This window comes from Fredinandcohnia quinoae (assembly GCF_022427965.1).
Lineage (GTDB): Bacteria > Bacillota > Bacilli > Bacillales > Bacillaceae_L > Ferdinandcohnia > Ferdinandcohnia quinoae.
The window spans coordinates 1-42547 of record NZ_JAKTTI010000038.1 but is presented as its reverse complement, the minus strand read 5'-3'; the positions used below and the strand labels follow the sequence as shown (position 1 = coordinate 42547).

General features: G+C 35.7%; 42 protein-coding genes and 3 other annotated features. Of the genes, 3 read left to right on the top strand and 39 right to left on the bottom strand.

What is annotated here, in order from left to right; genetic code table 11:
• Positions 1 to 99 precede the first annotated feature (99 nt).
• The 11 genes from trxA to zapA all read right to left on the bottom strand — a co-directional run bounded on the left by trxA (position 100) and on the right by zapA (position 11621).
• Complete coding sequence (trxA, locus tag MJG50_RS18500) at positions 100 to 414, bottom strand: thioredoxin (RefSeq protein WP_240257249.1); 315 nt, start codon at positions 412 to 414, stop codon at positions 100 to 102.
• 145 nt (positions 415 to 559) lie between these two features.
• A complete protein-coding gene (locus MJG50_RS18495; protein ID WP_240257248.1) occupies positions 560 to 1537 on the bottom strand; it encodes an electron transfer flavoprotein subunit alpha/FixB family protein in 978 nt (325 codons plus the stop codon).
• Positions 1538 to 1604: 67 nt separating this feature from the next.
• Entirely contained in the window at positions 1605 to 2378 is a 774-nt protein-coding gene (locus tag MJG50_RS18490) for an electron transfer flavoprotein subunit beta/FixA family protein (protein ID WP_240257247.1), read from the bottom strand.
• A 109-nt stretch (positions 2379 to 2487) separates the two neighbouring features.
• Positions 2488 to 3261, bottom strand: a complete 774-nt coding sequence (locus MJG50_RS18485) for an enoyl-CoA hydratase (RefSeq protein WP_240257246.1) — start codon at positions 3259 to 3261, stop codon at positions 2488 to 2490.
• Between the two features lie 44 nt (positions 3262 to 3305).
• Entirely contained in the window at positions 3306 to 3896 is a 591-nt protein-coding gene (gene fadR, locus MJG50_RS18480; protein ID WP_240257245.1) for a fatty acid metabolism transcriptional regulator FadR, read from the bottom strand.
• Positions 3897 to 4099: 203 nt separating this feature from the next.
• Positions 4100 to 5788 (bottom strand): AMP-binding protein, encoded by a 1689-nt coding sequence (locus tag MJG50_RS18475; protein WP_240257244.1) that lies wholly within the window; start codon positions 5786 to 5788, stop codon positions 4100 to 4102.
• A gap of 290 nt (positions 5789 to 6078) precedes the next feature.
• Positions 6079 to 6486 (bottom strand): DUF350 domain-containing protein, encoded by a 408-nt coding sequence (locus MJG50_RS18470; RefSeq protein ID WP_240257243.1) that lies wholly within the window; start codon positions 6484 to 6486, stop codon positions 6079 to 6081.
• Positions 6487 to 6521: 35 nt separating this feature from the next.
• The gene (locus MJG50_RS18465; RefSeq protein ID WP_240257242.1) at positions 6522 to 8879 is read right to left on the bottom strand and encodes an endonuclease MutS2; all 2358 of its coding nucleotides are present in this window, start codon (positions 8877 to 8879) and stop codon (positions 6522 to 6524) included.
• Between the two features lie 57 nt (positions 8880 to 8936).
• Complete coding sequence (gene polX, locus MJG50_RS18460) at positions 8937 to 10658, bottom strand: DNA polymerase/3'-5' exonuclease PolX (protein WP_240257241.1); 1722 nt, start codon at positions 10656 to 10658, stop codon at positions 8937 to 8939.
• A 160-nt stretch (positions 10659 to 10818) separates the two neighbouring features.
• Positions 10819 to 11346 (bottom strand): CvpA family protein, encoded by a 528-nt coding sequence (locus tag MJG50_RS18455; RefSeq protein ID WP_240257240.1) that lies wholly within the window; start codon positions 11344 to 11346, stop codon positions 10819 to 10821.
• Positions 11347 to 11351: 5 nt separating this feature from the next.
• The gene (zapA, locus tag MJG50_RS18450) at positions 11352 to 11621 is read right to left on the bottom strand and encodes a cell division protein ZapA (protein ID WP_240257239.1); all 270 of its coding nucleotides are present in this window, start codon (positions 11619 to 11621) and stop codon (positions 11352 to 11354) included.
• 220 nt (positions 11622 to 11841) lie between these two features.
• Between zapA and rnhC the strand changes: the two genes are divergently transcribed.
• Positions 11842 to 12786, top strand: coding sequence for a ribonuclease HIII (gene rnhC / locus MJG50_RS18445; RefSeq protein WP_240257238.1), 945 nt, complete (start codon positions 11842 to 11844; stop codon positions 12784 to 12786).
• 326 nt (positions 12787 to 13112) lie between these two features.
• Here rnhC and pheT read toward each other — a convergent pair whose 3' ends face one another.
• The 5 genes from pheT to MJG50_RS18420 all read right to left on the bottom strand — a co-directional run bounded on the left by pheT (position 13113) and on the right by MJG50_RS18420 (position 19160).
• A complete protein-coding gene (pheT, locus tag MJG50_RS18440) occupies positions 13113 to 15527 on the bottom strand; it encodes a phenylalanine--tRNA ligase subunit beta (RefSeq protein ID WP_240257237.1) in 2415 nt (804 codons plus the stop codon).
• A gap of 15 nt (positions 15528 to 15542) precedes the next feature.
• Positions 15543 to 16577, bottom strand: coding sequence for a phenylalanine--tRNA ligase subunit alpha (pheS, locus tag MJG50_RS18435; RefSeq protein ID WP_240257236.1), 1035 nt, complete (start codon positions 16575 to 16577; stop codon positions 15543 to 15545).
• Positions 16578 to 16624: 47 nt separating this feature from the next.
• Positions 16625 to 16866, bottom strand: a binding site (T-box leader).
• A 67-nt stretch (positions 16867 to 16933) separates the two neighbouring features.
• A complete protein-coding gene (locus tag MJG50_RS18430; RefSeq protein WP_240257235.1) occupies positions 16934 to 17470 on the bottom strand; it encodes a small multi-drug export protein in 537 nt (178 codons plus the stop codon).
• A gap of 71 nt (positions 17471 to 17541) precedes the next feature.
• A complete protein-coding gene (locus MJG50_RS18425; protein WP_345893254.1) occupies positions 17542 to 18264 on the bottom strand; it encodes a YwaF family protein in 723 nt (240 codons plus the stop codon).
• A gap of 143 nt (positions 18265 to 18407) precedes the next feature.
• Positions 18408 to 19160 (bottom strand): TrmH family RNA methyltransferase, encoded by a 753-nt coding sequence (locus tag MJG50_RS18420; protein ID WP_240257234.1) that lies wholly within the window; start codon positions 19158 to 19160, stop codon positions 18408 to 18410.
• A gap of 124 nt (positions 19161 to 19284) precedes the next feature.
• On the opposite strand from MJG50_RS18420, the gene sspI reads away from it, so the two are divergent.
• On the top strand, positions 19285 to 19494 hold the full coding sequence (gene sspI / locus MJG50_RS18415) for a small acid-soluble spore protein SspI (protein WP_240257233.1): 210 nt from the start codon (positions 19285 to 19287) through the stop codon (positions 19492 to 19494).
• A gap of 40 nt (positions 19495 to 19534) precedes the next feature.
• Here sspI and MJG50_RS18410 read toward each other — a convergent pair whose 3' ends face one another.
• Together MJG50_RS18410 and dut are read right to left on the bottom strand one after the other, a co-directional pair.
• The gene (locus MJG50_RS18410) at positions 19535 to 20620 is read right to left on the bottom strand and encodes a M42 family metallopeptidase (RefSeq protein ID WP_240257232.1); all 1086 of its coding nucleotides are present in this window, start codon (positions 20618 to 20620) and stop codon (positions 19535 to 19537) included.
• A gap of 133 nt (positions 20621 to 20753) precedes the next feature.
• Positions 20754 to 21191 carry a dUTP diphosphatase gene (gene dut / locus MJG50_RS18405; protein ID WP_240257231.1) on the bottom strand — a complete coding sequence of 146 codons (438 nt, stop codon included), beginning with the start codon at positions 21189 to 21191 and terminating at the stop codon, positions 20754 to 20756.
• A 119-nt stretch (positions 21192 to 21310) separates the two neighbouring features.
• On the opposite strand from dut, the gene MJG50_RS18400 reads away from it, so the two are divergent.
• Entirely contained in the window at positions 21311 to 21709 is a 399-nt protein-coding gene (locus MJG50_RS18400; RefSeq protein WP_240257230.1) for a sigma-w pathway protein ysdB, read from the top strand.
• Positions 21710 to 21727: 18 nt separating this feature from the next.
• Here MJG50_RS18400 and MJG50_RS18395 read toward each other — a convergent pair whose 3' ends face one another.
• The 21 genes from MJG50_RS18395 to MJG50_RS18295 all read right to left on the bottom strand — a co-directional run bounded on the left by MJG50_RS18395 (position 21728) and on the right by MJG50_RS18295 (position 42361).
• Entirely contained in the window at positions 21728 to 22303 is a 576-nt protein-coding gene (locus MJG50_RS18395) for a TVP38/TMEM64 family protein (RefSeq protein ID WP_240257229.1), read from the bottom strand.
• Between the two features lie 94 nt (positions 22304 to 22397).
• Positions 22398 to 22673 (bottom strand): DUF1294 domain-containing protein, encoded by a 276-nt coding sequence (locus tag MJG50_RS18390; protein ID WP_240257228.1) that lies wholly within the window; start codon positions 22671 to 22673, stop codon positions 22398 to 22400.
• Between the two features lie 485 nt (positions 22674 to 23158).
• Positions 23159 to 23515, bottom strand: a complete 357-nt coding sequence (gene rplT, locus MJG50_RS18385; protein ID WP_240257227.1) for a 50S ribosomal protein L20 — start codon at positions 23513 to 23515, stop codon at positions 23159 to 23161.
• Between the two features lie 38 nt (positions 23516 to 23553).
• A complete protein-coding gene (rpmI, locus tag MJG50_RS18380) occupies positions 23554 to 23754 on the bottom strand; it encodes a 50S ribosomal protein L35 (protein WP_240257226.1) in 201 nt (66 codons plus the stop codon).
• 21 nt (positions 23755 to 23775) lie between these two features.
• Positions 23776 to 24294 carry a translation initiation factor IF-3 gene (gene infC / locus MJG50_RS18375; RefSeq protein WP_240257250.1) on the bottom strand — a complete coding sequence of 173 codons (519 nt, stop codon included), beginning with the start codon at positions 24292 to 24294 and terminating at the stop codon, positions 23776 to 23778.
• 166 nt (positions 24295 to 24460) lie between these two features.
• Positions 24461 to 24594: a sequence feature (ribosomal protein L20 leader region), on the bottom strand.
• A gap of 128 nt (positions 24595 to 24722) precedes the next feature.
• Positions 24723 to 26654, bottom strand: a complete 1932-nt coding sequence (gene thrS, locus MJG50_RS18370; RefSeq protein WP_240257225.1) for a threonine--tRNA ligase — start codon at positions 26652 to 26654, stop codon at positions 24723 to 24725.
• A 50-nt stretch (positions 26655 to 26704) separates the two neighbouring features.
• Positions 26705 to 26966 (bottom strand) — a binding site (T-box leader).
• Between the two features lie 85 nt (positions 26967 to 27051).
• A complete protein-coding gene (gene ytxC / locus MJG50_RS18365; protein ID WP_240257224.1) occupies positions 27052 to 27912 on the bottom strand; it encodes a putative sporulation protein YtxC in 861 nt (286 codons plus the stop codon).
• Between the two features lie 102 nt (positions 27913 to 28014).
• Complete coding sequence (gene dnaI / locus MJG50_RS18360; RefSeq protein WP_240257223.1) at positions 28015 to 28944, bottom strand: primosomal protein DnaI; 930 nt, start codon at positions 28942 to 28944, stop codon at positions 28015 to 28017.
• A 21-nt stretch (positions 28945 to 28965) separates the two neighbouring features.
• Positions 28966 to 30360, bottom strand: a complete 1395-nt coding sequence (locus tag MJG50_RS18355; RefSeq protein ID WP_240257222.1) for a replication initiation and membrane attachment family protein — start codon at positions 30358 to 30360, stop codon at positions 28966 to 28968.
• 74 nt (positions 30361 to 30434) lie between these two features.
• Positions 30435 to 30893: a transcriptional regulator NrdR gene (gene nrdR, locus MJG50_RS18350; protein ID WP_240257221.1), complete on the bottom strand. Its 459-nt coding sequence runs from the start codon at positions 30891 to 30893 to the stop codon at positions 30435 to 30437.
• Positions 30894 to 31006: 113 nt separating this feature from the next.
• Positions 31007 to 31405 (bottom strand): cytosolic protein, encoded by a 399-nt coding sequence (locus tag MJG50_RS18345; protein ID WP_240257220.1) that lies wholly within the window; start codon positions 31403 to 31405, stop codon positions 31007 to 31009.
• Between the two features lie 103 nt (positions 31406 to 31508).
• Positions 31509 to 31889, bottom strand: a complete 381-nt coding sequence (gene speD, locus MJG50_RS18340) for an adenosylmethionine decarboxylase (protein WP_240257219.1) — start codon at positions 31887 to 31889, stop codon at positions 31509 to 31511.
• Between the two features lie 238 nt (positions 31890 to 32127).
• The gene (locus tag MJG50_RS18335) at positions 32128 to 33159 is read right to left on the bottom strand and encodes a glyceraldehyde-3-phosphate dehydrogenase (protein ID WP_240257218.1); all 1032 of its coding nucleotides are present in this window, start codon (positions 33157 to 33159) and stop codon (positions 32128 to 32130) included.
• 181 nt (positions 33160 to 33340) lie between these two features.
• On the bottom strand, positions 33341 to 33943 hold the full coding sequence (gene coaE / locus MJG50_RS18330; RefSeq protein WP_240257217.1) for a dephospho-CoA kinase: 603 nt from the start codon (positions 33941 to 33943) through the stop codon (positions 33341 to 33343).
• Positions 33944 to 33961: 18 nt separating this feature from the next.
• Positions 33962 to 34597: a sporulation membrane protein YtaF gene (ytaF, locus tag MJG50_RS18325; RefSeq protein WP_240257216.1), complete on the bottom strand. Its 636-nt coding sequence runs from the start codon at positions 34595 to 34597 to the stop codon at positions 33962 to 33964.
• Positions 34598 to 34687: 90 nt separating this feature from the next.
• Positions 34688 to 35515 carry a DNA-formamidopyrimidine glycosylase gene (mutM, locus tag MJG50_RS18320; protein ID WP_240257215.1) on the bottom strand — a complete coding sequence of 276 codons (828 nt, stop codon included), beginning with the start codon at positions 35513 to 35515 and terminating at the stop codon, positions 34688 to 34690.
• A gap of 44 nt (positions 35516 to 35559) precedes the next feature.
• Positions 35560 to 38187: a DNA polymerase I gene (gene polA / locus MJG50_RS18315; RefSeq protein ID WP_240257214.1), complete on the bottom strand. Its 2628-nt coding sequence runs from the start codon at positions 38185 to 38187 to the stop codon at positions 35560 to 35562.
• 95 nt (positions 38188 to 38282) lie between these two features.
• Positions 38283 to 39215, bottom strand: a complete 933-nt coding sequence (hflC, locus tag MJG50_RS18310) for a protease modulator HflC (RefSeq protein ID WP_240257213.1) — start codon at positions 39213 to 39215, stop codon at positions 38283 to 38285.
• The gene (hflK, locus tag MJG50_RS18305) at positions 39208 to 40179 is read right to left on the bottom strand and encodes an FtsH protease activity modulator HflK (RefSeq protein WP_240257212.1); all 972 of its coding nucleotides are present in this window, start codon (positions 40177 to 40179) and stop codon (positions 39208 to 39210) included. Before hflK ends, hflC begins: the two co-directional genes overlap by 8 nt.
• A 42-nt stretch (positions 40180 to 40221) precedes the next feature.
• Positions 40222 to 41649, bottom strand: a complete 1428-nt coding sequence (gene pnpS, locus MJG50_RS18300) for a two-component system histidine kinase PnpS (RefSeq protein WP_240257211.1) — start codon at positions 41647 to 41649, stop codon at positions 40222 to 40224.
• The gene (locus MJG50_RS18295) at positions 41642 to 42361 is read right to left on the bottom strand and encodes a response regulator transcription factor (protein WP_240257210.1); all 720 of its coding nucleotides are present in this window, start codon (positions 42359 to 42361) and stop codon (positions 41642 to 41644) included. Before MJG50_RS18295 ends, pnpS begins: the two co-directional genes overlap by 8 nt.
• Positions 42362 to 42547: the final 186 nt, after the last annotated feature.

The following is a 42547-nucleotide window of genomic DNA, read 5'->3' as shown; positions in this document are numbered from 1 at the left end:
CCAAGCCTGTAGTGGACTTTCACCACCGAGTATTCGCCCATGCAGGGCGCACAAAAAAAACAGCCTACTTTCATAGGCTGTTCGGGGTGTTTGAATGTATTAGAAATGCTTAGATAATTTGTCAGCTAGCGCTTCCTTCGGTTGGAAACCAACTACTTTATCTACTACTTCACCATTTTTGAAAACAAGTAAAGTTGGGATACTCATCACACCAAATTTAGCAGCTGTTTCTTGATTTTCATCAACATCAAGCTTAACAATTTTTACTTTGTCGCCGATTTCTGAATCTAATTCTTCCAGAACTGGAGCGATCATTTTACATGGCCCACACCAAGGTGCCCAAAAGTCTGCTAGTACTAAGCCTTCACCAGTTTCAGTATTAAACGTTTGATCTGATACGTTTGTAATTGCCATCTTTTATTCCTCCTGTAAAATATATCTTTTAAAAGAGTATATCATCTTGATTTTTTATTTACGAATTATTTGCTTCATTCGTAATTCTACCCTTCATTAATTGGTTATATGTACGAAAAAAGCGAGCTGGGAGCTCGCATTGGATTTAAGCGTTTACTTTTAGTTTCTTAAATTCTTCAGTTAACAATGGCACTACTTCAAATAAATCGCCAACGATACCATAATCAGCAACCTTAAAGATATTAGCTTCAGGATCTTTATTGATTGCAACGATTACTTTTGAATTAGACATACCAGCTAAATGCTGGATTGCTCCAGAAATTCCGCAAGCAATATAAAGGTCTGGGGTAACTACCTTACCAGTTTGACCAATTTGAAGCGAATAGTCACAGTAATCAGCATCACATGCACCTCGTGATGCGCCAACTGCACCACCAAGAACAGTAGCTAATTCCTTCAATGGCTCAAAGCCATCAGCACTCTTAACACCACGTCCACCTGCAATAACTACTTTTGCTTCAGATAAATCTACACCCTCTGAGGCTTTGCGAACAACCTCTTTTACGATAGTACGTAAGTCTTTAATATCGACTGATACTGATGTCACTTCTCCTGAGCGAGATTCATCTTTTTCTAGAGGAGCAATATTGTTAGGTCGAATCGTTGCAAACACTAACCCATCTGTCACAATTTTCTTTTCAAATGCTTTACCAGAATAAATTGGACGAGTGAAGACTGTGTTTCCTCCTGCAACCTCAATCGAGGTAACATCTGAGATTAAGCCAGAATTTAACTTTCCAGCTACCTTCGGAGACAGATCTTTTCCTAAAGCTGTATGTCCAAATACTAATCCTTCAGGTGATTCAGCTTCTATTACAGCTAACAGAGCTTGTGAATAACCATCTGGAGTATATGATTTTAATTTTACATCTTCAACCGTTACAACACGGTCTGCACCATAATAAAACAATTCATTTGCTAATGAGCTAACTGTATCACCAATTAAAACAGCTACTACTTCTCCACCTTCAGCAACAGTTTTTCCCGCAGCAATTGCCTCAAATGAAACATTACGTAATGTATTATCACGAACTTCTCCTAGTACTAATACTTTTCTTGACATTATGTTTTCCCCCCGATTAAGTAGAGTGAACTAGAAACTTTTCGAACCTTCAATGTAGTGCGCTTTATTATATAACCTTTGCTTCAGTATGAAGTAACGATACAAGCTCAACCACTTGGTCAGCGATATCTCCTTCAAGCACTCTTCCTGCTGCTTTTTGAGATGGAAGATAGATTTCAATCGTCTTCGTTTTTGCTTCTACGTCCTCTTCCTCTAAATCTAAATCATCTAATTCAAGCTCATCTAGTGGCTTCTTCTTTGCTTTCATAATTCCAGGTAATGACGGATAACGCGGCTCATTCAGTCCTTGTTGACAAGTAACAAGCAGTGGGAGAGTTGTTTCAATCACTTCTGAGTCACCCTCAACATCACGAACGACCGTTACATTACTCCCGTTAATTTCTAGCTTAGTAATTGTCGTAACGTATGGAATATTTAATAATTCTGCAACACGTGGTCCCACCTGACCAGACCCACCATCAATTGCAACATTCCCACCTAAAATTAAATCAGCATCTTTATCTTTTAAATATTCCGCTAGAATTTTCGCAGTTGAGAACTGATCTCCATCTTCAAGATCATCTTCAATATTAACAAGGACTGCTTTATCCGCTCCCATAGCTAATGCAGTTCTTAATTCCTTTTCAGCATCTTCTGTGCCAACAGTGACGACAGTAACCTCTCCACCGTTCGCATCACGAAGTTGAATAGCTTCTTCAACAGCATATTCATCATAAGGGTTGATGATAAATTCAGCACCATCTTCACTGATTTGACCATTGCTGACTACAATTTTTTCCTCTGTGTCAAATGTTCTTTTTAAAATAACAAAGATGTTCATGGATACCCCTCCAATTGTTTTGAAACATTTATAAATTTTCAAACTCTTTATAACACTATTTTACTATAATTTCAGAAAAAATGAACTAGTTAAATAGTTTTATACTTTTTTAGATTCCCTTAAAGCTAGGATTACGTTTCTCAATGAATGCTGATATACCTTCTTTACCATCCTCTGAAGTAAATACTTTACCAAACAATTCTGCTTCTCTTTTCACTACATCTTTAAATTCAGCTGTTTTAGGATAGTTTAATAATTCAATCGTCGCTTGAATTGAAATTGGACTCTTCTGAGCAATTTTTTTAGCAAGCTTATACGTTTCTTCGAGTAATGATTCCTCTGGATAAGCATGATTCGCCAGGCCAAACTGAACTGCTTCTTCTCCAGTAATTGGTTCGCTCGTCCAAAGCATTTCAGCTGCTTTTGCTGTTCCAACATATCGTGGCAAACGAGCAGTTCCTGCAAATCCAGGAATGAGGCCTAATTGTAATTCAGGCAAACCTAGCTTTGCATGTTTACTGACTAGTCGAAAATGACAACCCATTGCAAGCTCAAGCCCACCACCTAATGCAGCTCCATGGATACTTGCAATAATCGGCTTCGGAAAGCACTCCATTCGATTAAATAAATCTTGACCAAATGTAGATAGTTTAGAGAATTCGTCACCGCTTGAAATGGTTGTAAATTCTTTAATATCTGCTCCGGCCGAGAAAAAGCGACCTTCTCCATTAATAACAATAACTCTTACGTCATCATCATTTTCTAGATCATCCAGGATGCATGAAAGCTCTTTCAAAACAGAAGACGACAAAGCATTAGCAGGGGGACGGTTAATTGTAATTGTTGCAATTAAGTCCTTAATTTGTGTTTTGAAAAAATCCATCCTTTAGCCTCCCTTATTTAATTTTTATGTACTCAACCTTTATCTTAAGGTTGAGTACTACCACAGCCCTTTATTAGTAGTTCATGAATTGATTTCGATAACGCAGGTAAATCATATTTTTGTTCATTCATAACCCACGTTGTTGCCGTTTCATCTATTGTACCAAATATCATTTGTCTTGCTAAGCGTACATCAATGTTGGCCCGAAATTCTCCGGTATCAATACCTTTTTGAATAATGCTTTCAACTACTTTTAGGTATCCCTTCAATACTTCATTGATCCGAAGTCGTAATTCCTTATTTGACTGTCTAAGCTCTAGTTGTGTTACTATTGCAAGATGATGGTCTGCGGCCAAAAGCTCAAAATGTTTTTCTACTAATAATAATAACTTTTCTGATGCACTATTTTTCCCTGCGATCTCTGCCTCAACTTTTTCAATAAATGTTCCCATCTTTTCTTGAAAAAGAGATATGAGGATATCTTCCTTATTTTTAAAATAAAGATATATGGTTCCATCGGCTACCCCAGCTTGCTTTGCTATTCTTGAAACCTGTGCTTGATGGAACCCATTTTCAGCAATTATAATAACAGCCGCATCAATAATTTGTTTGTATTTTGGTTTATTCTTTTTCAAGCATCCAACGTCCTTTCGAAAAATGAATGAATAGTCATTCATAATATTATAATAATTGGTTTATTAGATGCTGTCAAGATAATCTGAAGCTATTGTAAAAATATAAGAGCCACACTCTCACATTATGGCTCCCCACATGTTGTATCATTCTAAAATGCGAGTTTGAAGAGCGAGTAATCGTGTTTGTTATACCACTATTATTATTAGTTTATTTTCTTTAATTTTTCCTTTTCCTCTTCGACTAATACTCGTCGAAGAACTTTTCCAACGATTGTTTTTGGCAGCTCACTACGGAACTCATAAATTCTTGGTATTTTATAAGCAGCTAAATGTTTTCTTGCAAATTTATCTAGCTCTTCCTCCGTACATTGCTGACCTTCTTTTAAAACAACATAAGCTTTTACTGTTTCTCCACGATATGGATCAGGGATACCAGCTACGACAGCCTCTTGTACTTTTTCGTGTTCAAATAATACTTCTTCTACTTCTCGAGGATAAATATTATACCCTCCAGCAATAATCATGTCTTTTTTACGATCAACAATGTAAAAATAACCTTTTTCATCCATATACCCTAAATCACCTGTTAAAAGCCAGCCATCACGAAGTGTTGCTTCCGTCTCCTCAGGCTTATTCCAATAACCTTTCATAATCTGGGGACCCTTCACAGCAAGCTCCCCTATTTCACCAATCGGCAATGGTTCACCTGTTTCCATAGATAATATGGCAGCATCTGTATCAGGCCAAGGTAATCCAATACTTCCATTCACTCGATTTCCCCACAATAGATTTGCGTGTGTTACAGGGGATGCTTCTGATAAACCATAACCCTCAACTAGTTTTCCACCGGTAATCTTTTCAAATTGCTCCTGCACTTCTAATGGTAATGCAGCAGACCCGCTAATACAAGAATCAACCGAAGAAAGGTCATATTTTTTAATATCGGGATGATTTAATAGACCAATATACATAGTAGGTGCACCTGGGAATAGAGTTGGCTTCAAGTTATGAATTGCTTTCAAAGTATCTTCAACATTAAATTTAGGTAAGAGAATCATTTTTGCTGCCATCATGATTGATAAGTTCATAACAGTGGTCATACCATATACATGGAAAAATGGAAGAATGCCGAGTACTGTTTCCTCTCCTTTTTTACACTTATACATCCAGCGTGAACACATCAATGTATTTGAAACAAGATTTTCATGTGTTAGCATCACACCTTTGGGAAAGCCTGTTGTTCCTCCAGTATATTGTAGTAATGCCAAATCTTCTTTCGGATTAATTTCAATATCGATTTCTTTTGCTGTACCTGATCTGATAATCTCAGTTAATAGATGGTTTGTACCTTCGTGTTCAACCTTAACTACTATTCCATACTGTTTCTTTTGAATAAAGGGATAAATTAAATTTTTGGGAAACGGTAAGTAATCCTTAATGGCAGTTACAACAATATGTTCCAGATTTGTTAACGCTTTCACTTTTGACACTCGTGGATACAAAATATCCATTGTTAAGATCATCTTAGAGCCAGAGTCCTTCAATTGATATTCTAGTTCCCTTTCCGTATATAATGGGTTTGTTTGAACGACAATTCCACCAGCAAATAAGACAGCATAATATCCGATTACTGCTTGCGGACAGTTTGGCAGCATAATGGCGACCCGGTCACCCTTTATTAAACCTTTGTCCTTTAAATAGTTTGCTAATTTTAAAGATTGCTCATAAATTTGTGAAAATGTAAACTCTTTTCCTAAAAAATGAATTGCCACCTTATGAGGATATTCTTTTGCTACATCTTTTAAATACGATTGAATAGGAATATTATCATAATCAATCTGGTGCGGCACTTCCTCAGGATAATGCTCTAACCACGGTCTTGCTAGTTCCATAAATAGTACCCCCTTTTTTTATTCAGTTGACAACAGAGCAGTTTGAATTTTCTAACCATTCAATTTCATTATAATATATTGATTAAGCCATGACAATTGTCTTATTAACTAGTAATTAAGCATCAAAAAAGACTGGCTTGATATATTCCCACATCAAACCAGTCTTACCTATAATCTTTTATTTAAATTTTCCCTATGTAAAGAAGACCATATATATGATCCCGACAACGATAAAAACAGCACTAACTGCAATAAGTATTTTTGCTAACCTCTCCATCGATCTGACCACCTTATCCTATTCCTGCACCTATTACGTATGACAATCCAATTGAAATAACCATTGAAATGAAACCAACTGCACGATTATCCTTTTGAATTTCCACATCAATATTAAACTTTGGTGTTAAAAATTCAAAGATAAAATATCCGGTTAGTAATAAAAGGAAACCAAACATCCCCCAACCAATCATTACAAAAAGAGAATCGTGATTTTGAATAGAGAAACGAAAAATATTGGATATACCAAATATTTTCCCTCCTGTTGCCATCGCAACAGAAATATTCCCCTTTTGAATTTCCTCCCAATTTTTATACTTCGTAACAAGTTCAAAGATTGCTAAAAATACAACAATACAAAGAATGACAACACTATAATAAGCTGCAGTTAAAATATATTCGTTCTCCCAAAATTGATTCATTTTATCTTCTCCCTGGTAAGAGGATTTCCTAAAAATTATTTAAGTTCTACAACTGTTACCCCTGTTCCACCTTCTCCTGCCTCACCAAACCTTGAAGATTTGACAGAACGGTGGTTTTTTAAATACTCCTTAACTCCTTGGCGTAATGCGCCAGTCCCTTTTCCATGAATGATCGAAACACGAGGATAACCGGCAAGTAATGCATCATCAATATACTTCTCCACTCTCGCTAATGCATTTTCATAGCGTTCTCCTCTTAAATCAAGCTCTAGGCTAACGTGAAAGTCTTTTCCTCTAACAGTAGCAAGTGGTCTAGTTTCAACCTGCTTCGGTCTGCTAATATATTCAAGATCAGATTCCTTCACTTTCATCTTCATGATTCCAATTTGAACCTGCCATTCTTCATTACCTAATTTTTCAACAAGATGACCTTTTTGGTCAAAGCTAATAACCTTGACTTCATCACCAGGAACTAACTTTTTCTTCGCTTGCCTTGTTGGTTGTGATTTGGATTTTATTGTAAGCTTCGGTACTGCATCTTCAAGTCGTTTACGAGCATCAATTAATTCATGTTCTTTAATAGAAGCATGCTGGTTCGCTTGCATTTTTCTTAATTCCCTAATAATTTCCTCAGCTTCTGAAGTCGCCTTTTTTATTGTTTCAGCTGCTTTTTGCTCAGCTTTTTCTATCAGCTTATCACGTTGTTCATTAAGTTCAATGATTTGTTGTTGTAGCTCTTTATGAAGATTTTCAGCATCTTTGCGGATTTCTTCAGCTTCAGTAAGTTCGTCGTCTGCATCCTTTTTACTCTTTTCTAATGATGCAATCATATTTTCAACTGTATTGCTTTCAGCACTAATATGGCTTTTGGCACTATTAATTACATTGTCTGCCAATCCAAGACGTTTTGAAATGTCAAAAGCATTACTTCTTCCGGGTACACCAATTAATAATTTATAGGTTGGGCTAAGCGTTTCAATATCAAATTCAACACTTGCATTAATAACTCCTTCACGATTATACCCATATGCTTTTAATTCTGGATAATGCGTAGTCGCTATAACTCTTGCACCTCGGTGATATACTTCATCCAATATTGAAATAGCTAGCGCAGCACCTTCCTGTGGATCTGTACCAGCACCTAATTCATCAAATAATGCAAGACTATTTTCATCAACATTATGTAAAATATCAACAATATTCACCATATGTGAAGAAAATGTACTTAGGCTTTGTTCTATGGATTGCTCGTCACCAATATCTGCATATACATTTGTGAATACTGCCATTTCTGAACCATCATGTGCTGGAATTTGTAGACCTGCCTGCGCCATTAATGTAAATAAACCAATTGTTTTCAATGTAACAGTCTTACCACCAGTATTTGGCCCTGTAATTACAATCGAAGTATAATCCTTACCAATTTCAATATCATTTGGGACAACTTCTGTCGGATCGATTAACGGATGTCTACCTCGCTTGATATTTACATATCCATCACCGTTTATTTTTGGCTTTGATCCTTTTATTTTTTGACTGTAGCCTGCCTTTGTAAAAATAAAGTCATATTCAGCAAGTGTTTCTACATTTTGTTTTAAGACATCTGCATCAATTGCTACTTTAGCAGAAAGCTCAGCAAGAATTCGGTCAATTTCCAGTTTTTCCTTCACTCTTGCTTCTTGAAGCACATTATTTAAATCTACAACAGATTGTGGTTCGATAAATAGAGTTGCTCCTGATGAAGACTGATCATGAACTATCCCACCGTATGTTGCCCGATACTCTTGTTTAACAGGGATAACATATCGATCATTACGGATTGTGACTATTGCATCTGATAGTGTTTTTTGAGCAGAAGAGGAGCGAATAATATGTTCTAATTTTTCTCTAATTCTTGATTCACTGCTTCGTAACTGCTGACGTATGGAACGGAGCTTATCACTTGCACCATCCATCACAACCCCATGGTCATCTATACAATTTTTTATTTCCCGTTCTAATTCAAATAAAGGAGTAATCGATGTACTTAATTCGGCTAAAATGGGAATTTCAATATCATCATCAATCATCGCTTCAATGAATTTTTTCATTTGTCTACCTGAATAGATCGTTCCAGCAATATCTAACAACTCCATCGCATTTAGGGCACCGCCTATACTCGCACGTTTTACGGCTGACCTTATATCTGTTAAGCCCCCCAGCGGAACATTTCCCTTAAGTCTTAATACCTTCACACCTTCATCAGTTTGTTCCTGTAAAAAAATAACGTCCTCTACGTTAATCGAAGGTAGCATTGCTTCTACCTTTTCTCTACCAAGTGATGAAGAGACATGTTTGATTAACTGCTCTTTCACCTTATCAAATTCCAATACCTTTAGTACTCGTGGTTGCATATCTGTAACCCCCTTCTATCTAACCCGATTTCCTTGCGATGAAATAAGATTACCTTATTAATCATTATTTCTTTTAAGAAAATCTAATAGACTGTCTGTATCCCATGTGTTAATAACCGTATCTTTTTGAATCCAACCTTTTTTTGCTGTAGACACTCCATATTTCATTTGGTCTAGCATCTCAATACTATGAGCATCTGTATTAATTATAAGCTTTACACCAGCTAGTTGTGCTTTTCGAATATTTTCAGAAGATAAATCAAGTCGATTTAAATTTGCATTTAATTCTAATACAGTATTTGTTTCCTTTGCTAGTTCAATTAACATGTCGATATCAACATCATAACCTCTTCTTTTACCAATAATTCTACCGGTTGGGTGAGCAATAATATCGACATGAAGACTTTGTAAAGCTGTCTTCAAGCGTTCCATAATTTTCTCACGTGGTTGTGAAAAGCTAGAATGAATGGACGCAATGACAACATCTACATTTCGAATAATCTCATCATCATAATCAAGAGTCCCATCCGGTAGTATATCCATTTCTACACCTGTAAAAATAGTAAAATCATCGTACTTCTGATTTATACGAGCTATTTCTCTGTGTTGCTCTAAGAGGCGCTCAACTGTTAACCCATTTGCCACCCTTAAATATTTCGAATGGTCGGTAATTGCCATATATTTATAGCCCTTTTTCCGACAGGCTTCAGCCATTTCCTCTATCGTATAGGCACCATCACTCCAAGTTGTGTGCATATGAAGATCACCTTTTATATCTTCTAATTCAATTAAATCAACCTTTTCTTGATAAGCATCAACTTCAGTGCCATCCTCACGTAGTTCAGGTGGTATAAAATTCAAACCAAAATAGCGATAAAATTCTTCCTCATTCTCGAAGGTTAAAATCTCTCCAGTTTCAATATTTTCAACACCATATTCACTTATTTTCTCACCACGTTGTTTCGCTAGTTGGCGCATTCTGACATTATGTTCCTTGCTTCCTGTAAAATGGTGAAGTGTTGTTGCATACTCCTCTGGTTTGACGAGGCGAAAATCAACTGAAATGTCATATTGATATGAAAGCTGAACAGACACCTTCGTATCACCACTGGCGATAACACCTGAAAGATTATCTAGTTTCAAGAGCTGTTCACGTATCCTAGTTGGATCTATCGTTGCAATAATAAAATCAAGATCTTTAATCGTTTCTCGCATCCTTCGCAAGCTACCAGCACGTGAATAGTTGATAATTCCATCCATTTTTGACAAAGCTACTTCAATTTTTTCAGCTATTTCTATCATATAAGAAATTGGTAATCTTTCTGGTCTCTTCCCAGTTTCCTCAATTGCTTCTAATATTTTCTCTTCCGTTTTCTTCCCAAAACCTGCAAGAACCTGAATCTTTTCATTGATACAAGCCTCTTTCAGCATCTCTATATCCTCAATACCAAGCTCCTTATAAAGCTTTGCAATTTTTTTGCCACCTAAACCTGGAAGATTGAGCAATGGAATTAATCCTTCTGGAACTTCATTTTGTAACTCCAATAATACGCTTGATTCACCCGATTCGATATATTCTGTAATAACTGCAGCAGTCCCTTTTCCTATTCCTGATAAGGCTGTAAAATCATCAATTGACGAGAGACTTCGGTCATCATTTTCAAGTGCGAAAGCAGCTTTTCTGAACGCCGAAATTTTAAATGGGTTGTCCCCTTTTAATTCCATATATATCGCAATTGTCTCTAATAGTCGGATTACATCCTTTTTATTAACAGTCATCTATAGCCACCTACCTATACTTCAATACGTTTTACTACCCAAAATGATACAATTTTTTCATGGAAAGTGAAAGAAAACTCACTAAATTAGATTTTTTAGTTGGATAAATTCCCCTTTATGCCGAAAAAAACTTCCCTGTTCAGGGAAGTTTTGAATCTCATTATATCCACATATCCTTAATTTTCCCGGAAAAGATTGGTGTATGCTGGACAATCGCTTTTGCCATGAACGAATCTTGTATGTTGGATTGTACTAATTCAATTGGTAACAGTGCCCCGATATATAGAAGAATAAAGACAATTAAATAAATTTCTATAAATCCAAGCAGTCCTCCAGCCCAACTATTAATTTGCTTCAAAATTGGCAGATTTGCTAAAAAATCCAACATTGAACCTATAATTTGCATGAGAATCTTAACTGCAAAGAAGATCATCGCAAATGCTATTGCTTTATAATAAGCTTCCTCTAAATTAGTACCTTCAAATAAAAATTTCATAGCCTCTGGGTCACCAAAGGTTGGATAGGGTATCCATAAATTTATCTTTGGTGCTAATTCAGCATAATATAAATAAGCGACGATAAAGGCAACAATAAAACCTGTTAAATGTACAATTTGTAAAATAAAACCTCTTTTTAAACCAATAATAAATCCCATTAAAAGGACGAAAATTAAGATTAAATCAAACATGTCTCTCAATCCTTTTCTTTTTGTACTTGCTCTAAAAGTTGCTGGAGCTCTTCATTTTCATCTTTAAGCTTTAAAAAATCATGCACAACATTAACCGCAGTCAGCACTGCTAGTTTATTAATATCTAAATATGGATTTTTACCGTTAATTTCTCTCATTTTATCATCAACGATTGAGGCAACAAGACGTATGTGACTCGTGCTCTCAGACCCTATGATTGAATATTGCTGTCCATATATATCAACTGTTGTTCGCGTCTTTTGCGTCTGTGACAACGTATTTGCCTCCATTCTACTGCAAATGTGTGTTACAAAAAGGAGGACAAAAAGAACTTGTTTCAGCCTTTTTCCAGACTTTTTGAACAATCACTTTGAATTCTAAAGTTAATAATAACATGAACACTTCTATTATGGAAAGAACTCTCAACAACAGTTATGATGGATATTGAAGAATTTTATTAAAAAATGCAAGAAATTGATATAGGAGTTGTTCCATTTGTCAAATACTGTATTAAAGGTGAATGAGATTACGATAAAAAAAATGAAGTCTCATTATTCAAATCAATTAATAGAGAAGATTCCCCAAGGTGGTGTTTTCGTCGCAAAACTCCCAGCATGTACTGTTACAGCTTATAAATCTGGAAAAGTACTATTTCAAGGCGGGGATGCACAATCAGAGGCTGATAAATGGGGAACAAGTATGGAAAACGCAGCTCCGAAAAAGGCTGTAGGTGGTGCTAAAAAACCAACACATCAGTTTGCCCCACCTGTGGGGATTGGCTCAATGTCAATCATTGGCTCAGATGAGGTTGGTACAGGAGACTATTTTGGACCGATGACTGTTGTTGCGGCATTTGCTTCAGAAGAGAACCTAGCTCTTTTACAAGAACTAGGGGTAAAAGATTCAAAAGATCTAACAGATAAACAGATATGTGAAATTGCTAAATCGATTTTACATGTTATCCCGTATAGCCTACTTATTCTTCATAATGAAAAATACAACAGGTTACAATCTAGTGGTATGACACAAGGAAAAATTAAAGCTTTGCTCCATAACCAGGCATTGGGTCATGTTTTAAAGAAAATTGCTCCACTTGCTCCAGATGGAATTTTAATTGATCAGTTTGCGGAACCAGACGTATATTATCGCCATTTAAGAGGACAAGGTGAGATCATTCGAGACAATGTGTATTTTAGTACGAAGGCTGAAGGTGTTCACTTGTCTGTAGCTGCTGCCTCTATTATCGCGAGATACTCATTTATTAAAGAATTTGATAAACTAAGTGAAAAATGTGGCATTGAGCTTAAAAAGGGTGCCGGACCTCAGGTTGATAGGGTTGCTGCTGAGTTAATTCGAAAGCTCGGGTTTGAAGAGTTAGGGCAGTATACGAAGCTCCATTTTGCGAACACCGGAAAAGCGAGGCGGATTGCGGGAGTATGATGGGGGGCTTTGATTTGTACTGATCAGAACGTATATGAGGTTGGCGCGTAATTATTCCAGTGGGCGCACTTAGTTTCTGGTTAACGTGCATATATTTTGGTGAGCGCGCATTTATTCTTGTGAGCGCACATATTTTTTCGCGAACGGGCATTTATTCTTGTGAACGCGCATATTTCTTCGCAAACGTGCATTTATTCCGATGAGCGCGCATATTTCTTCGCGAACGTGCATATATCCCAAGTGTTCAGAGAATATCCTCAAAGTAATCTCGAAAATATCCATAAAAAAACTGGTACGAAGCATTATCGCACCAGTTTTTCTTCATTTTATGATCTTAACGTTGCTCCGAATTTGTCTGCAACAGCTTTTAATACTTTTTCATGAGCTTTTGTTACTTCTTCTTCTGTTAACGTACGTTCCGGATCGAAGTAGCGGATTGAATAAGCAACAGATTTCTTACCTGGCTCCATATGTTCACCTTCATACAGGTCAAAAATGGATACATCACGTAATAATTTGCCTCCTGCTTCAACAATAGCTTGCTTCATCTCACCCGCTGCCACTTCCTTAGCAACAACAAGTGCGATATCACGACTCATAGATGGGAAACGTGGAATTTGTTGATATTGAATCTCTTCTACCTTCGTTTCAAGAACATCCTTCAAAGATAATTCGAATACGTATGTGTCTGTTAAATCATGCCCTTTTTGAGCTTCGGGATGAAGTTGACCAATCAATCCAATCGCATTACCATCAAGCAAGATGCTTGCTGTACGCCCTGGATGCATTCCATCCATTTTTGATTGAACATAAGAAACCCGATCACTAAGGCCAAGTAAATCAAATAAACCTTCTAGTACACCTTTTAGCACATAGAAATCTACTGCTTTCTTCTCGCCCTGCCATGTCGGTGATAACCATTGACCCGTAATTGCAGCTGCTAAATGTTCTTTTTCCTCAGGTAATTCAGCACTTGCTTTCGATAAAAATACAGAGCCAATTTCATATGTCGCAACACTATCCATTTGGCGTGCTAAGTTATGCCCCACAACTTCAATTAAATTTGGAATAATACTTAGACGAAGTAAACTATGCTCTTCACTCATTGGCATTGCCAAGCGAATTGGCGTACCCGTTTCAAGTGCATATTGATTAACTTTTTCAGTACTAGTTAATGAATAAGTGACACTTTGATATAGTCCAGCACCTTCTAAGTATCTGCGGACTAATCTACGTTTCGCTTGATAATCAGTTAATTTTCCAGGAATGGATTCTCCGACTGGTAATGTCATTGGTAATGTATCATAGCCGTAAAGTCTTGCTACCTCTTCAATCAAGTCTTCCTCAAGTGAAATATCGCCACGGCGAGTAGGTACTGTAACACGGAACGTCTCATTATCTTCAATGATAGAAAATTGTAGATTAGTAAAGATCTTTACAACTTCTTCTTTTGAAATATTAGTTCCTAAAACTTTATTAATTCGTTCAAGTGTAATTTCAATAATCGCTGGTTCAACCGATAATGTATCAACAGCCACAACTTCATCTAATATTACTCCACCTGCGAGCTCTGCCATTAATGCTGCCGCACGGTCTGCAGCTGCTCTTGTACGATTCGGATCGATTCCTTTTTCATAACGAGCACTAGCTTCGCTTCGTAAGCCATGGTCCTTAGACGATTTACGAATCGTACTGCCTTTAAAATAAGCAGACTCGATTAAGACTGTTGTTGTGTCTGATTGAACCTCAGAGTTTGCTCCACCCATTACTCCGGCTAATGCTACTGGAACATTTCCGTTTGTTATGACAAGATGGTCACTCGTTAATGTTCGTTCAACATCATCCAATGTAGTGATTTTTTCGCCAGCATTGGCACGTCGAACTAGAATTTCTTTGGAACCTAGACGATCATAATCAAATGCATGTAACGGTTGACCATATTCTAACAAAATATAATTTGTTATATCGACAACATTATTATGTGGTCGAATTCCGGCTGCCATTAAGCGTGTTTGCAGCCATAATGGTGATGGTGCAATTTTTACATTTTTCACGACTCTTGCAACATATAATGGATTATCTTCGCCAGCATCAACTTGCACTGAAATATAGTCAGCTGCTTTTTCGTCAGAAGTAGTAAGTTCATTTATTGGAAACTTAACATCTCTTCCTAAAATGGCAGCAACCTCATAAGCGACTCCTAACATACTTAAACAATCTGCGCGGTTTGGAGTTAACCCTAATTCCAAAACTTCATCATCAAGATTTAATTGTTTAAGAGCATCTGCCCCTGGCTCTACATCATGAGGGAATACAAAGATTCCTTCTGAATATTCCTTTGAAACTAACTTAGATTCAATTCCTAATTCTTGTAGTGAACAAATCATTCCATTTGATTCTTCCCCACGGAGCTTCGCTTTTTTAATTTTAAAATTACCTGGAAGAACTGCTCCAACTGTCGCTACGACAACTTTTTGACCTTTCGCAACGTTTTTAGCACCACAAATAATTTGTACTGGTTCCCCTGAGCCAAGATCAACTAAACATTTATTTAATTTATCTGCATCGGGATGTTGCTCACACTCCAGAACATGACCAACAACGATACCACTGATTCCTTCTCCTAATACGTCTACACCTTCAACTTCAATTCCGCTTCTTGTAATTTTCTCTGCTAATTCTTCAGCAGATATTCCTGATAAGTCTACATAATCTTGTAACCATTTATATGAAACAAACATTATAGTTCTCCCTCCTTATGCCCGTTTGAATTGTTGTAAGAATCGTAAATCATTTGTGTAAAAATGACGGATATCATCGATTCCGTATTTTAACATTGCAATCCGTTCTGCACCCATTCCAAACGCGAAACCAGTATACCTTTTAGAATCAAAACCGGCCATTTCAAGTACGTTTGGATGTACCATCCCAGCACCTAAAATTTCAATCCAACCAGTCTTTTTACATACATTGCATCCTTTTCCGCTACATTTGAAACAAGAAATATCCATTTCAACTGAAGGCTCTGTGAATGGGAAGAAGCTTGGACGCAAGCGAATTTCGCGATCTTCACCAAACATTTTCTTCGCAAATGTATCAAGTGTTCCTTTCAAATCACTCATACGAATATTTTCGTCTACAACTAGACCTTCAATTTGCATGAATTGGTGTGAGTGTGTTGCGTCATCATTATCACGACGATACACTTTTCCAGGACAAATAATTTTTACTGGACCTTTACCTTCGTGCTTTTTCATAGTTCTTGCTTGAACAGGTGATGTATGGGTACGCAATAATATTTCCTCGGTAATATAAAATGAATCTTGCATGTCTCTTGCAGGGTGGCCTTTTGGTAAATTTAATGCTTCGAAGTTGTAATAATCTTGTTCAACTTCAGGACCTTCTGCAATTGAATAGCCCATGCCCATGAATAAATCTTCAATTTCTTCGATAACAGCAGTTAGTGGATGGTGACTTCCAACAGTTACTGGTCTGCCTGGTAATGTAACATCAATTGTTTCAGAGGCCAGTCTTTTTTCAACCTCTTCTTTTTCAAGGATCGCTTGTTTAGCTGATAATTTATCAGTAATCTGCTCTCTCACTACATTGACAAGAGCACCCATTTTCGGACGTTCCTCAGCTGATAATTTCCCCATTCCTCGTAATACTTCTGTAATAGGGCCTTTTTTCCCTAAATAAGCAACACGGATATCGTTTAACTCTTTCAAGTTAGTTGCGGCTTCCACCTTTGCAATCGCTTCTTGTTGAAGCTCATTTAATCTTTCTTGCATCATTAGCTCCTCCTTTTTCAATCAAAAATAAAAAACCTCTATCCCAAAAAAGGGACGAGGTTTTGATTTCGCGGTACCACCCTTGTTAACAGTCCAATGTCTAGACTGTTCACTTCATTAAGATAACGGCATGTGCCGGTACACCTTTACGTCATACCTTTCTTTCGACGGTCCCGGTGCCAACTCGAGAGGTGAATTCACTTCCTTCTCCTATAAAAATGCTTGCAATCTCGGCATTTTCTCCCTGAATAGTGAATGGAAAGCTACTCTTCTCTTTCATCGTTGTGTCTATATGTAGTTAAGTATAGATTATATTATACGTATCTTATAGAGGCAAATCAAACCCATTTTTCGATTTATTTAAAAATCCTTACTAAAAATCCATTTTCTTCGACCCCTGGAACAAAGAAGCTTACACCTGAACTTGCTAGTATAGTAGATACAACTGTCCATATCACCAGGCTCGTAATCATCCATCCTGTTACCAACTTTCTACTTGACCCAAAGCTCATCCCCATAAAAGCTGATATATGTGAGCCGACTAATAATGGTCCAAGAATCGTTAATCCTGGTAGACCGTACTTGTCAAAAATAGATTTTGCTCTTTTTTGTTTCTTTGATTCTTGTACAGTAGCATTCTCCCCATTTTCAAGTGGTTCTATTCCTTCAACCGCTTTTACTGGAGTCCCCTTTAATTTCCTAGCTCTCATCCATCCCTTTATTTTATCTACAAATAGCACTAATAGCAGGACTGTTACTAAATTTCCTAGGAAGCCTAATATCGCAACAGGAACAGGCGACAATCCTCCAATAATCGCTAATGGTATAACTGCAATCAATTCAAATAACGGAATCGCTGCTAATAAAAAAACTAAAAAATACGAAATTAACACTGCTTCACCTCATTTTAATTAAAATCTTAAAATAATTATACGATCTTAATTCAATAAGGTTTCGAATTTTCTTAATTACTTTTTTTAATTGAAAAAGGTAAATAGAGCAGAAAAAACATGACAAGTGCCACTATTTCCAGCGATAAAATATACCAAGGATATGGGCCCAGAAAATCAATTAGACTTGGATTATTTGGCTTATGTGCTAAAAACATATAATTGCCGCCGGTTGCTTTATTCATTAAAAACACAAAAATGGCAATTATATTCAACGTAGCAAAAGCCTTCAAAATTGATTTAATGGTAGGTTTGTAACCTTCATACCAAATCATGTATAAACTTGCTAAGATGATTGCAATGTGTGCTATGAAAAAATGAAAATAGCGATAATGCGGGAAGTCATAAGAAAGCTCAGGTGTCAGCATCGCTTGAAGCGCCCCGCCAATTCCTAGAAAATAAGTAACTTCAAATAAAAATTTATTTCTTGAAAGCAGCATAAAAAAGCTTAAAATTAGGGAAATTGAACATAGTTGTAACGGCAATGTGTCAACGATGTCCCATGTCTTCGTGTACGTATACCATGCGTATAAGGAAAGTTCACTTAGAAGTAAAAAACAAGCAAGAGTATAGCGTATAACGAATTTTCTTCCACTAAACTTTGTACGAAAGACGAATAAAATGACTGCCATTCCAACAAACAAACATAGCATACTAACATGAGTCAAAGATAACCATTGAAATGGTAACCCATTTATTGTTGATCCAAAAAATTCGCGAATATGCCATCCCCTCACTTTTTTACCTAGGCTATGTTAAAACTGAGTATTGATGAATATTCCGCCTTATTTGTATGGATTCACTAAGTTATTCAAGCTGAATAAAACCCGTTCACTCATCCAAATAAGGCTAAAATCAAAACTGAACATTAACATAACCTTTACCTTAAATGATAAAGCAAAATTCCTGCTGCTACTGCAACATTTAATGACTCACTTTCTCCATAGATCGGGATATATAGGTTTTGATCAGTTAATTCAAGTAAATCGGGATTAACTCCATTCCCCTCATTGCCCATGATTAACGCAAATGATGATTCACTTGATACTTCCTTAAAATCAACAGCATTTTTTAATGATGTTCCAAATACTTTAACATTCTTTTCTTTTAGCTTTCCTATCATTTGAAACAAATTAGCTTTTATAATTGGGATATGAAAAATAGAACCTTGTGTAGAACGAAGGACCTTTGAATTATATACGTCTACACTGCCTTCCCCGATGATGACTGCATCGATTCCAGCGGCATCCGCTGTTCGAATCATTGTCCCGAGATTACCCGGATCCTGTACAGCATCAATAAGTAATAGCTTTGAAAAACTAGTAAGATCCTTCCTATCATTATATTGCTCGCAAATTGCAGCTATACCTTGTGAGGTTTCCGTATCACTTATTTCCTTCATAATTTCTTCCGTAACGAGAACGATTGACTGATTATCTACATTCCAGTTAGCAGGAAGATCAACTGTTTCAACCATAATAAGTTCACGAATGACAGCATTACTTTTTAGAGCATCTTCCACTAAATGAAAACCTTCAATCATAAAAGTACCAGTCTTATCACGTTCTTTTTTTGTATGTAATTTCTTCCACTGCTTTACCTGTGGATTTTTAATAGATTCAATACGTTTCAATTTCAAAATGCTCCTTTTTCGACTCTTCGTTTTTTACCATTATATCTCATGAAGCATACATAATAAAATTACAAATCGTAAATGATAATAAAGAAAAAGATACATAAGAAAGGTGTGCTTATATTTGAATTTAAATTTGCGAAATGCAGTTATACACAATGTAACAGGTAATTCCCAGGCTGAATTGCAGGAAACAATCGTCGACGCAATTCAAAGTGGTGAAGAAAAAATGCTCCCAGGACTTGGAGTATTATTTGAAGTCATTTGGCAAAATGCCAGTCAAGAGGATAAACAGGAGATGCTTACTACATTGGAGCAAGGGTTGAAAAAGTAAATAGTAAAGCCGGTGAAGAAATTTTCACCGGCTTTTTTAATTAATCAAATTTAATTTTATTTACTGCTTCTCCATCCAGTCGTTTAATCACTTCTACAATTAGCTTCACTGCGTTCTCATAGTCATCGCGATGAAGCATTGCTGCATGTGAGTGAATATAACGAGTTGCGATCGTGATTGCTAATGAAGGTACACCTTGGAATGATACATGGATTGTACCTGCATCAGTTCCACCACCAGCAATTGCATCGAATTGATATGGAATATTTAATTCATCTGCTACATTTGTAACAAAATCACGTAAGCCTTTGTGTGAAACCATGGAAGCATCGTATAAAATTACTTGAGGACCTTTGCCCATTTTACTTAATGCTTCTTTTTCAGTAATTCCTGGTGTATCACCTGCAATACCAACATCTACTGCAATGGCAACATCTGGTTTAATCATTGTTGCAGCTGTTTTTGCTCCACGAAGGCCAACTTCTTCTTGTACAGAACCAACTCCGTATACCACGTTTTGATGGTCAACACCTTTTAATTGTTTTAACACATCAATCGCAATTGCACAGCCAATTCGATTATCCCATGCTTTTGCAAGGAGCATTTTTTCATTATTCATTACTGTGAATTCAAAGTAAGGAACAACCTGATCACCAGGTTTAACACCAAATTCTTGTGCTTCTTCACGGCTTGTTGCACCAACATCGATGAACATATCCTTAATTTCAACAGGCTTCTTACGCGCCTCAGGTGATAAAATATGTGGTGGCTTTGAGCCAATCACACCTGTTACATCACCTTTACTTGTAACAATTGTCACACGCTGAGCAAGCATAACCTGTGACCACCAGCCGCCAACTGTTTGGAACTTCAGGAATCCTTTGTCATCGATATGAGTGATCATGAAACCTACTTCATCTAAATGGCCAGAAATCATGACTTTTGGTCCATTTTCCTTGCCTACCTTTTTCGCTATTAAGCTTCCAAGACCATCTGTTGTTACTTCGTCTGCAAATGGAGTTATGTATTTCTTCATGACTTCGCGTGGCTCGCGTTCATTACCAGGAATTCCTTTTGCATCGGTTAAATCTTTTAACATTGTTAATGTTTCATCAAGCTTTGTCATATGTATGTCTCCTTACTACTGTTTAGATTACCTTGACTATTCTTATTATACAAAAAATTATTACATAATGACAATGAATCTCATCTAAATAATATACTTCATTCTTCTAATTCTATGCGATTAGAAGTTCGGTTTACTTCGTTCCCGATGAACCGAAGCCACCTTCTCCACGTTCAGATTCAGATATTTCATTCACTTGGGTAAGCATAACCTTTGGAACGGGTGCGATGACCATTTGTGCAATTCTCATTTGTTTTTCTACTAAAAAATCTGACTTTCCATGATTAATTAAAATGACCGCAATTTCCCCGCGATATGCTTCATCGATCGTTCCTGGGCTATTTAATACAGTGACCGAATGTTTTAATGCTAATCCACTTCGAGGTCGTACTTGTGCCTCTGTACCCTCAGGTAACTCTATTTTAATTCCTGTTCGAATAAGCTCTGCTTCTCCAGGGGCAATTACTTTTTCTTCTACTGAATATAAATCAAAGCCAGCATCCCCTTTGTTGGCTTGAAATGGCAGCCTTGCATCATTATTCAGTAATAATACATTTACATTATAATCCAATTGAGCTCCTCCTTCTGAAACCTTTCAAAAAAAGTATAACAAATTAATAAAAAGTTGAAACCTTTTACCTCACTTAATCGTATATGAAGTCGAATTAAGAATCTGGGAGGAGTCCTCTTATGTTTGTCCTACTAATACGACTTGTACTAATACTGTTAATTGTTTTTATCATATATCGGATATTCAAATATTTGTTGAATCCAAAAAGAAAGCTTGAGCTTGCTCATGAAAAAAAGGAATTTTATTTTTTGGATGATCAGAAGAATGTCCAAAAAAACTTTCTACTTACTTACAAGGGAGTATTATTTGAGGGAGAAAAATACTTAGGAACAACTGATAAAGCCTTTGAGGTTATTTCTATTTTCGTCTTTACAAAACACATACATTTACTTAAAGGTATCTACTACGATGATTTTAAGTATTTAGAGCGAAGAATAAAAGAAGTATACCCACATGCAGTAATAGACTGGAAAAGTCCAATTAAGGAATTTTTAACAAACAATACCCGTGAGAGATAGTTACTCTCATGGGTATTTTTAGTAATATGATCTACCAGCTTTAGGTTTAAAAAATTCATGCCATTTAATAATAACCTGCTTCTCTCGCAAAAGATAAAATAATAGAGTTAATGATAATAAGATTACGATAATCATCATCGTTGAAAATTCTCGAATGAATTGACCAAATACTGTGTAAAATAGCGCAACTGGAATATTAGTATAGAAGGATCCTTTTGTATATTGTCTAAAATTTCGTGTGACATCGATAATACAAAGTGATAAAAGGTGAAAATTAATGAAAGGTATAAGACGTAGAATGGAAATTTGACCCATCGTAAAATTAACTTTGTTTCCTAGCCATTTTTGCTTTAGCTGATTTATTTTACTGGAGAGCTTTGGTACTCGCTTATATAAAACATAAAAGATAACACTTAATATTGTTAATCCTAATAGTGAGTATAGTGTACCGAAGACTGAACCAAATAAAATTCCACCAACAATACAAACAACTGGGACAGGGACAAACAAAAAAGGACGGATTAAATGCAAACAAATAAAAACAATTGGTGCTAATATCCCCGTAGATTCTATAAAGACAAATAGTACTGTCATCGTCTCATCCAAACGCACACTCACCTCGTTTTCTTAGCTACATGTTTTAGCCATTTGTCATTCGCTATATAAACATATACAATCGTACGAGCTGTTATGACAATTTCAGCAAAATATATATGTATATGATCATAGTAATTACTGTGAGTGTAGGTAGAAGAATTGCAAAGTTTTTATGTTTTGTTTTATGTCGAAATAGCTTCATTCCAACTGTGGCTCCAAGTGCCCCACCTAAAATCGAGACAAGCCAAATCTGCATTTCAGAAATACGCCATTGATGTTTTCTTGCTCTTTGTTTATCAACATACATAATGCTAAGTCCATATATATTTAATACAACATAAAGAATGAGTATTATTTTTGTATCCATTTGAACTCCCCCATTTTGAAAGTATACATTTACTATGTTCTACTATAGATAGAATTTGATTAAAATCCACACTTATCGGTTAAAGGATCAGATTGAGCTCCCGAGCTGATAAATAGAGGGAAAAATTCCTCTTATTTCATAATTATTATAAAAAAAGGCTTAAATAGAAGGAGAATTTCCGCTTATCGTCTTTAAAAATTCGATAATAGTAGATTTTAGTCATCATAACAGGAAAATCTCCCCTTATATCCCCCAAAACAAGCTCCATTCAGCATTTAACAGGAAAATTTCCGCTTATTTGTTAATCGGCTTATTAAATGAAGTTTTTCAAGCAAAACTTATTTTGATGCATTACAGTGAACGAGTGTGGTTTCAAACAGAGATGTTTTTGATTTTCCTCTTTATCTGTTTAAATTTCACAATTTCCTTAACAATAATAAAAAGGCTACCCCCATTTTACATGAGAATAACCTTATCAACTATCATTATTTCAAGTTGTTTTTAGCAACAGTTGCTAATTCAGCAAATGCTTTTTCGTCGCTAACAGCTAGGTCAGCAAGCATTTTGCGGTTTACTTCGATACCAGCAACCTTTAGTCCGTGCATTAAACGGCTATAAGAAAGACCGTTCATACGAGCAGCTGCATTGATACGAGTAATCCAAAGCTTACGGAAGTCGCGTTTCTTTTGACGACGGTCACGATAAGCATACATTAAAGATTTCATTACTTGTTGATTTGCTACTTTATATAATGTATGTTTTGAACCATAATAACCTTTTGCTAATTTTAATACTCTTTTACGACGTTTGCGTGTTACTGTACCGCCTTTAACTCTTGGCATTGTGTTTCCCTCCTAAGATCCTATCAAAAATTCCCGAATTATTTTAAGTTTGTTAATAAATGACGAATACGTCTGAAATCGCCTCTGCTTACTAATGTAGCTTTACGTAGATGACGTTTTTGTTTTTGAGTTTTATGTGAGAACATATGGCTTCTGTACGCGTGTGAACGTTTTAATTTTCCAGACCCAGTTCTTTTGAAACGCTTTGCAGCGCCACGGTGTGTTTTCATTTTTGGCATAGGGAGTTCCTCCTCGTTTCATTACTTTTCATTTTTAGGTGCTAATACTAAGAACATGCTACGTCCATCCATTTTCGGATGAGACTCAATCGTAGCAACTTCAGTACAAGCTGCAGAAAAGCGATCTAATACTTTTTGACCGATTTCTTTATGTGTAATTGCACGACCTTTGAATCGAATCGATGCTTTTACCTTGTCACCTTTTTCAAGGAATTTAATCGCATTACGAAGCTTAGTATTGAAATCATGCTCATCAATTGTTGGGCTTAGACGCACCTCTTTAATATTGATGATTTTTTGATTTTTACGAGCTTCTTTTTCCTTCTTCTGTTGCTCAAAACGAAATTTACCATAATCCATGATACGACAAACTGGTGGTTTCGCATTTGGAGCAACTAATACAACATCTAGATTTGCTCTTGCAGCAATTTCTAATGCTTCAGTCTTAGATTTGATTCCAAGCTGATCACCGTTTTGACCAATCAGACGAACTTCACGAGCACGAATGCCCTCGTTAACCATCATGTCTTTGCTAATAATTAGCCACCTCCAAGGTTTTATAAGCTCATAGGAAAGAATGATTACTCTCCTAAACGCATAAGTTCAACTACGGATCTGCTGTCGCCAGTATGGCTTGGCAATCACTTAGTTTACTTTATGAATAGCTTCGTTTGATGATTCCATCTACGCATTTACAGGTTTCGTGACAAACAAAAAAGTGTGAATGTACATGACACCCACACTTTTACATTTCATTCATACAAAAGAAAAATGAACGTAATACCTACCAACTGCAATTTGCGTCAATCAGGTGAGAAGCGGGTGCTTCTACTTTACTCAAACAAGTATTCAATTTACCTATAGAACTATATCATTACCTAACAAAACTGTCAAGTCGTATATTTATTATTAAAGCAAGACAAAATTTATTTTAACAGATACTTGATACTAATTCAAGATATATTTTTTTATCTTTTTACTTCATTGATTAAAGCATTTAAGAAATCGTCAAAAGGTACTGTTTCTGACTTTTGCTCTCCGTATTTACGTACATTAACAGCATTTTCTTGAATTTCATTATCACCTAGAACAAGCATATACGGGATTTTAAGCATTTGTGCTTCTCGAATTTTGTAGCCGATTTTTTCATTACGGCTATCAAGTTCAACACGGATTCCTTGTGCTTTTAATTTTTCTTGAACTTGCTTCGCATAGTCGAAATGAATATCTGGAGATACCGGAATCACTTGTACTTGTACAGGTGCTAGCCATGTCGGGAATGCACCCTTGTATTCCTCAATTAAAAATGCAACAAAACGTTCCATCGTTGAAACGACACCACGGTGAATAACAACTGGACGATGCTGCTTACCATCTTCACCTACATAAGTCAGATCAAATCGTTCCGGTAACAAGAAGTCAAGTTGAACAGTAGATAATGTCTCATCTTTACCTAATGCAGTACGGACTTGAACATCTAGCTTCGGACCATAGAATGCTGCTTCACCCTCTGCTTCAAAGTAATCAAGACCAAGATCATCCATCGCATCCTTTAACATTGCCTGTGCTTTTTCCCACATAGCATCATCATCAAAATATTTTTCTTTATCTGCTGGATCACGATAAGAGAGACGGAAGCTATAATCATTCAGATTGAAATCTTTATATACTTCTAATATTAAGTTTACTACTCGAATGAATTCTTCTTTAATTTGGTCAGGTCTGACAAAGATATGTGCATCATTTAATGTCATTCCACGAACACGTTGGAGACCTGATAGAGCACCACTCATTTCATAACGATGCATTGTCCCTAATTCAGCAATACGAATTGGTAACTCGCGATAGCTATGGATTCCGTTTTTATACACCATCATATGGTGTGGACAGTTCATTGGACGAAGAACAAGCTGCTCATTATCCATATCCATTACAGGGAACATATCCTCTTGGTAATGTGCCCAGTGACCTGAAGTTTTATATAAATCAACGCTTCCCATGATTGGAGTGTATACATGGTCATACCCAAGACTCACTTCTTTATCAACAATATATCTTTCAACGACTCGACGAATTGTTGCACCTTTTGGCAGCCATAATGGGAGACCTTGTCCAACTAATTGAGAGTTTGTAAACAAGCTTAGTTCTTTTCCTAGTTTGCGATGATCTCTTTCCTTTGCTTCTTCTAATAGACGAAGATGCTCATCAAGATCAGCCTTTTTGAAGAATGCTGTTCCGTAAATACGTTGGAGCATTTTATTCTTACTATCGCCGCGCCAATACGCGCCCGCAATACTTAATAGTTTAAATTCTTTTATTTTTCCTGTTGAAGGAACATGTATTCCACGGCAAAGGTCAAAGAATTCACCTTGCTCATAGATTGAGACAACTTCTTCTGCAGGTATAGCTTCAATTAATTCAAGCTTTAGATTATCACCAATCTCGCTGAATTTTTTGATTGCTTCATCACGCGGAACTTCTACTCGGATGATATCAAGATTTTCATTGATGATTTTTTTCATCTCTTTTTCAATTGCTGGGAGATCCTCTGGAGTTAATGATTGCTCCATATCAATATCATAGTAGAAGCCATTTTCAATTACAGGCCCAACACCTAGCTTAACATCTTTGTATAGACGCTTAATAGCTTGTGCCATAAGATGGGCTGAGCTGTGGCGCATAATTTCTAATGCTTCGTCATTGTCTTGGGTAACAATCGCGATTTCTCCATCTTCATGGATTGGTGTGCGTAAGTCAATTAATTGTCCATTAAACTTACCCGCTATCGACTTTTTCTTAAGTCCAGGGCTAATTGATCCGGCAATATCTTCTGTTGTTGTTCCTTTTGGAAACTCCTTCACTGCTCCATCTGGGAATGTGATTTTTACTGCATCTGACATCATCGTCACTCCTTCATTTTTTTTGAAAATAAAAAATACCCATCCCTATAAAAAGGGACGAGTATCTGAATACACGTGGTTCCACCCTTGTTTCCATGACGACAAATGATAAACTCGCAATCTCCACTTTGTCATTCATGGCTCAAGATTTAAGTAACGGTAATTACCGTCAGCAATTACTGCTTTGGATTCAAAGGTTCACTACTGAAGTTTAGAGGTGGTAATGTATAATTCGTGTTAGGAAGGTTCCAGCCTTGCCTTCCCTCTCTTTAAACCGTAAAAATACGATCATGTCCTCATCATAACTTTTTATCATATGATTATAAGATGTACATCTTTTCTTATAATATGTACGATTATAGTCTTTATTGAAAATGAAATCAAGGGTCATGATGTTTTATTTAGAAAGTTTTTTTAGCTTTAATTGCTCAAAATAATTCATTGAATAAATGTTTACCTTTTCTAAAAAAACATTAACAATCGTTTGAACCATTCCATTATCCACATCATTCGTGTAAATAAAAATCGACTTTGGCGCGATTGAAACTAATGGAGCCAATACAGTTGAGTCAATATACATTGGCTGTCGTAAAATAAGTTTTCGATCAATTAGTTTAATTAATTCTTCACGAGCAATTTCTAAAAATTGATTGTTATAAAAGGTAAAATGTCCATCATGGAGAATATGTATCTGTTCCAGCTTCGACTCACGATCAACAGTAAAATCTCTTAATCCCTGTACAAACGCTTGATATTCTTGCTCTAATTTGTACTCATCAATTGCGAGCTCAACAATGTGTAAAAGGTTTTCTGTGTATGATCTAAGCCTAAACTTCAAAAACGACTCAAACGAAAATGATATTGGTTCTTTTAAAAAACCTGATAGTATTTCTGCAATTACTTGTTCTCTTGGAATACTATCTGGAACAATCGGAATATCAGGAGAATTCCCATCAAGCAATGATTTTGCTATTTCTAATATTTGCTTCTTCTCATCATAATCAGTAAAGTAAAAAATGGTTTCTATCATCGAGAGAATCCATTCATCCTCTTTATTCTGTATGATATATTCGGTTAATGCAGGAATAATAACGGAGCGTAAAACATATTGATTTTTTTTAGCAATAAAAATAGATACTACATTTGCACGATCATATGAAACTCTTATGTAATTTATAGAAAATGCTTGAGCTCGAGCACATATGCTCATATATATTTTATTAGCATCTAAGGTTTCTTGAAAGTAGATTTCAATCAAGCTAGTCCCCCCATTTCACCATACCCTGTTTCTATGTATATGGGTGATAGGACAACTTTAGAATAAGAAAAAAAGCCATTCCTCAATCGAGAAATAGCCCTTTTAATACCTTCGATTTTCACCACGAAGCTCTATAGGTTTTGCTAAATATTTTATCCGTTCCATGATTCTTGCTGCTTTCACCTTTTCTTCTTCACCACGTTGTGAGTAAGATAAATGATGTTCAAGCTCCTTCAAATCAAAATTCGATGTGAAAAAGGTTGGTAAGTTTTCTAACATCCTAAATTGAAGAATTGTTCCAAGTACCTCGTCCCTTGCCCAACTTGACATCGATTCTGCACCAATATCATCGAGCATCAATACCGGCACCCTTTTAACCGCTTCTAATTTTTCATTTAATGTTTGATTCTGGATTGCCCCTTTTAGCTCTCTCATAAATTCTGGAACATACACAAGCATAGAGGCAATGTTTTTTTCCGCTAGCTTATTTGCGATTGCTCCAAGTAAATACGTTTTACCTGTTCCAAATGGCCCATGATAATAAATAGCTGGAATTCTCTTTCCTGGTTCGTATTTATCTACAAAATCCAAAGCTGCTGTAATCGCAATTTGTCTATCCTCATCTACCTCAAATCGATTGAAAGTTGCATGTAGGATATCATTTGGTATATATACACTCTTAATGAGTGATTTAAACTTCATTTGTTCATCATGTATCAATTTATTGGAACAAGGTTCATATTGTACATCAATATTTTTTCCGGTTATTTTAAGATGTGGATGGTAACCTTTCAGCATATTTTTACACTGATCCAAGCTAGCACATTGATCACAATTCTTACTTTGACCTATGAACTCATAGAGCTTCACAAGACTTCGATTAATCATTTCATTCGTAATTTCATCTCGGTGGTCATTAAGAAAGCTTCTAATTTGAGGATTGTTTAATACTTCATGTTTTATTTTTTCATACTGCTGTTGGAAGTTTGCATTATTCGCCAATTTTTTTAAAGAATCTTGGACAGGCTTCATTTTTTCACCACCATCATATAACTACTTACTCATTTTCTTTATTCTTTCTTCAATTTTACGCTTTTCTTCCTCAAATGCTGGATTATGCGTCTTTCTTTCAATTTTTTCCTTACTACCATCTTCTTGTTTTAACCACTCAGGTAATAATTCCTTCCGGATTGGCTTCTTTTTAGTTGTGCTCTCTTTTTTACCGGTTGCCCAATCTTGATATTGACGATGTTCCTGCTTCGCAAGTTCCATCGCAGCCCTTACTGTTGTAATTTCTTTTCTTGCCCAATGGCTTGCTAGTTTTTCAACATATGATTTCGTAAGCTTCATGTCTGTCCTTAACATCACATAATGAATAAGTACATTCACGACACCTGGCAATAACTTTTGCCGAAACATGACATCTTCAACAATCTTTAAATCAGCAGTTGAAGGGGCTGCACCACCTGATATTTCGGTTAGAAGTTGTTTTGGAGATACTAATTCAAGCTGCTTAATTAACTCTTCTTCTTTTGTCTTCGGAGTTTCATTCATCATTGTTCGATTCGAAACTGGCTGAAGTCTTTCACTTAATTTAGGAAGCTCATTGCCATTTTCAATCTGGTACCAATCTCTTGCTGCTATCCTCAATTTTTCAATATCTATAGCTTCTGTAGGATCTAACGCACTCATGACGATCCCTTGCATCTCGATTGGATTAATTCCATAAAGGAATGAGAGCTTCTTAATTGCTTCCTTAACTTTTAGAGTGATTGATTTCTTAGGAATCATAACATCAGATATTCCTGCAAAAAATAAATCAAAGTCAAAAACAGAATCATCGATCGTTAAATTCGTGCTTTCTTTTCTTACAGCATACTCATTATCTTGTTCAATCTCAAGACTACGCTCTGTTTCTTCATTCATATTTGAAACCATTTGTGTAGCTTTTACAGATACAAAAACTTCATTAAATGTTTTTGTAATCGGTTGGTATGTTTCTAAATCAAGCTCAAAGTCTGAGAAAAATCGTTTCAGCTTCATAAATTTATTTTTTCCAAGCCGATTATATAAATAGATATTAAGCACCCCATCAGTAAAAAATCGCCCTGGTGATAAAGGTGCTTGAAGTTCATATACAAAGCTTCGAGAATCATTCTCTAATTTGACATATGACTTTAAGAGCCCAATCCCTTCTAGTTTAAGCCTCTCTTGATAAATCCCCTTTAAGTTACTTTGTAAAATCGCCATTAAACTATGGTGAGTATTTTCCTCTCCCCAAAGACGATTCTGCTCTAACTCACTCCACAAAGTCATGTATAAACTATAAGCCTTCGAGCCAATTAAGGGTTGATATAATAATGTTAATACTTTACGATCGTAATCGTGTAATAAATCAGCAGTATGAACCTGATAGCGATCTACCGGTAGTAAATTCCAATGTTCCATTTCATCAAAGCCTTCTTTTTGAACACGTATTTTATATGAAAAAAGAGCTTAATCATTTATCTTTAAGCTCTTTTTTAGCGTTCTTTTTTTATTAATTCCTTAAGTTCATCAATAAAAACATTTATATCCTTAAACTGACGATAGACTGAAGCAAATCGAACATATGCTACCTCGTCAACCCCAGCTAGATGATTCATAACAAATTCACCAATTGTATCACTTTTCACTTCAGATATTCCTTGATTACGAAGTTCTTTTTCGACCTCATGTGTGATATCTTCTAACTGTTTTAAGGTAACAGGTCTCTTTTCACATGCTTTAATTAGTCCTCTCAGCATCTTTTCTCTACTGAATTCTTCCCTTGTTCCTTCTTTTTTAACAACAATTAAAGGAATTTCTTCTACTTTTTCAAATGTAGTGAAACGAAATTGACACGCTTCACATTCACGCCGTCTTCTAATCGCACGTCCTTCATCAACTGGACGAGAATCCAGTACTCTTGTTCCATTATGCTGACAAGTTGGGCATTTCATACGATTAACCTCCTATCTCTCCTTATAGGATGTTTAATAAGTCGGAAATAGTTATTATATAAATTAATCTTATAAGAAAGAAATTTATTGTACAAGTATTTTGTAAAAGTTATTTACTTTCTAGCTCCAGTTCCAATAAAGGTTAAAGCTTTATCAAGATTTTCATATAATTCCTTAATAACTTTTCTGCTAAACCCAAAATCAGTCGGCAAAACTTTCGTATCTGTAGAAACCGCAAAATCAACAGCTGTTTCAAAGGGTCTCACTGAAATAATTGTAACAACCACAAATGCCTTTTTTCTCTTTTTAACAGAAACACTCATCTCACCGCGTTCCTCAGAAATAGAAGTGATATGATAACCATCTAATCCCTCTATCACTGACTTTACTGCATCGATCGTCTTTTTATTAGTTGATTTATAATAATGACTTTTTAAAAGCTCGTCCCAATGATTATCACTTGTTTCGCTATGAGAAGTCGTTAGCATTTGAAATGTTTGTTTAAATCCCATTTATTAATCAGTCCCTTTATATGAATTTTTCCAATATTTTATGTAATATAAAAAGAGGTGTAATTATACACCTCTTTCTATTTTAGTCGATTCTTGTTTATTTTTAAAGTATTTTTACTTGTGATGGCTTAACTTGTACTGGCCCCATCCCACGAGGTAGTTCCATATTCTCGCGCGTTTGTGCACCAAGAGCTTCAGCAATATAATCTGCTGCAATATTTGGATCTAAATTACCACATGTGTAAACATCAATACTCGCATAGCCATGCTCTGGAAAGCTATGTATTGTTAAATGTGATTCAGAGATAATAACTACTCCACTAACTCCATGGGGTGCAAATTTATGAAAAGCTACCTCACGTACTTCTGCACCAGATTTCAGTGCTGCTTGAACGAATGTTCGCTCAATTCCTTCAATATCATTTAGTTTTTTATAATCGCAACCCCATAATTCTGAGATTACATGACGTCCCATTGTTTCCATATTTATGGATCCCCCTTTACATAGTATCCTTTGTGAATTCTTTGCATATTGCTGTGCATAACTACCACGGGGGAAAGTTAGTCCAAAGAGGTCCTAACCCTTTAAGTAGCTAAAAAGCGTTAACTTTAAGAAGTTCACGATTTTTAGTATACTTTGTTTAGTATCTTTTTGCAATGCTAAAATCATAAATATAGCTCTTCCCATATGAGAAGAGCATTTTTTTCTAGCCACTATAAGCCTATCCTACTTTAACTTCTACTTTTTTTTCAATTTGAAATCCCACATATTTCACTAGATCAACAACTCTACATGAATATCCCCATTCATTATCATACCAAGCTAATACTTTTACCTTTCGATCAGCAATCATCATCGTTGACAAACCATCAATAATTGAAGAATGCGGATTCGTATTAAAATCTACCGACACAAGTGGTTCAGTTGTAAACTCAAGGATTCCATGCATCGCACCCTTTGAAGCAGTAATAAATGCATCATTTATTTCATCAATTGTCACATCTCGCTTTAAATCAACAACCAAATCAACTAAAGAAACATTCGGTGTTGGAACTCGTAATGCCATCCCGTGAAGCTTTCCCTTCAATTCAGGTAAAACTAATGAAAGGGCCTTTGCTGCACCAGTTGATGTTGGAATAATGGATTGTGCACATGCACGAGCTCTTCTTAAGTCCTTATGAGGATTGTCAATATTCATTTGATCATTTGTATAGGCATGAATCGTTGTCATTAATCCATTTTCAATCCCAAATTGCTCATGTAACACCTTTGCAACTGGCGCTAAGCAATTTGTAGTACATGATGCATTTGAAATAATATCATGCTCGTTCGGATCATATTTGTCTTCATTAACACCCATAACGATTGTCACATCTTCATTTTTTCCCGGAGCCGTTAAGATAACCTTTTTTGCCCCAGCTTGTAAGTGCAAGCTCGCTTTTTCCTTTGAATTAAATTTCCCTGTTGCCTCAATCACAATATCTATATCATATTTTCCCCATGGAAGTTCGAGTGGATTGCGAGAGCTAACAAGCTGAATACGCTTACCATTTACAATAAGAGAATTTTCCTCGGCTTTAACATCACCTTCGAACCTTCCATGATTTGTATCATATTTAATTAAATGAGCTAACGTATCAGCAGGATAGCTTGCATTAATTGCGACTATTTGTAGAGAGTCATCTAAAATCGCATTTCTAAATACCATTCTTCCAATACGTCCAAATCCATTAATAGCGATTCTTGGCTTCATTTTAAAAACCCCTCCAAGATATATGTTATACTTAAAATCTGAAAATGTATATTTAGTATAACACATTAAAACGAAACTGTAATACTATAAATGAATTAATTTCGTAAAAGTTGATATTTTATTTAAAAATCGACATAAATAAACCTCATTCATAATGAAATGAGGTTTATTAAATAATCCTTTATATAGAGATATCCCATTTTTTTAGAATCTCTTCAATTTGCTTTTTTGTTTCTTCAACCGTGCCATTATTATAAATTACTGCATCTGCAAGAGAAATCTTGTCTATTAGTGGCATTTGCGAGTTAATACGTGCCTCTGCCGCCTCTTGATTAAAATTGTTACGGGCCATAAGCCTTGTTAATTGTTTATCAGCATCAACATATACAAGAAGTGTTCTGTCAACAATCGATGTTAATTTGCTTTCAAATAATAACGGAATATCCATAATGATTACTGTCTCGCCTTCTGTAATCCAATTATCCTTTTCCCGTAACATTTGCCTCCGAACAGCTGGATGAACAATTCCGTTAAGAAGTCTTCTTTTTTTCTCATCTCGGAAAACAATTGAGCCTAGTTTTACACGATCTATTGCTTTATCGGGTAGTAGTATATCGGGTCCAAAAGCTTCTATAATTTGATAATAAGCTTCCCGACCTATTTCCACTACATCCCGTGCGATAATATCAGCATCGATCACAACTATTCCCATTTTTTTAAGCAAATTTGATACAGTGCTTTTTCCACTAGCAATTCCACCTGTTAATCCAATTACTAAAGCCAATTATACATAACTCCTTATTTAAAATTTCCAGATTCCGATCACAATTAATAAGATTCCTGGTAAAAATGAAAACTTCTGAACCCATTTTATTTTTGAAAAAAAAGTTCCACTTTTCATACCAATAAACAGAAACAAGGAACTCATAATAGCGACAATTACTGCCATAATCCATGGAGAAAGCCCTAAAAGTGCTGCACCAATTCCTGCACCAAAAGCATCTAATGACAATGCTAAACCTAACATGAAGGCTTCAAGTCCTGTAATTGTTCCTGATTTATCAAAGTCTGCCACCATTGGCTTTTTTAATATATTTATAACTAGCCCTAATGATTTAATTTCAACCTTAACTAAAAGTTTTTCTTCATTCACTTCAGTCGTTTGAGCAGTTGTACGAAAAAATTGATATAGTACCCACGCACCAATCAAAACAAGTACTACACCACCAATCTTTTCTGCGATTAATGGTGATAAGAATGAGGCAATAGATTGTCCCAGTCCCATCGAAATCATTAATACTAATGCTGAACAACAAGCGATTGTAATAATTGAGATGAATGGAATTTTAATCTTTCTCATCCCATACGTAAAACCAACACTAAAGCCATCCAAACTTACTGCAAATGCTAATAAAATGAGTGATACATGTTGAGACATCAAATTGAGACTCCTTCCTATCATTTGCTACGATAGTATATGGATGGAGCCTATTTAATGTGACATGTCCAAAAGCAACCTACATTGGTACTACATTTTTTGACAGCTAGGGCAATAATGTGTACCTCTTCCACCAACAACCTTTTTCTCAATAGATGTTCCACATTTTTTACACGCTTCACCCTTTTGACCATAAACAAAGAGCTCTAATTGAAACATGCCAATTTCACCTTGAGTATTAACATACGACCTAATTGTACTTCCGCCTTTATCAACTGCTTCTTGAAGGGTTTGTACGATTTGTTGATACAATCTTTTGATTTCACTCTTTTTAAGCGAATTTGCTTCTCTCTCCGGGTATATCCCAGCTCGAAATAATGCTTCATCAACATAAATATTACCTAGGCCGACAACAATTTTTTGATCAAGTAACGCAACCTTTATTTTTCGATTTGTTTTTGCTAATTGTTCTTGCAATCTTTTTTCGGTGAAGTCCGATGAAAAAGGTTCAGGTCCAAGCTGTGAAAGAGGAAGTACTGTTTCTTCTTCACCCTTTTTAAACAGATGGAATGTGCCAAATTTCCTTACATCACGGTATCTAAGCTCTGTTCCATCAGTAAATGCAAACAATACATGGGTATGTTTGTCATATGACTCCTCATTTTTATATAATCCATATCTACCTTCCATCCTTAGATGAGAAACTAACACATAATCATCCAAAATAAACTTTAAAAACTTACCTCTCCGCTCGACGTCTTGAATTGTTTGACCCAATAATGCATCAGTGAATTGTTCAACTTCTTCAGGTTTTTTTATCATTTTCGCCCATAATACGGTTACTTTCTGAATTGTTTTACCATTAACTAGTTGTGTTAACGTTCTTCGTACCGTTTCGACCTCTGGCAACTCTGGCATCTTTCCACTTCCATTCAAATCCTTGTATTTATTTATTTATTTATTTATTTTGCATCATACCAAGTTCTACCGTATGCGTAATCTACCTTCAATGGCACTTTAAGTGAGATTGCGTTCTCCATTACATCAGGAACAATTACTTTTAAAATGTCAATCTCCTCTTCTGGTGCTTCAAAGATAAGTTCATCATGTACTTGCAAGAGTAATCTTGTTTGCAGATTCTCTTTCTCTAGACGATCTGCCATGTCAATCATTGCTTTTTTAATAATATCTGCTGCGCTCCCTTGAATAGGGGTATTCATGGCAGTTCTTTCTGCAAAGCTACGTACATTGAAGTTTCGAGCCGTAATTTCCGGAAGATATCTTCTCCGTTGCAATAAAGTTGTGACATACCCCTTTTGTTTCGCCTCTTGGACAATATCATCCATATAATTCTTCACACCAGGGAAACTTCTAAAATAACGTTCAATAAAAAGACCTGCTTCCTTTCGAGTAATCCCTAAATTTTGAGATAGCCCAAAATCACTTATTCCATATACAATCCCGAAATTAACTGCCTTAGCTTGTCGGCGCATATTCGAAGTTACTTCTTCTTCATTTACATGGAATACATCCATCGCAGTCTTCGTATGAACATCTAAATCATGAGTGAAAGCTTCAATTAAGTTCTCATCATTTGCGATATGTGCGAGAACTCTTAATTCAATCTGTGAATAATCAGCTGCAAATATTAACCAATCCTTTCTTGATGGTATAAATGCTTGCCTAATTTTTCGACCTTCCTCAAGCCGGATTGGGATGTTTTGCAAATTCGGGTCCGTCGAACTTAGTCGACCTGTTTGCGTCAATGCTTGCTGGAACCTTGTGTGGACTTTGCATGTATCTTCATGAACAACCTTGAGTAATCCTTCAATATACGTTGATTGAAGTTTTCCTATTTGGCGATAATTCAAAATTTGCTCAATAATGTCATGCTCGCTCGCTAGTCTTTCTAGAACATCCGCAGAGGTAGAATAGCCTGTCTTTGTCTTCTTATAAATAGGCAAATTTAATTTTTCAAATAGGATCACTCCAAGCTGTTTAGGCGAATTAATGTTAAATGCCTCACCCGCTAATTCAAAAATGCTTTGCTCAAGTTGTTGCAGTCTTTCTCTTAACTCTTCCCCCATCGCTTTTAAACGGTCAACATCTACCTTTACACCTTTTGATTCCATATCAGCTAGGATGAGTGATAACGGCATTTCCAAATCAGTAAATAAATCTAGTTGCTCATTTTCTTGCAACTCCCTTGTAAAAACATCCTTCAATTCAGATAAAATAACTGCTTTTCTGACAAGATGCTCTGCTAAAATATTTTGTTCAGGGATACTCCGTTTTGCACCTTTTCCAAACACTACTTCATCTGATTGAAGATTAGTAAATCCTTTTATTTTAGCTATAGCAGCTATGTCTTCAGTTGAATCTGATGGATTTAATATATAGGAAGCAATTAAACAATCAAAATCAATTCCATTTAACTCAATGCCTTTCCAACGCAGTGCAACAATTGATTTTTTGCCATCGAACACCGTTTTCTTCTTTGAATGATCCTTTGCCCACGATTTAAATTCATCTGATTTCAGTGCAAGCTCCGTAGAAATATAATAATTGCCATTTTCATTGACAATTGCGAAGCCTTGTACTTCGGCTTGATGATAGCTTTCATCCATTACTTCAACAATTAAAGTAGACTGGTCTATAAGCATTTCATTCGAAATGTCAGATACCATTTGATAATCAATATCTTCAAGAGTTAATATTTCTTCTTCATAACCTTCGATTTTATCAAGCAATGAATTAAATCCTAATTCTTTAAACAAATAATTGAGCTTCTGATTATCGTACCCGTCATATTCAATATCGGGTATCGTGATTCCAATAGGTGCTTCTCGATGAATAGTGGCAAGCTGCTTACTCATTTCCGCCTGTTCTTTATTTTCCACCAGCTTTTCCTTTAGTTTGGCTCCGCCTACTTTATCAAGGGAAGCTAGAAGCTCTTCTAAAGTCCCAAATTCCTTTAAAAGCTTAAGTGCTGTCTTTTCTCCAACTCCCGGTACACCTGGAATATTATCCGAATTATCCCCCATAAGACCTTTCATATCAATGATTCGTTCTGGTGTGATTCCGTATTTCTCCATAATAAATTCAGGAGTATATGAATCAACATCAGTTATGCCCTTTTTTGTTATATCGACCGTAATATTCTCAGATGCAAGCTGGGTTAAATCCTTATCACCAGAAATAATCTTTACATTATAACCCTCTTTTTCTGCTAGAAGTGACAGTGTGCCAATAATATCGTCAGCTTCATAATTTTCTAGTTCATATCTTGCAATTTTATAAGCATCCAATAATTCTCTAATAAATGGAAATTGTTCTGAAAGTTCTGGTGGTGTTTTCTGGCGTCCACCCTTATATTCATTGAATGTTTGATGTCTAAATGTCGTCTTCCCAGCATCAAAGGCAACTAATATATGGCTAGGTTTTTCCTGCTCTAGTATTCTCATAAGCATCATCGTAAATCCATAAATGGCATTTGTATGAATCCCCTTGTCATTACTCAACAATGGCAATGCAAAAAATGCACGATAAGCGATACTATTTCCATCAATTAACACAATTTTTTTATCCAAGCAAATTCCTCCCCTATAAATCAGTAAAGGCCGTATTTTCCTACTGTTCATTTTAGCATGTTCATGAACAGAATGGAAAATAGCGGCCTAATGTACTACTCGGTGTACCCCATTAATAATTTCGCATAAGGTGAATCAGATGGGAGTATAATAACAGATTCACCATTTATTGTCTTTTTATATGACTCCAATGTTCGGAATAAGTTATAAAACTCTACATCCTTAGAAAAAGCTTCATTATAAACTTTTGCGGCTTCCCCTTCACCTTGACTTCGGATTATTTCCGCTTCTGCTTGAGCTTTTGCAAGCAATTCCGTTACCTCTTTATCAGTTTCAGCTTCAATTTGATTCTTCTGTGCATCTCCCTTTGATAAATACTCCTGAGCTTTTGTATCACGTTCAGAAATCATTCGAGTAAAAACAGATTGTTCATTTTCAGCTGGTAAGTCAGTTCGTTTCATTCGAATATCTGTTACCGTAATTCCATAATTGTCCCTTTTTAGAACATCATTAACAATCTCAGTGATACGGTCGTTTAAACTACCTCGTGCCGATTTCTCATCATTAATAATCTCATCATAATTTAATTGTCCAAGCTCAGTACGGATAGCGGAATAGACAAATTCATCTAATTTTGCTTCTGCATTTACAACCGTTCTTGTATTGGAGATCATCTTCTTTGGATCTTCAATCTTCCATACAGCGTAATTATCGATGATCATTCGCTTCTTATCCTTTGTATTAATTTCCGCTTCTTGAACATCATAAATCATTTGATATTTTGGTAATGTTTCAACTGATTGAATGAAAGGAATCTTATATGTAAGCCCTGGTGAAGAATCAATTCGAACAACCTCACCGAATTGGCGAATAACCTTATATTCACCCTCTTTTACAATAATTAAATTTGCAAGTAATATTCCGATTAGAAGTAGAAGAATGACGAAAAATATACCACCCTTAATATACTTTCTCCAACTAGTATTGCTTCCTCTTTGTTCATTTAAATCTACAACTTTATCAGCCATTCTTTTCACTTCCTTCCTCTGTTACAGGAGGTGTTTGTGTTTGATTTTCTAATGGGCGAATCGGGAAATATTTCATTGTATTTCCATCATCATTCATAATGTAGATTTCTGCATTTGGTAGAACCTGATCAAGTGTTTCTAGAATAAGACGTTTTCTCGTAATTTCTGGTGATTTAACATATTCTGCATATAACGCGTTAAATGTTGCTACATCACCACGCGCCTTCTCAATCCGAGCAGCCTTATCTCCCTTTGCACGTGAAATAAGAGCTTCCTTTTCACCTTTTGCCTCATTTTCCCGTTTCTTCTGATATTTTTCTGCTTCATTAACTTTTGTGTTCATTGTTTCTCTAGCATCGGTAACATTTGTAAAAGCTTTTCTTACCTCTTCATTCGGCAACTCAACATCCTGTAACTTAACAGCAGTGATTGATATCCCAATATCATATTTTGCTATTAAAGTAGTTAATAAATCTCTAACATCTGCTTCTATTTCTGCCTTACCAGACGTTAACGCCTCGTCAATTTCAGATCCTCCGATAATACTTCTTAAAGAGGCAGAAGTTGAATTGTATAATATTTGTCTTGGGTCCTCAGAATTATATAAAAACTTAGCAGGGTCCGTAATTTTCCATTGAACTACAAGATCTGCGAGAACAATATTCTCATCACCAGTGATCATTTTTGTATCTGCTGGAGCATCTGTAATTTCACCATTCTTTTGATCATAACCGAATTGTAAACTATATGTTTCTTTCGATACAGTTGAGACCGTTTGAATTGGCCAAGGCATCTTAAAATGCAAGCCCGGTTCAGTAATTCCTTCATCTGCTTTTCCAAACGTTAAAATAATAGCTTGTTCAGATTCATCAACCGTATACCAAGTTGTTAACGCAACAGTACCTAATATTAGAACTAAAATAGATAGACCAACAATTGTATAAATACGCTTTAAACTAACCATGTTGTCCCCCTTTTAATATTTATATAGATTTATACGAGTCCATTATGAAAAGGTTTCAAGTTTTTTTCTAAAGAAAAGCGTAAAGGTAGTTCCAACTCCTACTTCACTTTCTACTGAAATCGAACCGTGATGTGCCTCAATTATGTGTTTTACAATGGCAAGGCCTAATCCTGTTCCACCAGAATTCCTACTTCTCGCTTTATCAACTCGGTAAAATCTTTCAAATATCCGAGGAAGTTCGTCGTCTGCAATACCAATCCCTGTATCTTTGATGTTGATTTTTACACTATCATTCTTCTCCTTAATGCTTACTATCACTTTTCCAGCCGTACTCGTATAGGTAATGCTATTATTAATAAGATTAAGAAATACCTGTTTGAGTCGATCAAAATCACCCTCAATTACGCCTGGTTCGTCATTCAAATTTAAAGTAAGTTGTATATCCTTTTGCTCCGCCTTACTGTTTAACATCATAAAAATATCATTTAACATCTCTTGTAAATCAATTTGTTGAATGTTAAGTGCAAAACCATGTTGTTCCATTTTGGATAAATCCAACAAATCTTGTATGAGGATTTGAAGTCTATCACTTTCCTTCAAAATAATTGAAAGAAAATATTCCAGAGTTTGTTCGTCCTTCATTGCACCATCAAGTAATGTTTCAGAGAATCCTTTGATTGATGTAATAGGTGTTTTAAGCTCATGTGATACATTGGCCACGAAATCCCTACGTATTTGCTCAAGCTTAATAAGTTCTGAAATATCGTGGAAGACGAGTACAACCCCTTTCCACTCATCATCAATCCCAATAATTGGTGCACCGTACACTTCAAAATGTTTCAACTCATTTTGCAACTGAAGTCGCAGCTGTCTCCTAACATTAACCTCTGTCATAAAGATGTATTCAACAAGTGAGACAATCTCATTTTGATCAAATGCCTCATAATATAATTGATTCACATATTTCTCATTTTCTATTTGAAAGGTTTCCTTAAATGCGCGGTTTAGTAAATTAATATAACCTTTCTTATCAATTAGAATAATGCCACTGCCCATATTTTCAATTAAAGTATGTAAACGGTCATGCTGCATACCGTGTGACTTTGTCATTTTCTCAAGATTTGCTGCTAATATATTTATTGATTGACCTAAAGTACTATTTTCATATGTTCTGGCCCGGTAATTTCCTTTTGCCAATTCATTAGCAACCTTAGTAGCCTCTTCGATTGGTTTCGTATATATGGTTGTAATTCGAATGACTAGGAACAAAATAACGATAAACGCAAGTACGAGACATACAATTAATGAAATCCAAATTTGATGATTTATTTTTTCAAGAACATCAATATTATTAACATTATTATCATAAAAGCCCTTAAATAACTGACTTAACAGTATTCCAAGGCCTATAAAAACGAAGATAATTAATGTGATTAATGAAAAAAGAAGTCTTGAGCGAAATCTATTCATCAAGTTTTGGCTCCTCAAGCTTATAACCGATCCCACGTATTGTCTTAATCATTGATGGTTTTTTCGGATCTCTTTCTATCTTCTCGCGCAAATGACTTATATGAACATCGACAATTCTAGTATCACCTGCAAAGTCATAATTCCAGACAGCACTTAATAGTTGATCTCTTGTTAATACTCTGCCTTTATGTTTTGCTAAGTATACAATAAGCTCAAATTCTTTTGGCGTTAGTTCTAATTTCTCTGCATTAAAATAAGCTTCAAAATAATCTGGAATTAGTTTTAAATCGCCAATAGTAATACGATCGATTATATTCTTTTCTAATGTTTCCTCATCTGTCTTACTATTCGTTCTACGTAGAATCGCTTTCACTCTTGCTACAACTTCTCTCGGACTAAATGGTTTCGTCATATAATCATCTGCACCTAACTCAAGCCCTAATACTTTATCGAACTCATCATCCTTTGCAGTTAACATTAAAATAGGTACTGCCATTTTTCTCTGGCGAAGTTGCTTACAAACTTCTATTCCATCTAGTTTTGGAAGCATTAAATCTAAGATAATCAAATTGGGTTGTTCCTGTAATGCTGTATACAAGCCTTGTTCTCCATCCATTGCAGTTATCACTTCATAGCCTGCTTGCTGAAGATTATACTGAAGTAATGTTACAATTGATTGTTCATCATCTACCACTAAAACTTTATTATTCATAGATTCCTCCTACGAGCGTATTAAGACATCATTTCGTATGTATGCTTTCATTATAGATTATCAAGTAGAAGTTACAACCATTTGTTTCTGTAACATTTTTAAATAATAAAAAAAAGAGAGGTTACCCTCTCTCAGACTGTAGACAAACTCGAAGATTTTCGAGTTTGCCTACAGTTTTTTTTCATT

Coding starts and splice junctions, on each gene's coding strand:
- thrS (WP_240257225.1), bottom strand. CDS start 26,654: ATGTCAGATGCAGTAAAAATCACATTCCCAGATGGAGCAGTGAAGGAG.
- rplT (WP_240257227.1), bottom strand. CDS start 23,515: ATGCCAAGAGTTAAAGGCGGTACAGTAACACGCAAACGTCGTAAAAGA.
- hflK (WP_240257212.1), bottom strand. CDS start 40,179: ATGGTTAGTTTAAAGCGTATTTATACAATTGTTGGTCTATCTATTTTA.
- MJG50_RS18410 (WP_240257232.1), bottom strand. CDS start 20,620: ATGACAAAGCTTGATGAAACATTAACAATGTTAAAAGATTTAACCGAT.
- MJG50_RS18335 (WP_240257218.1), bottom strand. CDS start 33,159: ATGAAGCCAAGAATCGCTATTAATGGATTTGGACGTATTGGAAGAATG.
- speD (WP_240257219.1), bottom strand. CDS start 31,889: ATGGAAACAATGGGACGTCATGTAATCTCAGAATTATGGGGTTGCGAT.
- trxA (WP_240257249.1), bottom strand. CDS start 414: ATGGCAATTACAAACGTATCAGATCAAACGTTTAATACTGAAACTGGT.
- MJG50_RS18395 (WP_240257229.1), bottom strand. CDS start 22,303: ATGACAGTACTATTTGTCTTTATAGAATCTACGGGGATATTAGCACCA.
- mutM (WP_240257215.1), bottom strand. CDS start 35,515: ATGCCAGAGTTGCCAGAGGTCGAAACGGTACGAAGAACGTTAACACAA.
- MJG50_RS18455 (WP_240257240.1), bottom strand. CDS start 11,346: ATGTTTGATTTAATCTTAATTTTCGTCCTTTTAATGGGATTTATTATT.
- MJG50_RS18400 (WP_240257230.1), top strand. CDS start 21,311: ATGTTTGTCCTACTAATACGACTTGTACTAATACTGTTAATTGTTTTT.
- ytaF (WP_240257216.1), bottom strand. CDS start 34,597: ATGTCTCAACATGTATCACTCATTTTATTAGCATTTGCAGTAAGTTTG.
- MJG50_RS18390 (WP_240257228.1), bottom strand. CDS start 22,673: ATGGATACAAAAATAATACTCATTCTTTATGTTGTATTAAATATATAT.
- pheS (WP_240257236.1), bottom strand. CDS start 16,577: ATGCAAGAAAGATTAAATGAGCTTCAACAAGAAGCGATTGCAAAGGTG.
- pheT (WP_240257237.1), bottom strand. CDS start 15,527: ATGTTTGTTTCATATAAATGGTTACAAGATTATGTAGACTTATCAGGA.
- MJG50_RS18485 (WP_240257246.1), bottom strand. CDS start 3,261: ATGGATTTTTTCAAAACACAAATTAAGGACTTAATTGCAACAATTACA.
- MJG50_RS18475 (WP_240257244.1), bottom strand. CDS start 5,788: ATGGAACTAGCAAGACCGTGGTTAGAGCATTATCCTGAGGAAGTGCCG.
- MJG50_RS18295 (WP_240257210.1), bottom strand. CDS start 42,361: ATGAATAATAAAGTTTTAGTGGTAGATGATGAACAATCAATTGTAACA.
- MJG50_RS18345 (WP_240257220.1), bottom strand. CDS start 31,405: ATGGGATTTAAACAAACATTTCAAATGCTAACGACTTCTCATAGCGAA.
- rpmI (WP_240257226.1), bottom strand. CDS start 23,754: ATGCCAAAAATGAAAACACACCGTGGCGCTGCAAAGCGTTTCAAAAGA.
- MJG50_RS18465 (WP_240257242.1), bottom strand. CDS start 8,879: ATGCAACCACGAGTACTAAAGGTATTGGAATTTGATAAGGTGAAAGAG.
- nrdR (WP_240257221.1), bottom strand. CDS start 30,893: ATGAAATGCCCAACTTGTCAGCATAATGGAACAAGAGTACTGGATTCT.
- pnpS (WP_240257211.1), bottom strand. CDS start 41,649: ATGAATAGATTTCGCTCAAGACTTCTTTTTTCATTAATCACATTAATT.
- MJG50_RS18495 (WP_240257248.1), bottom strand. CDS start 1,537: ATGTCAAGAAAAGTATTAGTACTAGGAGAAGTTCGTGATAATACATTA.
- hflC (WP_240257213.1), bottom strand. CDS start 39,215: ATGGCTGATAAAGTTGTAGATTTAAATGAACAAAGAGGAAGCAATACT.
- MJG50_RS18355 (WP_240257222.1), bottom strand. CDS start 30,360: ATGGAACATTGGAATTTACTACCGGTAGATCGCTATCAGGTTCATACT.
- polX (WP_240257241.1), bottom strand. CDS start 10,658: ATGACTGTTAATAAAAAGGATGTAATCCGACTATTAGAGACAATTGCG.
- dnaI (WP_240257223.1), bottom strand. CDS start 28,944: ATGAAGCCTGTCCAAGATTCTTTAAAAAAATTGGCGAATAATGCAAAC.
- MJG50_RS18470 (WP_240257243.1), bottom strand. CDS start 6,486: ATGAATCAATTTTGGGAGAACGAATATATTTTAACTGCAGCTTATTAT.
- MJG50_RS18490 (WP_240257247.1), bottom strand. CDS start 2,378: ATGAACATCTTTGTTATTTTAAAAAGAACATTTGACACAGAGGAAAAA.